Annotated in this window: 48 protein-coding genes, 1 tRNA gene and 1 other RNA gene (2 of these 50 running past the window's edge); 39 read left to right on the top strand and 11 right to left on the bottom strand. The window is 64.0% G+C overall.

The window, feature by feature from the left end:
* Positions 1 to 181: the start of an ATP-binding cassette domain-containing protein gene (locus ACVCMJ_RS08650; protein ID WP_447081017.1), read on the bottom strand. It extends 1652 nt beyond the left edge of the window; only the first 181 of its 1833 coding nucleotides appear in the window; it begins with the start codon at positions 179 to 181; its stop codon lies beyond the left edge, outside the window.
* Between the two features lie 80 nt (positions 182 to 261).
* On the opposite strand from ACVCMJ_RS08650, the gene rnpB reads away from it, so the two are divergent.
* The 5 genes from rnpB (at position 262) to ACVCMJ_RS08625 (ending at position 4665) form a co-directional block, all read left to right on the top strand.
* Positions 262 to 665: RNase P RNA component class A (gene rnpB, locus ACVCMJ_RS08645), an RNA gene on the top strand.
* A gap of 196 nt (positions 666 to 861) precedes the next feature.
* Positions 862 to 1689: an ABC transporter ATP-binding protein gene (locus ACVCMJ_RS08640; protein ID WP_447081016.1), complete on the top strand. Its 828-nt coding sequence runs from the start codon at positions 862 to 864 to the stop codon at positions 1687 to 1689.
* Entirely contained in the window at positions 1670 to 2377 is a 708-nt protein-coding gene (locus ACVCMJ_RS08635) for an ABC transporter ATP-binding protein (RefSeq protein ID WP_447081015.1), read from the top strand. Before ACVCMJ_RS08640 ends, ACVCMJ_RS08635 begins: the two co-directional genes overlap by 20 nt.
* Before the next feature lie 25 nt (positions 2378 to 2402).
* Positions 2403 to 3446, top strand: a complete 1044-nt coding sequence (locus ACVCMJ_RS08630; RefSeq protein ID WP_447081014.1) for a branched-chain amino acid ABC transporter permease — start codon at positions 2403 to 2405, stop codon at positions 3444 to 3446.
* Between the two features lie 13 nt (positions 3447 to 3459).
* Positions 3460 to 4665 carry a branched-chain amino acid ABC transporter permease gene (locus ACVCMJ_RS08625; RefSeq protein WP_447081013.1) on the top strand — a complete coding sequence of 402 codons (1206 nt, stop codon included), beginning with the start codon at positions 3460 to 3462 and terminating at the stop codon, positions 4663 to 4665.
* Between the two features lie 146 nt (positions 4666 to 4811).
* Here ACVCMJ_RS08625 and ACVCMJ_RS08620 read toward each other — a convergent pair whose 3' ends face one another.
* Positions 4812 to 6164 carry an ABC transporter substrate-binding protein gene (locus tag ACVCMJ_RS08620; RefSeq protein WP_447081012.1) on the bottom strand — a complete coding sequence of 451 codons (1353 nt, stop codon included), beginning with the start codon at positions 6162 to 6164 and terminating at the stop codon, positions 4812 to 4814.
* A 396-nt stretch (positions 6165 to 6560) separates the two neighbouring features.
* On the opposite strand from ACVCMJ_RS08620, the gene mraZ reads away from it, so the two are divergent.
* The 15 genes from mraZ (at position 6561) to lpxC (ending at position 24636) form a co-directional block, all read left to right on the top strand.
* Entirely contained in the window at positions 6561 to 6989 is a 429-nt protein-coding gene (gene mraZ / locus ACVCMJ_RS08615; RefSeq protein WP_447081011.1) for a division/cell wall cluster transcriptional repressor MraZ, read from the top strand.
* Positions 6990 to 6997: 8 nt separating this feature from the next.
* Complete coding sequence (rsmH, locus tag ACVCMJ_RS08610; protein ID WP_447081010.1) at positions 6998 to 8050, top strand: 16S rRNA (cytosine(1402)-N(4))-methyltransferase RsmH; 1053 nt, start codon at positions 6998 to 7000, stop codon at positions 8048 to 8050.
* Positions 8047 to 8349 (top strand): cell division protein FtsL, encoded by a 303-nt coding sequence (gene ftsL / locus ACVCMJ_RS08605; RefSeq protein ID WP_447081009.1) that lies wholly within the window; start codon positions 8047 to 8049, stop codon positions 8347 to 8349. Before rsmH ends, ftsL begins: the two co-directional genes overlap by 4 nt.
* Positions 8346 to 10082 (top strand): peptidoglycan D,D-transpeptidase FtsI family protein, encoded by a 1737-nt coding sequence (locus ACVCMJ_RS08600; protein WP_447081008.1) that lies wholly within the window; start codon positions 8346 to 8348, stop codon positions 10080 to 10082. The genes ftsL and ACVCMJ_RS08600 overlap by 4 nt, the downstream gene beginning before the upstream one ends.
* Positions 10079 to 12856 (top strand): bifunctional UDP-N-acetylmuramoyl-L-alanyl-D-glutamate--2,6-diaminopimelate ligase MurE/UDP-N-acetylmuramoyl-tripeptide--D-alanyl-D-alanine ligase MurF, encoded by a 2778-nt coding sequence (murF, locus tag ACVCMJ_RS08595; protein WP_447081007.1) that lies wholly within the window; start codon positions 10079 to 10081, stop codon positions 12854 to 12856. Before ACVCMJ_RS08600 ends, murF begins: the two co-directional genes overlap by 4 nt.
* Positions 12846 to 14018, top strand: a complete 1173-nt coding sequence (gene mraY, locus ACVCMJ_RS08590) for a phospho-N-acetylmuramoyl-pentapeptide-transferase (protein WP_447081006.1) — start codon at positions 12846 to 12848, stop codon at positions 14016 to 14018. The genes murF and mraY overlap by 11 nt, the downstream gene beginning before the upstream one ends.
* On the top strand, positions 14015 to 15538 hold the full coding sequence (gene murD, locus ACVCMJ_RS08585) for a UDP-N-acetylmuramoyl-L-alanine--D-glutamate ligase (protein ID WP_447081005.1): 1524 nt from the start codon (positions 14015 to 14017) through the stop codon (positions 15536 to 15538). The genes mraY and murD overlap by 4 nt, the downstream gene beginning before the upstream one ends.
* Positions 15535 to 16728, top strand: coding sequence for a putative lipid II flippase FtsW (gene ftsW / locus ACVCMJ_RS08580; protein WP_447081004.1), 1194 nt, complete (start codon positions 15535 to 15537; stop codon positions 16726 to 16728). The genes murD and ftsW overlap by 4 nt, the downstream gene beginning before the upstream one ends.
* Positions 16725 to 17798, top strand: a complete 1074-nt coding sequence (murG, locus tag ACVCMJ_RS08575; RefSeq protein WP_447081003.1) for an undecaprenyldiphospho-muramoylpentapeptide beta-N-acetylglucosaminyltransferase — start codon at positions 16725 to 16727, stop codon at positions 17796 to 17798. Before ftsW ends, murG begins: the two co-directional genes overlap by 4 nt.
* Positions 17795 to 19201 (top strand): UDP-N-acetylmuramate--L-alanine ligase, encoded by a 1407-nt coding sequence (gene murC / locus ACVCMJ_RS08570; RefSeq protein WP_447081002.1) that lies wholly within the window; start codon positions 17795 to 17797, stop codon positions 19199 to 19201. Before murG ends, murC begins: the two co-directional genes overlap by 4 nt.
* Positions 19198 to 20148 (top strand): D-alanine--D-alanine ligase, encoded by a 951-nt coding sequence (locus ACVCMJ_RS08565; protein ID WP_447081001.1) that lies wholly within the window; start codon positions 19198 to 19200, stop codon positions 20146 to 20148. Before murC ends, ACVCMJ_RS08565 begins: the two co-directional genes overlap by 4 nt.
* 13 nt (positions 20149 to 20161) lie before the next feature.
* On the top strand, positions 20162 to 20959 hold the full coding sequence (locus ACVCMJ_RS08560) for a cell division protein FtsQ/DivIB (protein ID WP_447081000.1): 798 nt from the start codon (positions 20162 to 20164) through the stop codon (positions 20957 to 20959).
* Entirely contained in the window at positions 20956 to 22182 is a 1227-nt protein-coding gene (ftsA, locus tag ACVCMJ_RS08555) for a cell division protein FtsA (RefSeq protein WP_447080999.1), read from the top strand. Before ACVCMJ_RS08560 ends, ftsA begins: the two co-directional genes overlap by 4 nt.
* Before the next feature lie 110 nt (positions 22183 to 22292).
* The gene (gene ftsZ / locus ACVCMJ_RS08550; RefSeq protein ID WP_447080998.1) at positions 22293 to 23465 is read left to right on the top strand and encodes a cell division protein FtsZ; all 1173 of its coding nucleotides are present in this window, start codon (positions 22293 to 22295) and stop codon (positions 23463 to 23465) included.
* A gap of 247 nt (positions 23466 to 23712) precedes the next feature.
* Positions 23713 to 24636 (top strand): UDP-3-O-acyl-N-acetylglucosamine deacetylase, encoded by a 924-nt coding sequence (lpxC, locus tag ACVCMJ_RS08545; protein WP_447082710.1) that lies wholly within the window; start codon positions 23713 to 23715, stop codon positions 24634 to 24636.
* A 105-nt stretch (positions 24637 to 24741) separates the two neighbouring features.
* On the opposite strand, the gene ACVCMJ_RS08540 is transcribed toward lpxC, so the two are convergent.
* Positions 24742 to 25212, bottom strand: coding sequence for a DciA family protein (locus ACVCMJ_RS08540; protein ID WP_447080997.1), 471 nt, complete (start codon positions 25210 to 25212; stop codon positions 24742 to 24744).
* Positions 25213 to 25280: 68 nt separating this feature from the next.
* Between ACVCMJ_RS08540 and ACVCMJ_RS08535 the strand changes: the two genes are divergently transcribed.
* The 11 genes from ACVCMJ_RS08535 to ACVCMJ_RS08485 all read left to right on the top strand — a co-directional run bounded on the left by ACVCMJ_RS08535 (position 25281) and on the right by ACVCMJ_RS08485 (position 39384).
* Positions 25281 to 26210, top strand: coding sequence for a M23 family metallopeptidase (locus ACVCMJ_RS08535; RefSeq protein ID WP_447080996.1), 930 nt, complete (start codon positions 25281 to 25283; stop codon positions 26208 to 26210).
* A gap of 101 nt (positions 26211 to 26311) precedes the next feature.
* Positions 26312 to 29068 (top strand): preprotein translocase subunit SecA, encoded by a 2757-nt coding sequence (gene secA, locus ACVCMJ_RS08530; RefSeq protein WP_447080995.1) that lies wholly within the window; start codon positions 26312 to 26314, stop codon positions 29066 to 29068.
* Positions 29069 to 29774: 706 nt separating this feature from the next.
* Positions 29775 to 30545: an ABC transporter ATP-binding protein gene (locus ACVCMJ_RS08525; protein WP_447080994.1), complete on the top strand. Its 771-nt coding sequence runs from the start codon at positions 29775 to 29777 to the stop codon at positions 30543 to 30545.
* A gap of 53 nt (positions 30546 to 30598) precedes the next feature.
* Positions 30599 to 31381 carry an ABC transporter permease gene (locus ACVCMJ_RS08520; RefSeq protein ID WP_447080993.1) on the top strand — a complete coding sequence of 261 codons (783 nt, stop codon included), beginning with the start codon at positions 30599 to 30601 and terminating at the stop codon, positions 31379 to 31381.
* An 18-nt stretch (positions 31382 to 31399) separates the two neighbouring features.
* Positions 31400 to 32365 carry an ABC transporter substrate-binding protein gene (locus tag ACVCMJ_RS08515; RefSeq protein WP_447080992.1) on the top strand — a complete coding sequence of 322 codons (966 nt, stop codon included), beginning with the start codon at positions 31400 to 31402 and terminating at the stop codon, positions 32363 to 32365.
* Positions 32366 to 33697 (top strand): M20/M25/M40 family metallo-hydrolase, encoded by a 1332-nt coding sequence (locus tag ACVCMJ_RS08510; protein ID WP_447080991.1) that lies wholly within the window; start codon positions 32366 to 32368, stop codon positions 33695 to 33697.
* Positions 33698 to 33804: 107 nt separating this feature from the next.
* On the top strand, positions 33805 to 34845 hold the full coding sequence (locus tag ACVCMJ_RS08505; RefSeq protein ID WP_447080990.1) for a succinylglutamate desuccinylase/aspartoacylase family protein: 1041 nt from the start codon (positions 33805 to 33807) through the stop codon (positions 34843 to 34845).
* Positions 34846 to 34910: 65 nt separating this feature from the next.
* The gene (locus ACVCMJ_RS08500; protein ID WP_447080989.1) at positions 34911 to 36218 is read left to right on the top strand and encodes an Ldh family oxidoreductase; all 1308 of its coding nucleotides are present in this window, start codon (positions 34911 to 34913) and stop codon (positions 36216 to 36218) included.
* Complete coding sequence (locus tag ACVCMJ_RS08495; protein WP_447080988.1) at positions 36218 to 37384, top strand: UxaA family hydrolase; 1167 nt, start codon at positions 36218 to 36220, stop codon at positions 37382 to 37384. The genes ACVCMJ_RS08500 and ACVCMJ_RS08495 overlap by 1 nt, the downstream gene beginning before the upstream one ends.
* A 9-nt stretch (positions 37385 to 37393) precedes the next feature.
* Positions 37394 to 38263, top strand: coding sequence for a transcriptional regulator CynR (gene cynR, locus ACVCMJ_RS08490; protein ID WP_447080987.1), 870 nt, complete (start codon positions 37394 to 37396; stop codon positions 38261 to 38263).
* Between the two features lie 125 nt (positions 38264 to 38388).
* On the top strand, positions 38389 to 39384 hold the full coding sequence (locus tag ACVCMJ_RS08485; RefSeq protein WP_447080986.1) for an asparaginase: 996 nt from the start codon (positions 38389 to 38391) through the stop codon (positions 39382 to 39384).
* Positions 39385 to 39440: 56 nt separating this feature from the next.
* Here ACVCMJ_RS08485 and mgtE read toward each other — a convergent pair whose 3' ends face one another.
* From mgtE to ACVCMJ_RS08465, 4 genes are all read right to left on the bottom strand, one after another.
* Positions 39441 to 40928, bottom strand: a complete 1488-nt coding sequence (gene mgtE, locus ACVCMJ_RS08480) for a magnesium transporter (protein ID WP_447080985.1) — start codon at positions 40926 to 40928, stop codon at positions 39441 to 39443.
* 11 nt (positions 40929 to 40939) lie between these two features.
* Positions 40940 to 41344 carry an acyl-CoA thioesterase gene (locus tag ACVCMJ_RS08475; RefSeq protein WP_447080984.1) on the bottom strand — a complete coding sequence of 135 codons (405 nt, stop codon included), beginning with the start codon at positions 41342 to 41344 and terminating at the stop codon, positions 40940 to 40942.
* A gap of 75 nt (positions 41345 to 41419) precedes the next feature.
* Entirely contained in the window at positions 41420 to 42634 is a 1215-nt protein-coding gene (locus tag ACVCMJ_RS08470; RefSeq protein WP_447080983.1) for a M20 aminoacylase family protein, read from the bottom strand.
* Complete coding sequence (locus ACVCMJ_RS08465) at positions 42631 to 43470, bottom strand: inositol monophosphatase family protein (protein WP_447080982.1); 840 nt, start codon at positions 43468 to 43470, stop codon at positions 42631 to 42633. The genes ACVCMJ_RS08470 and ACVCMJ_RS08465 overlap by 4 nt, the downstream gene beginning before the upstream one ends.
* Before the next feature lie 94 nt (positions 43471 to 43564).
* On the opposite strand from ACVCMJ_RS08465, the gene mnmD reads away from it, so the two are divergent.
* Both mnmD and ACVCMJ_RS08455 read left to right on the top strand, forming a co-directional pair.
* Positions 43565 to 45424, top strand: coding sequence for a tRNA (5-methylaminomethyl-2-thiouridine)(34)-methyltransferase MnmD (mnmD, locus tag ACVCMJ_RS08460; RefSeq protein WP_447080980.1), 1860 nt, complete (start codon positions 43565 to 43567; stop codon positions 45422 to 45424).
* A gap of 200 nt (positions 45425 to 45624) precedes the next feature.
* Positions 45625 to 47697: a glycoside hydrolase family 31 protein gene (locus ACVCMJ_RS08455; RefSeq protein ID WP_447080979.1), complete on the top strand. Its 2073-nt coding sequence runs from the start codon at positions 45625 to 45627 to the stop codon at positions 47695 to 47697.
* On the opposite strand, the gene ACVCMJ_RS08450 is transcribed toward ACVCMJ_RS08455, so the two are convergent.
* A complete protein-coding gene (locus tag ACVCMJ_RS08450; RefSeq protein ID WP_447080978.1) occupies positions 47675 to 48499 on the bottom strand; it encodes a metallophosphoesterase in 825 nt (274 codons plus the stop codon). The two genes, ACVCMJ_RS08455 and ACVCMJ_RS08450, sit on opposite strands and share 23 nt — an antisense overlap.
* A gap of 71 nt (positions 48500 to 48570) precedes the next feature.
* On the opposite strand from ACVCMJ_RS08450, the gene ACVCMJ_RS08445 reads away from it, so the two are divergent.
* From ACVCMJ_RS08445 to ACVCMJ_RS08430, 4 genes are all read left to right on the top strand, one after another.
* Positions 48571 to 48646: transfer RNA gene (locus ACVCMJ_RS08445), tRNA-Lys, on the top strand.
* A gap of 252 nt (positions 48647 to 48898) precedes the next feature.
* Positions 48899 to 49912, top strand: coding sequence for a methionine ABC transporter ATP-binding protein (locus ACVCMJ_RS08440; protein ID WP_447080977.1), 1014 nt, complete (start codon positions 48899 to 48901; stop codon positions 49910 to 49912).
* On the top strand, positions 49909 to 50565 hold the full coding sequence (locus tag ACVCMJ_RS08435; RefSeq protein WP_447080976.1) for a methionine ABC transporter permease: 657 nt from the start codon (positions 49909 to 49911) through the stop codon (positions 50563 to 50565). Before ACVCMJ_RS08440 ends, ACVCMJ_RS08435 begins: the two co-directional genes overlap by 4 nt.
* A 16-nt stretch (positions 50566 to 50581) precedes the next feature.
* Complete coding sequence (locus ACVCMJ_RS08430) at positions 50582 to 51367, top strand: MetQ/NlpA family ABC transporter substrate-binding protein (RefSeq protein ID WP_447080975.1); 786 nt, start codon at positions 50582 to 50584, stop codon at positions 51365 to 51367.
* Positions 51368 to 51448: 81 nt separating this feature from the next.
* Here the strand turns inward: ACVCMJ_RS08430 and ACVCMJ_RS08425 are convergent, their stop codons facing one another.
* The 3 genes from ACVCMJ_RS08425 to ACVCMJ_RS08415 form a co-directional block, all read right to left on the bottom strand.
* Complete coding sequence (locus ACVCMJ_RS08425) at positions 51449 to 52168, bottom strand: hypothetical protein (protein WP_447080974.1); 720 nt, start codon at positions 52166 to 52168, stop codon at positions 51449 to 51451.
* Between the two features lie 114 nt (positions 52169 to 52282).
* On the bottom strand, positions 52283 to 52987 hold the full coding sequence (murU, locus tag ACVCMJ_RS08420; RefSeq protein ID WP_447080973.1) for an N-acetylmuramate alpha-1-phosphate uridylyltransferase MurU: 705 nt from the start codon (positions 52985 to 52987) through the stop codon (positions 52283 to 52285).
* Entirely contained in the window at positions 52987 to 54024 is a 1038-nt protein-coding gene (locus ACVCMJ_RS08415) for an aminoglycoside phosphotransferase family protein (RefSeq protein WP_447082709.1), read from the bottom strand. Before ACVCMJ_RS08415 ends, murU begins: the two co-directional genes overlap by 1 nt.
* Before the next feature lie 147 nt (positions 54025 to 54171).
* On the opposite strand from ACVCMJ_RS08415, the gene ACVCMJ_RS08410 reads away from it, so the two are divergent.
* Positions 54172 to 56544 (top strand): LPS-assembly protein LptD, encoded by a 2373-nt coding sequence (locus ACVCMJ_RS08410; RefSeq protein WP_447080972.1) that lies wholly within the window; start codon positions 54172 to 54174, stop codon positions 56542 to 56544.
* Positions 56541 to 57671, top strand: the 5' portion of a protein-coding gene (locus ACVCMJ_RS08405; protein ID WP_447080971.1) for a peptidylprolyl isomerase. Its footprint extends 429 nt past the window's final position; only the first 1131 of its 1560 coding nucleotides appear in the window; the start codon lies at positions 56541 to 56543; the stop codon falls past the right edge of the window. Before ACVCMJ_RS08410 ends, ACVCMJ_RS08405 begins: the two co-directional genes overlap by 4 nt.

Genomic DNA, 57671 nt, shown 5'->3' with positions numbered 1-57671 from the left:
CGCCGTCATCCAGTTGTACGCGCCCGTCCAGGACGCGCAGCAGCGATGATTTGCCGGCACCGTTGCGGCCGATGAGACCGATGCGCTCTCCCGCAAGCAGGGTCAGATCCGCGTGGTCCAGCAAAGGGTGATGGCCGTAGGCGAGCTGGGCCTGGGCCAGTGTCAACAAGGTATCGGGCATGGGCGTGCAATCAATGCGCAAACCCCATTGTCGCAGTTTTGCGCCGGTGGCTTGGCCGGAATCCCGTACAATGCCGTTGCGGGGCAGATCGGGCGATCGCGGTGCCGTTTCACGGTAACGAGGAAGGTCCGGACTCCATCGGGCGCGATAGCGGCCAACGGCCGTCCGGCGACCCCTTTTGGGCGAGCCGAGGAACAGGGCCACAGAGACGAGTCTGTTGCGGGGGTGCGCGTCAGCGCACACGGGTACGGCGACTTCCGTACCGTCCGGGCAGCATGGCTGCCTGGCCGCGGCAGGGTGAAACGCGGCAACCTCTATCGGGAGCAACACCAAATAGGCATGCGCCGGCTTCGTGCCGACAGGGCGGCCCGTCCTGGTATGCGGGTAGGTGGCTAGAGCGCGCCAGCAATGGCGCGACCAGAGGAATGATCGTCCGCCGGGGAAACCTGGTGTACAGAATCCGGCCTATAGATCTGTTCCGCACTTTCGATTTCAGCGGGCGGGGTTCCGGTCCCCATGGCAGCCCGCTTCGCACCACCGGCCTGAGATAGGGAATTGTTCGCATAGGGTGCAGCCATGAGGCTGTGCTACTCTGGGCGGCAATCTTTTGAAACCGACGGGCTCATTTCCTCTGGTGAAATGGGTGCAACGACCGGACAGCCCTCCTACAGGAGACATCGGTGGCACACACGACGGACTCGCCCCAGCAGGGCGGGGAGCAACCCGCATCCTGGCTGCTCGAAGTCCAGGATCTGACCAAGAGCTTCGGGGGCCTGCGGGCTGTCGACCACTGCTCCTTCCGGGTGGCGCAGGGCACCATCACCGGCCTCATCGGCCCCAATGGCGCCGGCAAGACCACGGTCTTCAATCTGATCACCGGTTTCATCGCCCACGATTCCGGCCGCATCGTGCTGGATGGCCAGGATATCGGCAGCTTGCGCCCGGACCAGATTTTCGCCCGGGGGTTGTGCCGCACCTTCCAGATCCCCCGCGAGCATGGCACCATGAGCGTGCTCGAAAACCTGCTGCTGGTGCCCCCAAACCAGAGTGGAGAGCACTGGTGGCGCGCATTGTGGGGCGGCCGTCGGCTTCGCGACGAGGAAACGGGCAATCTGGCAAAGGCCCGCGAAGTCCTGGAATATCTTCAACTGACCCACGTGCAGAACGAATACGCGGGCAACCTTTCAGGAGGCCAGAAGAAGCTGCTCGAACTGGGCCGCACGCTGATGGCCGATCCCAAGATCATCCTGCTCGATGAGCCGGCCGCCGGCGTGAACCGCACGCTGCTGCAAAGCATCGTGAGCAACATCCGCTATCTGGCGCGCGAACGCGGCATCACCTTCCTGCTGATCGAACATGACATGAACATGGTCATGAGCCTGTGCGATCCGGTCATTGTCATGAGCGAGGGCCGCAAGCTCGCCGAGGGCGAACCGGAGATCGTACGCAACGACAAGGCAGTCCTCGAAGCCTATCTGGGGGGGCAGTATGCCACTGCTGAAGGTTGATGCCGTGACCGCCGGCTATGGCGACACGGAGATCCTGCGTGGCCTGTCGATCCGTGTGGAACCCCATGAAGTCGTGTCCATCATCGGCCCGAATGGCGCCGGTAAGTCCACGCTCATGAAGACTATTTTCGGGCTGCTGCACCCGCGAGAGGGCTCCATTACGTTCGATGGCCAGGACATCACTCATTTCGCGCCGCACCGCATCGTGCGCCAGGGCATGTGCTATGTGCCGCAGGTCGCCAATGTGTTCACCACGCTGACGGTCGAAGAGAACCTCGAAATGGGGGCGTTCCCGTTGGGCAAGGCCGATCTGACCGAGAGCAAGGACCGTGTATACGCCATGTTCCCCAAGCTGCGTCAGCGGCGGCGCCAGCTCGCGGGCAAGATGTCCGGCGGGGAACGGCAGATGGTGGCCATGGGAAGCGCGTTGATGCTCAATCCCAAGCTCCTGCTGCTGGATGAGCCGACAGCGGCGCTGTCTCCCAAGCTCGTGGACGAAATCTTCGGGCGGATTGCGCGAATCAGCGAAACCGGCATCTCGGTGCTGATGGTGGAGCAGAACGCTCGTCAGTCGCTGAACATGGCGGATAGGGGTTACGTGCTGGCCAGCGGCGAGAACCGCCACGAGGGCACCGGCAAGGAACTGCTCGAGGACCCCAATGTCGGGCGCCTCTACCTGGGAGGTTGAAGTGATGGTCGATAGCAGGCAAGCCGTGACTGACGCCGTGCCGGACCAGGCCGCCGCGGTCGAGGCGCGAGACGAGGAAGGCATGCGCAGTTCCCGGTTCGTGGGGGCCGTGCTGCTGCTGGTGCTGATCGCGATGTGGGTCGCAGGCTGGCTTTCCGGAACCAGCGCCGAGCAGATGCTGTCGCTGACGGTATGGGGCGTGATGCTGGGCGGCATCATTGCGCTGGGCGGCATTGGCCTGACACTGTGCTATGGCGTGCTGAAGTTCCCCAACTTTGCTCACGGCGAGTTCCTGACGCTGGGTGCCTACGTGACGTATGGCGTCGTGCTGGCGCTGCCGCAGAGCAATCCGATCTGGCGATTTTCGTTCGGCTGGGAATTGATCGCCGGTCTGCTGGTTTCCGCCGTCGTCACGGCTATCGTGGCGATCATCCTGGATCATTTTCTGTATCGACCGTTGCGCAAGCACATGTCGCCGCTGGTGCTGCTGGCCATGGCGTCGCTCGGGATGGAGTTCCTGCTGCGCGGTGCGGTCTACCTGATCTGGGGATCGGATTTCCACTTTTATTATTCGGGACGATCCAATCCCGCCTTGCAGCTGCCGTTCGGGCTGCGGATCCAGGCCGACCAGTTCTTCGTCTTTGCGCTGGCCGTGATCCTCGTGGCGACCATGTACTGGATGCTGACGCGTACCCGGATCGGCAAGGCCATGCGCGCGTCCGCCGACAATCCCGATCTTGCCCAGGTGCGCGGCATCAATACCGAACAGGTCATCGCCTGGACCTGGATCATCGGCGCCGCCATGGCGGCAGTCGGCGGGGCGATGTACGGCCTGGCCTCGCAGTTGCGTCCCGACATGGGGTTCGTGCTGCTGCTGCCGCTGTTTGCGGCCGTCATCATGGGCGGGATCGGCAGCGCCTGGGGCGCGCTGGTCGGGTCTGTCATCATCGGTGTGGCCATGCAGTTGACCTCGGCCTTCATGAACCCGGCCTATGGGCCGGCCGTTGCCTTCGTGCTGATGGTCCTGGTGCTGCTGATGCGGCCGCAGGGCCTTTTCGTTCAACGTTAGGAGCTTGATCACCATGGATTCGGCACATGTGCTCAAGGCTTGTTTCCTCCTGATTCCCGCCATATTGCTGGGAGTGCTGGTGTTTTCGAGCTGGCGCTGGCGCGCGCGGCTGCCAGCCGCCGTCGTGCTCGGGCTGGTCCTGGCCTTCGGGATTTCGGCGTGGGTACCGGGGATCATGGACTACCTGGTGTCCTTCTGCATCATGGCCACGATCTATGCGGTGCTTTCATTGGGGCTGAACGCGCAGTGGGGATACAACGGTCATCTGGATTTCGGCATTGCCGGCTTTTTCGCGGTGGGCGCCTTCACCATGGCCCTTTTCGTGACGGCGCCGCCCTCGGGGTTGATGGCGGCGTACGCCCAGCAGTGGTTTGGCCTGAACACCCCCTTCCTGATCGGGATGGCGGCGGCGGGCATCATGTCGGGGGTGGTCGGCTATCTGATTGCCCAGCCCATCCTGCATTTGCGCACGGACTTCCTCGCCATTGCCACGCTGGGGATCGCGGAAATCATCCGGTTGATCTTCCAGAACGAGCGCTGGCTGGCCAACGGGCCGCAGCCTCTGTCGGGCATTCCGCAACCGTTGTCCTGTCTCTCCGATTCGTCGGGGTGTTCCTGGCTGCCCGCCGGCGTCAATCATCTGTTTTCGACGCTGCAGCCGCGGGATTACGGGTACGTGTATCTGGTCGTCGTGACCGTGACCTTGGCGGTCGTCTATGTGGTCCTTGAAGCGCTGGTGCGTTCGCCCTGGGGGCGGGCCCTGCGCGCGGTGCGCGACGAGGAAGCGTCCGCCGCGATGAGCGGCAAGCCCGTCAAATCCTTGCGGGTGCAATCGTTCGTGCTGGGAGCGGTCATCATCGGTGTCGCCGGGGCCCTCTATGCACCGTATATGGTCACGATCGACTACAGCCACTTCAAGCCGCTGTTTGCCACATTCCTGGTGTGGGTCATGCTCATGCTGGGGGGCAGCGGCAATAACAAGGGGGCCATTCTGGGCGCGTTCGTGATCTGGGCGGTATGGAGCGGCACGGGATTCGTCACGGACATGCTGGCTACCGAACTCCAGGGCATTGCGCCTGACCTCGCCTCGCGCATGTCGTTCCTGCGCTGGGCATTTGTGGGCTTGCTGCTCGCGGGCATCGTGCTGTACCGCCCCCAAGGCATCCTGCCCGAGAAGAAGCGCGTATCTCGCTTCCTGAAGGGCGTGCCCGAAGACTGATCACCGCGGCGGCGCGGCCTTGATGGGCGCCGTTGTGCACGCTTGCCGCTCAGTGGAGATGGCCGCTTGATGAAACGGCCATTTCCAATTGTCCGGTGGGGGCCAACGGGTGAGACACGCCCCGCCGGCCGGGCCACCCGTGCGGATCAGGAGGTCGGGATGTCCTTTGCGGGGATCATGTTCACGGTCTTGATCTGGTCGCCCTCGTACTTCCAGATGCTGATGGGCGTGACGACGTCGCCGTTCTTGTCGAAGTCGCACGGACCGGCCACCCCGTTGTAGTTGATCTTCTTGCCGGCTTTCAGGGCCTTCAGCATGTCGGTGACACGGCCCGGGTCTCCGCCGTCGATCATGTCGCCGGGCGGGTTGGAGACCTTGCGCAGTTCATCGCGCAGCATGGTGCCCGTGATTTTCGAGGCGTCCTTCTGGCCGCTGGCCACCACGGCCGCCATGGCGAGGCCCGCGACCAGTCCCGCGTCGTACGAGCAGGTCGTGAATGGCGGGAAGTGGTCGTATTTGAACCTGGCCGTGAAGTTCTTGGCGAAGTCCTTGTAGGACTGCGTGGTCGTGTCTTCGCCCGGCGCCGTTCCGTAGTGGCCGTCCATGTCTTTCTGGCCCACCTGCTTGATGAGGTCGACGCTCGAGTTGCCGTCCACGAATTGCCAGTTGGTGAAACTGAAGGTGTCGCGGGATTCCTTGCAGATGGCGATGGTATGGGCCGGGTAGCTGACGATGATGAGCAGGTCGGGCTTGTCTTTCAGGGCCTGCGACAGCATGGACTTGTAGGTGGGCTGGACTTCCTCGGGGTGCGGAACCTGGGCAAGCACCTTGCCACCCAGTTTCTGGAATGCGGCCGCGAAAGAGTTCGACAGGCCCTGACCGTACGGGTTATTGATGTAGATGGTGGAGACTTTCTCGTATTTGTACTTCGGGTCGATCTTGCCGGCGACCAATTGCGCGGCGACAACGCCTTGCAGCGCATCGGACGCGCAGGTCCGGAACAGCAGGTCGGCCTTGGCGTCGGCCGGCAGGACGCTGATCAGCGGCGAGGTCGCGCCGTTGGCGATCTGCAGTACCCCCGAAGGAATCGTCACTGAGGTCGCCACGGCGACCGTCACACCACTGGACCAGCCGCAGACCACCACCGGTGTGTGCTGCGTGTCGATCATCTGGCGCGCGGCCTGCACGCCGACCGTGGGAAGCGTGGCGCTGTCCACCGTGATGTGGTTGGCGATGATCGGACCGCCGAAGACTTCCTTGGCCGCCGTGTTGATGTGGTTCACGGCGAGCTGCACAGCATCGCGGTAGTACGGACCGAATTCAGCGGCCGAGCCGGTCATCGTGGCCTCCTGGCCCAGATTGATGGCCGGCGGGGTGTCGGCTGCGAAGGCCTGCCGCAGAGGAAGCGCACTGGCGAGTGCAAGGGAACCTCCGGTCGCGCCCACCGAGAGCAGGAACTGGCGGCGGGAGGATGGGGTGTGGGAACGACGATCCGACATGAGAGTGACTCCTTTCTGTTGACTGGCGATGAGGCAGGCAAACGCAAAAAAGGCCCGGATGCTTTCGAGTCTTGCATCCGATACGGATGCACGGGGCAGCGGATGAGCTGCGAAGCCATTACATCGGTTCGCCGTAGGCCTGTCAATCGGGAGTTGGAGCAGGTTTCCGGTGCGGCACCGGCCCCTCCCGCTGGATGCCCAAGTCGTGATAAAGGACTTTGAGTTCGTCCCGCAATGCATTGATTTATCAGACGTTTGTTTTTCATAAAAGCATCCAGGTTGGATGTAAGTGCTTGTTGTCATTGATTAAATCTCAAGAAGACGCTTGACCGGTGTGCAGACATCCCTTAGAGTGGGCGGAAGTAGTTTTTTGTGTGAAGAAGTGGGAGGAACCCCATGTTTCAGGGAAGCAGCGCGCTGACGTTGGATGCCAAGGGCCGGATGTCGATTCCGTCCCGGCATCGCGACGTGCTGCTGGCCACTGAAGAGGGGCGCCTCACCCTTACGCGGCATCCCGACGGGTGCCTGCTGCTGTATCCGCGTTCCATCTGGGAAGCCAAGCGGGAGCAGATTGCCGCCCTGTCCGCCAGCGCGCGCTCGCTGCAGCGGCTGTTGCTGGGAAGCGCTCAGGATGTGGAGATGGACGGCGCCGGCCGCATTCTGGTGTCCCCGGAGCTGCGTGTCGCAGCCGGCCTGGAACGCGAGGTGATGCTGCTGGGCCTGGGGTCGAATTTCGAGCTGTGGGACCGGCCCACGTGGGAGGCGCGCAGCATCGAGGACGTGAACAAGCTTGATGCGTCGATTCTTGAACAGATTTCTTTTTGAGCCCGCCCATGGCGTATTCCCACCGAACCGTCCTGCTGGAACCGGCTATCGACGCATTGTTGAGTCCGGTATTCGGCCGTCGGTCGGCGGGTGATGGGACGTCTCCCCGGTTGACGGGGGTGTTCGTGGATGGGACGTTTGGCCGAGGTGGCCACAGCCGGCTGCTGCTGCAGCGTCTCGCCCCCGAGGCCACGTTGGTGGTGTTCGACAAGGATCCGGAAGCCATTTCGGTGGCGCATGCCTTGCAGGCCGAGGATCCTCGCGTCCGCGTCGTTCATCAAGGATTCGCCACACTGGCGGAACAACTGGATCGCCTGACCATCCCTAAGGTGGATGGGATCTTGCTGGATCTGGGCGTATCTTCCCCGCAGATCGACGATGCCCAGCGGGGGTTTTCTTTCATGCGTGATGGTCCTCTGGACATGCGCATGGACACCAGCCGCGGGCCGACGGCAGCCGAATGGCTGGCCGGCGCCGACGTGGATCAGATCAAGGAGGTCATCGCACATTATGGCGAAGAACGGTTTGCTTTCCAGATTGCAAAGGCGATTGTTGCGGGCCGCGAATCCCGCCCGTTGCGCACCACGGGCGAACTTGCCCAGCTCGTCGCCGGTGTCGTCCGTACGCGCGAAAAGGGTCAACACCCGGCCACCCGCACCTTTCAAGCTATACGGATTTACATCAATGAAGAGCTCGAGGAGCTCGCGTGCGCCCTCCCGGCAGCGCTGACCCGGCTGCGCCAGGGTGGACGCCTGGCGGTCATCAGCTTCCATTCGCTGGAAGACCGCATGGTCAAGCAGTGCCTCGCAGCCGCTGCGCGACCGGGGCAGGCGCAGGCCCGCCTGCCGATTGCCGAAAAGGACATGCCCAAGCCGTATGTGACGCTGCTGGGCAAGCTGCAGGCGGACGACGCCGAAGTCGACGATAACGTCCGTTCGCGTTCCGCTGTGCTGCGCGTGGCGCAGCGTACGGCGGTGCCGCTCACCCTGGCCCACGCCTGCACGTTCGTGCACAGGCCCGGCCAATCAGGTCGGCCCGCGGCGCGCAGGAGGCAGCGATGACGCGCCTCGCCATGCTGCTGACCCTGGCGCTCATGACGTCGGCGATTTCGCTGGTGACGGTGAGATTTCAGACGCGCGAGCTCTTCGTGGCGTCAGAGCGCCTGAAGTCCCAGTCTCATGAATTGGACGTCGATTGGCGGCGGCTGCAGCTGGATCGGGCGGAACTGGCCCGGAATGCGCGCATCGATGCGCTGGCGCGCACGGAGCTGCATCTGGTTCCGGTGACGCAGGGACGCACCATTTATCTCCAAGAGTCCGCTGCGCCCGCGCACCCGGACGCGTCGGGAGGCCGGCCATGAAGCGGTTCGGCTTCCATGAAAGTCCGGTGCTGTCTTCCAAGCCATCCTTCTGGCGGGCCCGGCTGGTTCTCATTGTGCTGGCGCTGGCGTTTGTCGCGGTGGTGGCGAAGGCGCTCAGCGTCCAGATCTTTTCCAACGAATTCCTGCAACGCCAGGGCGAACGCCGCTACGAGCGCACGCTGGTTCTGCCGGCCACGCGCGGCAAGATCTTCGACCGCAGCGGCTCGGTCGTGCTGGCCTCCAGTGTGCCGGCCAAAGCCATCTGGGTGATCCCCGAGGATTTCCACAAGGCAACACCTGCCCAGATTGCCACGCTGGCGAAGCTTTTGGGGGTGGATGCGCGCGACATCGAGCAGCGCACCCAGGACGAGGACAAGAATTTCGTCTACCTGCAGCGCCAGGTCCCGCTCAATGTGGCCGAGCAGATTCGTCAGCTGAAGATTCCGGGGGTGCAGCAGCTCACGGAATCGCGCCGCATCTATCCGGAAGGCGAAGTCATGGCGCACGTCATCGGCTTCACCAATATCGAGGATCGCGGAATCGAGGGCATTGAACTGGCCTTCAACGATCGCCTGTCGGGGCAGCCGGGGTCCCGGCGCGTGATCAAGGACCGGCTGGGGCGGGTGGTGGAGGACGTACAGGCGGCGGTGCCGGCGGTCGATGGCCAGAATCTGCAGCTTTCCATCGATGCCGGCATCCAGTTCGATACGTATACCGCGCTGAAGGCCGCCATCGACGAACATCAGGCCAAGGGCGGCGCCGCGATCGTGGTGGACACGCGTACGGGCGAAGTGCTCGCCATGGTGAACCTGCCATCCTATGACCCCAATGACATGGCCCAGCGGACCGGCCCGGCACTGCGCAACCGGGTGATGACCGACACGTTCGAACCCGGCTCCATCATGAAGCCGTTCACTGCGTCGCTGGCGCTCGACGAAGGCAAGATCACCACGAAGACGCTCTTCGACACCGGAAACGGCCGCTATCGCTATCAGGGGGCCCTCATTTCCGATGTGGGCCACTTCGGGACGCTGGACGTCGGCGGGATCATTCAGCATTCGAGCAACGTGGGCATGACCATGATTTCGGAGCTGCTCTCGTCCCGCGATATGTGGACCAAGTTTTCGCAGCTCGGGTTCGGCCGGGTGCCGCAGACCGATTTTCCCGGGATGGCGGCGGGGCGGCTGCGCCCCTGGCAACGCTGGCGCGCCATCGAGCGCGCCACCATGGCGTACGGCTACGGTCTGTCCGTCTCACTGATCCAGATCGCTCATGCCTATACGGCGTTTGCACGCGATGGTGACATGGTGTCTCTGTCGCTGCTGCGCCGCGATGGCAAGCCGACGAGCACACAGGTCTATTCCCCGCGCGTCACGAGTCTCATGCGATCCTTTCTGGAAGCCGCGGCGGGTCCCGATGGCGCCAAGCTGGCGCAGGTTCAAGGCTATCGGGTGGCCGGCAAGAGCGGCACGGCGCGCAAGATCGTCGACGGCCAGTACAGCAAGACCAAATATCGGGGTTCGTTCGTCGGCTTCGCGCCTGTTTCAAATCCTCGCATTGTGGTGGCCGTTTCCATCGATGAACCCAGTACGGGGGGGTATTATGGCGGCCGCGTAGCCGCACCCGTGTTTTCCGATATTGTTTCGAGCACCCTGCGCCGTCTTGGGGTGCGGCCGGATGCCCCTGTGGATTCGCTGGTGGCCGTGGCGGATCAGGGGGGACACGCACGATGACTATCCTCGACATCATGACCTGGCTGGACGAGCGGGTCGAACGGCACGCCGACCTCTGCCTGGATTCGCGCCAGGTCCGCCCCGGAGACGTATTTTTTGCCTGTCCCGGCATAGCGGCCGATGGCCGCGCCTATATGGCGGCGGCCATCGCCGCAGGCGCGGCTGCTCTCGTGGTCGCGGCAGGCGGAGACCAGCCGGTGCCCGATCAGGTGCCGGTGCTGATCGTGCCGGACCTGCCCGCTTCGCTCGGGGAGATTGCCCATCTCTGGTACGGGCGGCCTTCCGATGCGCTGACGGTGATGGCGGTCACCGGCACCAATGGCAAGACCTCCACGGTTCGATGGATCGCAGACGCGCTCAATTCCGAGGACATGCCGTGCGGGACGGTCGGTACCCTCGGGGTGACGCTTCCGGACGGCCGCAATCTGGGCGGTGTGCTGACCACTCCCGATGTGCTGACCCTCCATCGCAGCCTGGCAGCCATCGTCCGGGCAGGCGGTGTGGCGGCAGCCATAGAAGCGTCATCCATTGGACTGGAACAAGGGCGCCTCGATGGCGTGCGGATCCAGGTCGCCGGGTTCACCAATCTGACGCGTGATCATCTCGATTATCACGGTACCCTGGAACACTACAAGCAGGCCAAGTTCCTGCTCTTTGCCCGCTCCGGGATGCGCGGCGCCGTCATCAACGCCGACGATGCGGCTGGCGCCGAATTGCTTGCGGGCCGTGCGCCGTCCGGGCACCGGGTGGGCTACAGCCTGAAGGCTTCAGCGGCGGAGCCGTTTCGCGCGGAGGATCTGCAGCACGGCGCGGACGGCCTGGTCTTCAGGCTCGTCACTCCCGATGGCAGTGCTCAGATCGTGACGCACCTGGTGGGCGAACACAACGTCTCCAACCTGCTGCTGGTGGCCGGCGTGCTACGCGAACTGGGGTGGGGGCTGAGCCGGATGGCGCGCGCCCTGGCCGTGCTGCATCCGGTGCCGGGGCGCCTGCAAGCCGTGGCGGGACTGGCCGGCAACCGCCTCCAGCCTCTGGTGGTGGTGGACTATGCGCACACGCCGGATGCCCTGGAACGGGTGCTGGCGGCTCTGCAGCCGGTAGCCCGGGAGCGCGGCGGCCGGCTGGTGTGCGTGTTCGGTTGCGGAGGCGACCGCGATACGGGCAAGCGGCCGCTCATGGGCGCGGCGGCCGCGCGATTGGCCGACGCAGTGGTCGTCACTACCGACAATCCCCGCACCGAGCCGCCGGAAGCCATCATCGAGGCCATCGTGGCCGGCATGCCGCAGCGTCCGCAGGTCGAAGTCGATCGCGCCTGCGCGATCCTGGGTGCCATCTGGCGGGCCGGCGAACGCGATGTGGTGCTGCTGGCGGGCAAGGGGCATGAGACCTACCAGGAGGTCCACCATGTGCGCAGTCCCTTTGACGACCGCGAGTGGGCGCGCCTCGCACTGACCTGGCAATCGGGGGCCCGGCTGTCCACGGATACCCGCAACCTGAGGCCGGGAGATCTATTCCTGGCGCTGCGGGGCGAACGGTTCGACGGACATGATTACCTGGGCGCGGCGGAACAGGCCGGCGCGCGCGCGGCTGTTGTGGCGCACCCGGTGGCCGACGGCACGCTGTCGCAGATCGTGCTGGGCGATACCCGGCATGCGCTCCAGCGCATTGCCACGGTCTGGCGCAGCGTTCATGCACTCCCGGTCATTGCCGTCACCGGCAGCAATGGCAAGACCACCACCAAGGAAATGATCAGTGCCATCCTCGCCGCCTGGCTTGGCGAAGAGGGGCGCCTGGCGACCCGCGGCAATTTCAACAACGAGATCGGCGTCCCGCTGTCCGTTCTGCGGCTGGGTCCTTCGCATCGGGCGGCCGTGCTGGAACTCGGCATGAATCACCCGGGCGAGATTGCCGTGCTGGCCGCGATTGCTCAGCCCACGGTGGCCTTGATCAACAACGCCCAGCGCGAACATCAGGAGTTCATGGCCAGTGTCGAGGCGGTGGCTCGTGAGAACGGATCGGTCATCGACTCCCTGCCGGCCGATGGCGTGGCGGTTTTTCCGGCCGACGACGCATACTCGAACGTGTGGCGCGAGCTTGCGGGTGATCGTAGGGTGCGCTGCTTTGGCTTCTCGGCGCAAGCCGACGTCCGTGCCTCGCAGGTACACGCCGGCACTGAGCTGACGGAGTTTCGGCTGCACGTCGGGCACGAAGCCGTCCAGGTCGCGCTGCACGCGCCCGGGCGGCACAATTTGCACAATGCGCTGGCGGCGGCGGCTTGCGCCTGGGTGGCTGGCGCGCCGGCGGCCGCCATCGCCGCCGGTCTGGCCCGCTTCGTCCCGGTGGGCGGCCGCATGCAGCCCCGGCTTCTGGCGGACGGGTTCCAGCTCATCGACGATACCTACAATGCCAACCCGGACTCGGTGCGGGCCGCGATCGATGTGCTGGCGAACCTGGACGGTCGCCGGGTGCTGGTGCTGGGCGATATGGGCGAAGTCGGCGACCAGGGGCCTTCCATGCATGAGGAGGTCGGCGCCTATGCGCGACAACGGGGCGTGGACGCCGTGCTGACGCTGGGCGTCGCATCACGCGCCACGGCTCGGGCCTTCGGAGCGGGCGGCCAGGCGTTCGATACATTGGATGCGCTGCTTCCGGCCGTCTTGTCCTCGCGTCCGGGCCACATTCTGGTGAAGGGCTCGCGCAGCATGCACATGGAGCGCGTGGTGCAGGCGCTGCTGGCGGGCGCACCCATCAGCGAGGACAACCATGCTGCTTGAACTCGCCCGCTGGCTGTCCGACGAACATTTCCGCGCCTTCGGGGTAGTCGAGTACATCACATTCCGCGCCTTGCTGGCTTGCGCAACGGCTCTGGCGATCGGGTTGCTGGCCGGCCCCTGGCTGATCCGCCGCCTGACCGAATTGAAGATCGGCCAGGCCGTGCGCAGCTACGGCCCGCAGTCCCATCTGCAGAAGAACGGCACCCCGACCATGGGCGGCGCCCTGATCCTGATTGCCATCGGCATCAGCACCCTCTTGTGGGCGGACTGGACCAACCGTTTCGTGTGGGTCGTGCTGCTGGTGACGTTCGGCTTTGGCTGGATCGGCTGGGCCGACGATTACCGCAAGGTCGTGCACCACGATCCGGAGGGCATGCCGGCCCGCCAGAAATTCTTCTGGCAGGCGCTGATCGGCGCCGTCGCGGCCGTGTATCTGAGCTTTGCCGTGGCCGCCCCGGCCAATGCCGACCTGTGGCCGCTGTTCCGGGACTGGGTCTTGAGCGGCTTCACCATGCCGCTGCCGACGCGCGCCGACCTCATCGTGCCGTTCTTCAAGACCGTGAGTTACCCGCTGGGCGTCTTCGGCTTCGTGATCCTGACCTGGCTGGTGATCGTGGGCGCCAGCAACGCCGTCAATCTGACCGACGGCCTGGACGGGCTGGCCATCATGCCCACCGTCATGGTGGGATCCGCGCTGGGGATTTTCGCCTACGTCGTGGGGCGCGTGGACTATTCGCGCTACCTGCTGTTCCCGTACATTCCCGGAGCGTCGGAGCTGATGGTGCTGTGTGCGGCGCTGGCGGGCGCCGGACTGGCGTTTCTGTGGTTCAACACGTATCCGGCACAGGTGTTCATGGGCGACGTGGGCGCGCTGGCGCTGGGTGGCGCGCTGGGGACGATCGCCGTGATCGTGCGCCAGGAGATCGTGCTTTTCATCATGGGCGGGGTGTTCGTGGTCGAGACGCTGTCGGTCATGATTCAGGTCTCGTGGTTCAAATACACCAAGAAGCGCTATGGCGAGGGCCGGCGCGTCTTTCGCATGGCGCCGCTGCACCACCATTTCGAAGTGGGCGGCTGGAAGGAGACGCAGGTGGTGGTCCGCTTCTGGATCCTCACCATGATGCTGGTCCTCATCGGCCTGTCGAGCCTGAAGCTGCGATGAACGAGCGATATTCATTCCCCTCCGTGCGCCGCGATGGCCTGACCCTGATCCTGGGGTTGGGAGAGACGGGCGTGGCTGCGGCGCGCTGGTGCGCGGCGCAGGGGGCCTCGCTGCGCGTGCTCGACACCCGTGCCCAGCCCGCCGGCCTGGAGGCCTTGCAGGCGGCGCAGATTGCCGCTGACCTGCGCCTGGGACCGGATGCGTGGGGCGGCGACGCTTTGGCTGGCGTCCATACCGTGGTGATCAGCCCCGGGCTGAATCCGGGCCATGCGCCGGTGTCGGATCTGCTGGCGGCCGCGCGCGGGCTCGGGGTCGAGATCCTCGGGGAGGTCGAGCTCTTTGCACGTGCGCTGTCGGATCTGCGCTCCCAGGGCTATGCGCCGCTTCTGGCGGCGGTGACCGGCACCAATGGCAAGACCACGGTGACTTCCTTGACCCGGCATCTGGCCGAGGCGTGCGGACGCCCGGTGCGGGCCGCCGGCAATATCGGCCCGGCCGCCTTGAGCAGCCTGCGGGATGCCCTGGAACGGGACGATCTGCCCGAGATCTGGGTCCTGGAATTGTCCAGCTTCCAACTGGAATCCACCACGTCTCTGGCCCCCGATGTCGCTGTCGTGCTGAACCTGACGCAGGATCATCTGGACTGGCATGGCAGCATGCAGGCCTACGCGGCTGCCAAGGCGCGCCTGCTGAAGATGGCCCGTGTGTCGGTGATCAACCGGGACGATGCGTGGGTGCGGGCCATGGTGGACGATGCAAGCGCCGGCGAGGTCCGCGGCTTCGGGAGCGATGCGCCCGTGTTCGCCGGCGATCTGGGGCTGCTCGTGCGGCAGGGCCTGACCTGGCTGGCGCAGGCTCAGCCGGCGGAATCGGAGGCGCCATCGCCGCGCGCCCGCAGGAAGCCGGCGGATCCCGTGCGCCGTGAACCCGGCCGCGTCCAGGTGCTGATGCCGGCCGATGCGCTGCAGATTCGCGGGCGGCACAATGCGCTCAACGCGCTGGCGGCCCTGTCGCTGGGGGCCGTGCTCGGCCTGCCCTGGGCGCCCATGCTGCATGCGCTGCGCGAGTATCGCGGCGAAGCGCACCGGACCGAGCTTGTCCGCACGGTGGCCGGCGTGGATTTCATCGACGACAGCAAGGGCACCAATGTCGGTGCGACGCTGGCCGCGCTGCAAGGTCAGGGCCGCCCCGTGGTGCTGATCGCGGGCGGTCTGGGGAAGGGGCAGGATTTTTCGCCCCTGGCGCCAGCGGTTCGCGATCATGCGCGTGCGGTGCTGCTGATCGGCCAGGACGGCCCGGCCATTGGTGAAGCGCTGGCCGATTGCGGCGTGTCGCTGGAGTCCTGCCAAACGCTGGAGCAGGCTGTCGTACGGGGCATGGCGCTCGCCCAGCCAGGGGACGCGGTGATGCTGTCGCCCGCTTGCGCCAGCATGGACATGTTCCGCAACTATGCCCATCGGAGTGCCTGCTTCGTGGCGGCCGTACGCGAGTTGGCCATCGAACGCGGGGAGGTCGCATGAGCATGCTTGGCGGCCTCACGTCCAGCCTCAACACCGTGCGTCCCGGGCGCACCACCATGCCCAGCGTGGACGTGGGCGTCCTCATTGCAGTGACGGCTCTGGTGCTGTTCGGATTGCTGATGGTGTATTCGGCGTCCATCGCCCTGGCCGACGGGCCCCGCTATGAAAGCTATGGCCGCTTCTATTTCGTCGGCCGCCACGCCGTCTTCATTCTGGTGGGCCTGGTCGCAGCCCTTTTCACGGCCAGCGTGCCCATGAAGGTCTGGCAAAAGGTGGCGCTGCCGCTGTTTGCCGTGGCGCTGTTGATGCTGATGGTGGTTCTGGTGCCGGGGATCGGCCGCGAAGTCAACGGCGCCCGCCGATGGATTCCGCTGGGGCCGCTGAACTTCCAGCCGTCGGAATTCATGAAGCTGGTGGTGCTGCTGTACGCGGCCGACTACGTCGTGCGCAAGCAAGCTCACTTGCAAGGTTTCCTGCGCGGTTTCCTGCCGATGGCGATGGCCCTGGCGCTGGTCGGACTGCTGCTGCTGATGGAGCCGGATCTGGGCGCCTTTATCGTCATTGGCGCGGTCGCCGTGGGCATCCTGTTCATCGGCGGCATCAATCTGAAGCTGTTCACCACACTGTTGGGCATCGTGATGAGCAGTTTCCTGTTGCTGATCTGGGCCTCGCCCTGGCGCCGCGAGCGAATTTTCGTGTATCTGGATCCCTGGAATCCGGACAACGCCTATGGCAGCGCCTATCAGCTTTCGCACTCGCTGATCGCGCTGGGGCGCGGCGGCTGGTTTGGCGTCGGGCTGGGAGCCAGCGTGGAGAAACTGCACTATCTGCCGGAAGCCCACACTGACTTCATCGTGGCGGTGATCGGCGAGGAGCTGGGTTTCGTCGGGGTGCTGTGTCTGCTGGCCGTATTTGCCTACATGGTGGTGCGCGGGTTCGAGATCGCGCGCCAGGCCATGGTGCTGGAGCGCGTCTTCGATGGTCTGGTGGCCCAGGGCGTAGCGCTCTGGTTCAGTGTGCAGGCCTTCATCAACGTGGGAGTCTGCCTGGGCCTGCTGCCCACCAAGGGCCTCACGCTGCCGCTGGTCAGCTACGGCGGTTCGGGCATCGTCATGAATCTCGTGGCGGTGGCCATGCTGCTGCGCGTGGATTATGAAACCCGTTGCATGATGAGGGGGAAGCGGCGATGACGCGGCGCACTATCCTTGTCATGGCGGGCGGCACGGGCGGGCACATCATGCCGGGGCTGGCCGTGGCTGAGGTCCTGCGGGATCTGGGCTGGCGGATCCTGTGGCTGGGGAACCCCGAGCGGATGGAAGGCCGGCTGGTGCCGGCGCATGGCATCGAGCTGCTGCCGCTGCATTTTGGCGGCGTTCGCGGCAAGGGCGTGCTGACCCTGCTGAAACTGCCCTGCACGCTGGCGGCGGCCTGCGCGCATGTACGCGCACTGCTCAAGCGCCAGCGCCCCGATGTCGTGCTGGGGATGGGCGGCTATGTAGCCTTCCCGGGCGGCGTGATGGCGCGGTGGCTCGGCATCCCGCTCGTGGTGCATGAACAGAACGCGGTGGCCGGGACCGCCAACCGCTGGCTGGCCCGCCTGGCCGCTCGCGTGCTGGAAGGTTTTCCCGGTGCGCTGCCGGGTGCGGAAATGGTGGGCAATCCGGTGCGCGCCGCGCTTGCCGGCGTGCCGCCTCCTGCCCAGCGTTATGCCGATCGTACCGGGCCCCTGCGCCTGCTGGTGCTGGGCGGCAGCCTGGGGGCCGGCCGGCTGAACGAGCTGGTGCCCGAGGCGTTGGCGCGGCTGCCGGAGGAATTGAGGCCGCAAGTGCTGCACCAGGCGGGTCAGCACCACGCCGAAGCGGTCCGGCAAACGTACGACCGCCTGTCCGTGTCTTCGGAGGTGGCTGCTTTCATCGACGATATGGCTCTGGCCTTGTCGGAGGCCGATCTGGTGATTTGCCGGGCGGGTGCCATGACGGTGGCTGAGGTCGCGGCCGTCGGTGTGGCCGCCCTGTTCATCCCGCTGCCGCATGCCATCGACGACCACCAGACGGCCAACGCGCGCTATCTGTCGGAAGACGGCGCAGGCTGGATGATGCGGCAGGCTGATCTCGATGCAGCCACGCTGGCTGCGTGGCTCCTGGCGCGCCAGCGCGCCGAGCTCGCGCGGGTAGCCGGCCGCGCCCACGAACATGCCCGTCTGGATGCCGCCAGGCTCATTGCCGAAGCGTGCATCCATACCCAGGAGAAATCGGCGTGAAGCACAGGATTCATCATATTCATTTCGTCGGCATCGGCGGTTCGGGAATGAGCGGCATTGCCGAGGTACTGCTCAACCAGGGCTACGTCGTCAGCGGGTCGGATATCCAGGAAACGCCGGTGACCCAGCGCCTGGCATCGCTGGGTGCGCGCATCATGATCGGCCACGCGGCCGAGCACATTGCGGGCGCAGGGGCCATCGTCACGTCCAGCGCGATCCATTCCGACAATCCCGAGCTTTTGGCGGCGCGTGCCGGCCGCGTACCTGTGGTGCCCCGTGCGCTGATGCTGGCCGAACTGATGCGCCTGAAGCTCGGCATCGCGGTCGCCGGGACCCACGGCAAGACCACCACCACGAGCCTGGTGGCCAGCGTGCTGGCCGCGGGCGGCCTGGATCCCACCTTCGTGATCGGCGGCCGGCTGAACGCCGCGGACGCCAACGCGCGGCTGGGCCAGGGCGACTACATCGTCGTCGAGGCGGACGAGTCCGACGCATCTTTCCTCAATCTGCTCCCCGTCACGGCCATCATTACCAATATCGACCTGGACCACATGGACACCTACGGGCACGACGTGGCGCGCCTGAAGAGCGCCTTCGTCGAGTTCACGCATCGGCTGCCGTTCTACGGCACCGCCGTCCTGTGCGTGGACGATCCCAACGTGCGCGAGATCGTCCCGTTCGTGTCGCGCTCCGTCACCACCTACGGTATCGACACGCCGGCCCAGGTCCGTGCGCATGACATCCGCACCGAGGGGACCGCGATGCGTTTCGTGGCCGAGCGCGAGGGCACCGATGGCAGGCTGCCCCCGTTGGCCGTCAGACTCAATCTGCCCGGCCGCCACAATGTCCTCAATGCGCTTGCGAGCATCGCCGTGGCCACCGAACTGGGGGTGCCGGACGAGGCAATCCTGGCGGCCCTGACCCAGTTCCGCGGCGTGGGCCGGCGCTTCACCCAGGTGGGGTCCTTCCCCGTGCCCGCCGCGCAGGGTGGCGGGACTTTTACCGTTGTGGACGACTATGGCCATCATCCGGTGGAAATGGCGGCCACCCTCGCGGCAGCGCGGGGTGCGTGGCCCGATCGCCGGATCGTGCTCGCGTTCCAGCCGCATCGCTACACCCGGACCAGGGATTGCTTCGAGGACTTCGTGCGCGTGCTGAGCTCGGCGGATGCCGTGCTGCTCACCGAGGTCTATGCGGCCGGCGAGCCGCCACTGGTGGCCGCCGACGGCCGGTCGCTCGCGCGCGGCCTGCGGGTGGCCGGCAAGGTCGAGCCGGTCTTCGTCGAAGACGTGACCGATATGGCGGCCGCGATTCGCGAATTCGTGCGTGACGGGGACGTGGTCCTGATCATGGGGGCCGGGTCCATCAGCCGGGTGCCCGTCCAGCTCGGGGGGGCGCTATGAAGCCGTCCTTTGGTCGTGTGGGTGTCCTGTACGGCGGTACCTCGGCGGAGCGGGAGGTCTCGCTGATGTCGGGCGCTGGAGTCTGCGAGGCTTTACGCGCGGAAGGCGTGGACGCCCATCTGTTCGATACCGGAATCCGCAGCCTGGCGGATCTGGCGGGCGAACAATTCGACAGAGTGTTCATTGCGCTGCATGGACGCTATGGCGAAGACGGCACCATCCAGGGCGCGTTGGAGCTGCTGAACATCCCCTATACCGGCAGCGGTCCGCTGGCCTCGTGCCTGGCGATGGACAAGATCGCCACCAAGCGCCTTTGGCTGCAGCATGGCCTTCCCACGCCGCGCTTTGCAACGCTGGATTGCGATGCCGATCCGCGCGGGCTGATCGACGAGCTGGGCTTGCCGCTGATCATCAAGCCGCCGCACGAGGGCTCGACGCTGGGCGTGACGCGCGTGGACGCACCGGAACAACTGGTACCCGCGCACGCGCTGGCGTGCCGCTTCGATGATCAGGTGCTGGCGGAACAGTTCGTCGTGGGGCGCGAGCTGACCGTGCCTGTCCTGGGGACGGGCGCCGGCGCACGCGCGCTGCCCGTGATCGAGATCGTCGCGCCTCAGGGCAACTACGACTACGAGCATAAGTACGTGTCGAACGAGACCCAATATCACTGCCCGGCGGATCTGGATCCGGCGCTGGCCCGGCACGTACAGATGCTCTCCGAGCAGGCCTATCGCGTATTGGGCTGCGAGGGGTGGGGGCGCGCCGACCTCATGCTGGACGCGCAGGATCGCCCCTGGCTGCTGGAAATGAATACTTCGCCCGGCATGACCGGGCATTCGCTGGTGCCCATGGGCGCCAAGGCCGCAGGCATGAGCTACAGCCGCCTGTGTGTGGAAATTCTGGCCACGGCGCGCTGCAAGGTGCGCGCCCCGGCCGGGGCGCATTGAAGGAGCACGGAACGTGTTTGCGGAAGCCCGCCTCACCAACCTGATTGCCAACCTGCTGGCGTTGCTGGCAGTGTTGGCCATCGTGGCCGGCGCGCTCATGTGGACCATCCGGCGCCCCTATTTCGCCATCGAACGCATCGAAATCGCTCCGCTCTCGGCTGCCGGCCTGCAGTACGTCACACCCCTGAGCCTGCAGACGGCGCTGGCCGGCCGTGTCGAGGGCAATTTCTTCCTCGTCAATCTGAACCAGGTGCGCCGCATGATCGAGACCACGCCGTGGGTGCGGCACGCCTCCGTGCAGCGCGTCTGGCCGGCCACCTTGCGCGTGCGCATCGAAGAAGAGCAGCCGCTGGCGTACTGGAATGAAAACCAAATGATCAACACGTGGGGGGAGGCCTTCACGGCGAACCGGGGCGAACTGCCCGACGACCTGAGCCTGCCGCAGTTGAATGGGCCGGCCAGCTCGGAGCGCCTGGTCGTGCAGCGCTATGCCGAGATCGCGCGCTGGTTCGCGCCGCTGGGACTGAGTGTGCGCGAGGCCACCCTGACCCCGCGCTACGCGTGGGAAGTCGTGCTGTCGGACGGCGTCCGCCTGACCCTGGGCCGCGATCCGGCAGCCGACACCACGGATCCTCACGGCCGTTCGGGGGCCCTGCCGTTTGCCGCGCGCATCGAGCGTTTCGTGCGCGCGTGGCCGGAGCTGACCCGCCGGCTGGGCACCCGCCTGATTGCGAGCGCTGATTTGCGCTACCCGAATGGATTTGCCATCACCCTGGCCCCTGAAAACAACGCCTCGAAGTCCAAATCATGACCCGTGACATCAAAGATCTGATCGTTGCACTCGATATCGGCACCAGCAAGGTGGTCGCCGTCGTCGCCGAGATCCTGCCGGATGGGGGGTTCGAGGTGCTCGGGCTCGGACAGCATCAGTCCGAGGGCATGCGAAAAGGCGTGGTCGTCAATATCGAGTCCACCGTCAACTCCATCCAGCGGGCGCTGGAGGAAGCGGAGCTCATGGCGGATTGCAAGATCCGCGAGGTCTACACGGGAATTGCGGGGAGCCACATCACCAGCTTCAACTCAAGCGGGATGGTGGCGGTGAAGGACAAGGAGGTCACGGCTACGGACGTGGCGCGGGTGATCGAGACGGCGAAGGCCGTGAACATCCCGACCGACCAGCAGGTGCTGCACGTCCTGACGCAGGAATTCATCGTCGATGCCCAGGAAGACATCCGCGAGCCCATCGGCATGAGCGGCATGCGTCTGGAAGTCCGCGTCCATATCGTGACGGGCGCGGTGAGCGCGGCCCAGAACATCGTCAAGTGCGTCCGCCGCTGCGGACTGGAAGTCCAGGACCTGATCCTGCAGCCGCTGGCCTCCAGTCTGTCCTGCCTGACAGTGGATGAAAAGGAACTGGGCGTGGTGCTGGTCGACATCGGCGGCGGCACCACCGACATTGCCATCTACACGGGTGGCGCGATCCGGCATACGTCCGTCATTCCGATTGCCGGGGACCAGGTGACCAGCGACATCGCCGCCATGTTGCGCACTCCCACGCCGGATGCGGAAGAAATCAAGCTGCGGTATGGCATCGCCAAACAGGTGCTGGTGGATGCCGAGGAAATGATCGAGGTCCCGGGGCTGGGCGACCGTCCGAATCGCAGTGTCAAGCGTCAGGCGCTGGGAGCGGTGATCGAGCCGCGTCTGGAAGAATTGTTCGGTTTCGTGCAGCAGGTCGTCCGGGAGTCCGGCTACGAGGAGCTGCTGTCGTCGGGAGTGGTGCTGACGGGCGGCACAGCGCTCATGCCGGGCATCGTGGAGCTGGCCGAGGATGTCTTTCTCAAGCCGGTCCGGGTGGCCGTTCCGATGTACGAGGGAAGTTTGTCCGACGTGATGCGCAATCCGCGCTTCGCGACGGTGATGGGCTTGTTGACCGAGGCGCGCATGCAGCGCGCTCGCGGCCGCAAGGTTGCGCAACAGAAAGGGGCGGTGAAATCCATTCTGGCGCGCATGAAGGAGTGGTTCATGAACTAGCCAGGTCGCCGAGAGGCGGTTGCCCGGGAGCGTGTCTCCCGGACGTAGTGGGCCAGTCATGGATTTTCAGGGGCAGTTGTTCTGTTTTTCAGTATGTGAGGGAGTCAGACATGATGAATTTCGAAATGTTGGATACCAGCCGCAACGGGACCGTGATCAAGGTCGTCGGCGTGGGAGGGGCGGGCGGCAATGCCGTCGCGCACATGATTCATTCCGGGGTCCAGGGCGTGGAATTCATTTGCGCCAACACGGATTCGCAGGCGCTGGTGACCAGCGAAGCTCCGGTGCAGATTCGCCTGGGCAGAACTGGCCTTGGGGCTGGCGCAAAGCCCGACCAGGGGCGGGCGGCAGCCGAAACAGCACGGGAGGAAATTCGCTCGGCCCTGACGGGGGCGCACATGGTCTTCATCACCGCCGGCATGGGGGGCGGGACGGGCACCGGGGCAGGTCCCGTAGTGGCCGAAGTCGCGAAGGAATTGGGCATTCTCACCGTGGGCGTGGTGACCAAGCCTTTCGTCTTCGAGGGCAACAAGCGCATGCGGCTGGCCGAGGAAGGCATCCGCGAGCTGTCGCGCCACGTGCATTCGCTGGTGGTGGTGCTCAATGAGAACCTGTATGAGCTGATGGACGAGGACGCCACTCAGGAGGATTGCTTCCGTGCCGCCGACGACGTGCTCCATAACGCGTGCGCGGGCATTGCCGAAATCATCAACGTGGAAGGCAATGTGAACGTGGACTTCGAGGACGTGAAGACCATCATGGGCGAGCAGGGCCAGGCCATGATGGGAACGGCCGTCGCTGCCGGGACGGAGCGCGCCCGCATAGCGGCCGAACAGGCGATCGCCTGCCCGCTGCTGGAAGGTGTGGACCTGCATGGCGCCCGCGGCATCCTGGTGAACATCACCGCAAGCCGCACCCTGAAGATGCGCGAAACGCGCGAGATCATGGAAACCATTCGTAGTTATGCGTCTGAGGATGCAACCGTGATCTTCGGGACGGCATACGAAGAGTCGATGGGCGAAAACCTGCGGGTGACGGTCGTGGCGACCGGACTCGGGGCTTCAATCAACCGGCCTCAACTGGTGTCCAGCAACGCCGAAGTCCAGCGCAACGGCACGGACAACATGCCCGTGGTCGGTGGCCATGACTTCGCCGGTACGGACGTTCCCTCGGTCATCCGGCATCGCGGCAATGCCAGTGCCACGGCCCAGGTCCGCGCGCTGGAAGGCGCAGGCATGGATCACTTCGATATCCCGGCCTTTCTGCGCAAGCAGGCAGACTGACCCTTTCGGTCAGGTTTTGTAGGCCCTCACAGTATGGCTGCGTATCCCCGCGGCCAGGCGTCTGACGCGCGTGCCCCTGCCCCCTGGGGGTATGCGCGTCTTCGCATGCCGGAAGGCCGCCACTGACGGTTTGATACGCAAACCGTGGGGCTGAAACATCGTGGAAAACCCTCAGACCGGTTACAATGACCCCATTCCGGCGGCTCGCGCCAGCGTCGTGCGTCTGCCTTTCAGAAAAAAGAAATCCATGCTCTTACAGCGCACCCTCAAACAAGCCATTTCCACCAAGGGCGTCGGCCTGCATTCGGGCCGCCGAGTGGAAATCACCTTGCGTCCGGCCGAGCCCAACACCGGCATTGTGTTTCACCGTGTGGACCTGCCGGAAATCGTCGATCTCCCGGCGCGTGCCGACGGGGTGGGCGACACTCGCATGGCGTCCGTCCTGCAACAGGGCTCGGTGCGTGTCTCCACCGTGGAGCATCTGATGTCGGCTCTGGCGGGGCTGGGCGTCGACAATCTGCACGTGGATCTGGATGCCGAAGAGGTCCCCATCATGGACGGCAGTGCCGGGACCTTCGTGTATCTGCTGCGTAGCGCGGGCCTGCTGGAGCAATCCGCGCCCAAGCGCTTCCTGCGCGTGCTCAAGCCGGTCGAAGTCCGGGAGGGCGAGGGCCCCGCGGCGAAATGGGCGAGGCTTGAACCCTACGATGGTTTTGCGCTGTCGTTCTCCATTGATTTCCGCCATCCTGCCATCGATGCGACCGCCAATGCGGCAGAGGTCGATTTTGCGCGGGACTCTTACGTGAAGACCATTGCCCGGGCTCGCACCTTCGGTTTTGCCAGCGAAGTCGAGGCACTGCGGTCCGTGGGGCTCGCCCGGGGCGGGAGTCTGGACAACGCCATCGTGCTCGATGAATACCGCGTTCTGAACTCGGACGGGCTGCGCTACGACGACGAATTCGTCAAGCACAAAATCCTGGACGCCATCGGCGACCTGTATCTGGCCGGCAAACCGCTGGTGGCCCGCTACTCGGCCTGCAAGTCGGGGCATGGCCTCAATAACCAGCTCGTTCGTGCGCTCCTGGCGCAACAGGACTGCTGGGAAAGCATCACGTACGAGTCGCCCGAACTCGCGCCGGCCGCATATACCCGCGATTGGAAGCTGGCCTGATCCGTCTTTTTGGCGATCTTGGGGCTGCGCTCCGTCCGGATCCGCTGTTCACCACCCTGCGGTGATTGCCGGCCGTCCGGCACGAACGCCGCGGCGGGCGCATCGTCAGCCCTTGTGGTGGATGATCAACCGGCGGATGGCGTCGGCCAGGGGGCCAGGGGCTACCTGGCCGCCCAGCGCTTCGAATGAGCGCAACGCTTCCGTCCCCAGGGGCTGGATTTCCCGTATGGGCTGTTGAGTCCTGTTCAGGTCCGGGCGGGCGTCGATCCGGACGACAATCTGTTCGATAGGCCAGCCGGCCTGCTGCAGCCGACGGATCATGGCCGCCGTCATCTGGCGCAGCCGGGCGGCGTGGGCGGCCCCGGGTACCACCACCGTCAGCACGGGTCCCTCCCGTTGTGCGGCCCGGATGCGCCGCCCGAGCGCCGGGGCCAGTGTGCCGGCCAGCACGGCCTGCAGCGCCAGCAGTTCATGGGCGGTTTGCAACAGGTCCGATCCCCTGGGGTGGCGACCCAGCCAGTCCAGGGCCGGCACGCCGGATTGGCGCGAGCGCTGGACAGGTGCTGTTTTGGACATGAGCGAGATTCTGATTGAAAAGATTTTCCAACGAAACGAGAGACCGTTTGCTGTCAGGACATTCTAGCGTGTGGCTGAAGACTGCCGGGGTTTGCGTGGCGCTCGCGCTCGCCGGGTATGCGGGGGCCCGCTGGCAGGCCGCCCAACAGGCGGCGCGGGCGGAAATCCCGCCACCGGTGCAGCTATCCCTGGTGGGAGAATCGGCACGGTTGCAGGGCGGCCTCGCAGACCTGGCCATCAGGGTCGGCAAATTGCAGGGGCGTCTGGCGGCCATGGAGGCGCTGGCAGCCCGCGTGGCCGAAACGGCCGGCCTGGACTATACGGCGCCGGAACTGGTGCCGGCTCCCCGGGGCGTCGCCGATGCGGGGGCCGGCGGAGACCATGCCGGATCTTCGGCCGGGCGGGACGCGGAAACGGGTACGGCCGAAGAACTGGGTCGGCACATGGATCGCCTGGCGCGGCGTCTGGCGCGCCAAGAGGATGCCTACACCCTGGTGGGATCGGCGCTTTCGCGTCAGTCCGGACGCCAGGCAGGTCTGCCGACGGCGGCTCCGGTCGATTATCCGTACCTGAGCTCTTCCTTTGGCTGGCGGCGCCACCCTGTGCACGGCCGGCAGGCCATGCACGAGGGCCTGGACTTCGTGGCTCCCCGCGGCGCCGGGATTCGGGCCGCATCGGGCGGGATGGTGGTCCGTGCCGGGCTGGTGCGAGGATATGGCAGGATGGTCGAGATCGACCATGGGAATGGCCTGCGCACTCGCTATGCGCACGCCTCGCGGGTGTTGGTCCGGGTGGGCGACATCGTCCGGCAGGGCGACCTGATCGCCCGCGTCGGCAGTACCGGGCGCTCCACCGGCACGCACCTCCACTTCGAGATCCGGATGGCGGATTATCCGCTGGATCCGACTCTTTTTATTCACCGGGGCGTCCGTACACTCACGGCGGGGGGCGAGATGCGGCTGACCCACGAGGGCCGGGTCGGCCATGCGGGGGGTTGATAGCTGCGTTAAACTGCAGCGTTTACCTGTGATCGCGTAGGCGGTTGCACCTGACAACTCTTCGGGTCCGATTCTTTGCTGGCCCCTCGCGACGACACATTATGGTTTCTCTGCTAAAAACAATTATCGGCAGCCGCAATGACCGGCTGCTGAAGCAGTATCGCAAACAGGTCGCGCAGATCAACGCGTTCGAACCCGCCATGCAGGGCCTGTCGGACGACGAGCTGAAGGCCAAGACCGACGAATTCCGCCAGCGCATCGCGGGCGGCAAGTCGCTGAATTCCCTGTTGCCAGAGGCCTTCGCCGTGGTGCGCGAGGCCAGCAAGCGCGTCTTTGGCATGCGGCACTTCGACGTGCAGATGATAGGCGCCATCGCCTTGCACAACGGCAAGATCGCCGAAATGAAGACCGGCGAGGGCAAGACGCTGATGGCCACTCTGGCCGTCTACCTGAATGCGCTAAATGGCCGGGGCGTGCACGTCGTGACCGTCAATGATTACCTGGCGCGCCGTGATGCCGAATGGATGGGACGCCTCTACGGTTTCCTGGGCATGACGGTGGGCGTCGTGGTTCCCCAGCAGGAAAACGACGAAAAGCGCGCTGCTTATCGGGCTGACATCACCTACGGCACCAACAACGAATACGGCTTCGATTATCTCCGGGACAACATGGAGTACCGGCCGGGTGACCGGCGCCAGCGCAGTCTGGCGTTTGCCATCGTGGACGAGGTGGACTCCATCCTGATCGACGAAGCGCGCACGCCGCTCATCATCTCCGGCCAGGCCGAAGACAACACCGAACTCTATGTGCGCATGAACGCGGTTCCCCCGCTCATGACGCGGATGACCGAGGAGCCCAAACCGCACGAGCCTGAACCCGAAGGCGACTTCTGGGTGGACGAAAAGGCACAGCAGGTCCACTTGTCCGAGGCCGGCCAGGTCAAGGCCGAGCAGATCATGGTGGACCGCGGCATCCTGCCCGAGGGCGAATCGCTCTACGATCCACGGCATATTGCGCTCATCCACCATCTGCTGGTGGCGCTGCGGGCCCATAATCTGTTCCATCGGGACCAGCAGTACGTGGTACAGAACGACGAAGTCATCATCGTGGACGAATTCACCGGCCGCCTGATGGTGGGGCGGCGCTGGTCGGACGGTCTGCACCAGGCCGTCGAGGCCAAGGAAGGCGTGCGCATCCAGAACGAGAACCAGACGCTGGCCTCGATCACGTTCCAGAATTACTTCCGCATGTATGACAAGCTGGCCGGGATGACCGGCACGGCGGATACGGAAGCCTACGAGTTCCAGGAGATCTACGGTCTGGAAACCGTGATCATTCCGACCAATCGGCCGATGGCCCGCAAGGACCAGAACGACCAGGTCTTCAAGACGGACGCCGAAAAATACCAGGCCATCCTCGCCGATATCGTGGATTGCCACAAGCGCGGCCAGCCGGTGCTGGTGGGCACCACCAGCATCGAAAACTCCGAGCGGTTGTCGGCGGCGCTGGAAAAAGCGGGGCTGCCGCACGATGTGCTCAATGCGAAGCAGCACGCGCGCGAGGCCGTCATCGTCGCCGAAGCGGGCAAGCCTGGGCACATCACGATCGCTACCAACATGGCCGGCCGCGGAACCGACATCGTGCTGGGCGGCAGCGTGGACAAGCAGATCGACCTGGTGCGCGCCGACGCCGAGCTGTCCGCTGCGGACAAGGAAGCACGCGTGGCCCAGATCCGCGCCGAGTGGGCGCCGGCGAACGAGGCCGTCAAGCAGGCAGGCGGGTTGCGCATCGTCGGCACCGAGCGCCATGAATCGCGGCGCATCGACAATCAGCTCCGCGGCCGCGCCGGCCGCCAGGGCGACCCGGGATCGTCGCGCTTCTATCTGTCATTGGAAGACTCGCTGATGCGGATCTTCGCGGGCGACCGCGTGCGCGCCATCATGGAGCGTCTGAAGCTGCCCGAGGGTGAGCCTATCGAGGCGCGCATGGTATCGCGTTCCATCGAGTCGGCGCAGCGCAAGGTCGAGGCCCGCAACTTCGACATCCGCAAGCAATTGCTGGAATACGATGACGTGGCCAACGACCAGCGCAAGGTACTCTACTCGCAGCGCAACGAGGTCCTGGAATCGGAGTCCGTGGCCGACACCATTGCCAATCTGCGCGATGCCGAAATCACCTCGGTGTTCCGGCACTACATTCCTGAAGAAACCATGGAAGAGCAGTGGGATGTGCCGGCGCTGCAGTCGGCGCTGGAGTCCGACTGGGGCATCGCCATGCCCCTGGCGGAGATGCTCGAGAAGGAGCCCAATCTCACCGACGATGACCTGCATGACCGCGTCGTGGCCGAGGCGCGCCGGCTCTACCAGGAAAAGGTCGATCTGGTGGGCCATGAAGGCTGGGAACCGTTCGAGCGATCCGTGCTCTTGCAGGCGTTGGACACGAACTGGCGCAGTCATCTGGCGTCCCTGGATCACTTGCGCCAGGGCATCCATCTGCGAGGCTATGCCCAGGTTGATCCCAAGCAGGCGTACAAGCGCGAGGCCTTCACCCTGTTCTCGGATATGCTGGATCGCATTCGTACCGAGACCGTCCGGGTCCTCCTGACCGTGCGCATCGAATCCCGGGAGCAGGTCGAGGTCGAGGAACCCGCTGCGCCGGCGCTCGAGAACGTGCGCTACCACCATGCCGATTACGATGCGGCGCTTCGCGGCGAGGACCCCGGCCTGGATCAGGAGCAGGACGTGGCGGTTGCCCGGCGGCCCGAGCCGCCCGGCGGATACCCGCGCGTGGGACGCAACGATCCCTGCCCATGCGGCAGTGGGAAGAAGTACAAGCATTGCCACGGGCGGCTGGCCTAGGGGCCGGGCGGTGTCCGACTCCGCGTTCCGGAGGCTCACCTGGTTTTATCGGGTCGGGGCCACCTTGGCCTGACCCGGTCGTAGCTGGGCCGCCCCCGTAATGCCAGCCTTCCGAACGGAAGGCTGGCTCGCAAGGGGCGCGAGCGCCGGGCCTGAATCGCAGATGCCGCCCTTGGCGCAGCAAGCGTTCAGCGGGCCGATACGGAAAATCTCAATAAAGCCGGATCCGGGACTCCCACCGTCCCGGTTCCGGCTTTATTGTTCACGTTCCCTGCCGGCGGCAAAAGAGCCTTTGCCGCTCGATGACGCCGGGGTGCAAGACCCTGTCCGCGGGCTCCGCAGGCCGATCGTCAGTGACGAGGACGTCACACGGGACCTCTTTGACCCGAAGGAGGGACGGCCCTTGTTCCGCGGATCCCCTGGGGTCCAATTCATCGATGCCATCTATCGAAAACATCAAAATAAAGAATTTGATTTATATAGTGGCGTCCGCTAATCTACGCAAAACAATATCGAGGCGATGCTTTCGCCGCCAACAATAAGAACAAGCTTCACAGCCAAAAATAGAGCCGTGCCCCAAATACTCTAGCCGTCTTCGCTAGAGCGTCTGCTGTAACACTTCCGATTCTGCTGCAGTTTCACGTTTTGCAGAACTATCCAAAAAAGGTGGTTGAGCTTGGACGCATCTACCCTAATGAAGCCCGCCATGAAAAAAACCGCAAATCGGGTGGTTGAGCTTGAGAACGTCGACTACGCCATCGCGGGGCGGGAAGAACCCATACTGAGTGACATCTCTTTGACGGTTGGAGAGGGTGAGTTCGTGTGCATCCTTGGCCCCAGCGGATGCGGGAAGAGCACGCTGCTTTACATCATCGCCGGGTTCATCAAACCCGCGTGTGGCAAGATCAGGACGGGTCTCAAATTACAGGAAGCCGGGACCGACACAATAATGGTCTTTCAGGACGCAAATGCCGCGTTATTCCCCTGGATGACAGTAAGTCAGAATGTCGATTATGGGCTGCGGCGCAATGGAAAGAGCCGTTCGAGAGGAGAGGCGTCCAACGCCTCAAGAAGACATGAACTGCTCGACCTTGTGAGGCTGATTGGACATGAAGACAAATATCCACACCAGCTGTCGGGGGGCATGAAGCAACGCCTTCAATTGGCCAGGGTGTTGTCCGTACAGCGACCCATCCTGCTGATGGACGAGCCACTGGCTGCGCTGGACGCGCTGTCGAAGGTCCAACTGGAGCGTGAAATCCGGGAAATGTCTCTGGGCAAGGGCACGACGGTCATCTATGTCACCCATGATGTTCAAGAGGCCGCACTGTTGGCGGACCGCGTCCTGGTCATGAGCAGAGGGCCTGCTTCCAGAATCGCACACGATGTTCCCAGCACGGTGATCAATCGACAGATCGGAGATCCCAAGGTCGCTGAATATGCGGGGCTTCTGTACAGCCTGGTGACGGGACAGTGAAGCGATCAGAAAAATCCTGACTTTAGAAAAACCCAGTAATTGGAGGAGGTCTTATGAAATTGATGTCCTCGCTTTTCTCGAGCAATCGAAGCCTCGCGGATCTGGCCGTAGCGGTTGTGGTGATGCTTCTTGTCTGGTGGGCAATATCGATTGCTGCCAATCCCATCCTTTTTCCCTCGCCATTCCTGGTTTTCCACACGGCGATGGAAATGGCGAAATCCGGTTCGCTATGGGCAGATGCATCCATCACGACTGCCCGAGTCATCGTCGGATACGTTCTCGGTGTGATCGGCGGAGTGGCTATCGGCATTCTGATTGGCCGGCTGCACTGTATCGGTCGTTACGTCGAACCTTTGATCGGGTTCATTCGCACCATACCGCCGGTTGCGATCATACCTCTGGCCGTAATCTGGTTCGGTATTGGAGAGACAAGCAAGTATTTCGTGGTGTTCTATGGAACCATCTTCGTGGTTGTGTACAACGTGATTGACGGGGCGCGCAATGTACCTATAACGAGGTTGCTGGCGGCAAGAAGCCTTGGCGCTTCACCCCTCCAGGAGTTCGTGGATATCGTGATGCCAAGCCTGGTCCCCGCCATTTGGACCGGCATGAAGACAGCGGTGGGCTTTGCCTTCATGGCAGTTGTCGCTGCGGAGCTGATTGCGGCAAGAAGCGGCATAGGCAATCTCATCATGCAATCAAGGACGTTGCTCGAAACGGATCGTATGTTCGTCGGCCTTGCGGCGCTCGCGACGATGGGAGGCGCCGCCGATTGGGCATTCGGCAAGGTTGGGAGGAGGTTGTTGTTTCGCTATTTGGACTACCTGAAGCACTGACAAGTCAAGGGGAAGATCATGATCAAGCGTCTTTTGTTGCTACTGATTCTGTTGAAAGTGACCATTGTTGCAAGCGCGGCGGGCGCCCCTGGGGCGGACAAGCCGATAGATTTATTCGTCGGCACGCAGCCCTTTACAACGGTGTTCGTGGCTGAAAAAGAAGGATATTTCGCGAAACGAGGGGTAAATGTTCGGGTTCACCGCTTTTCCAGCGGTACCGGGGCCACCGAAGCGTTCAGGGCGGCGGGTGCGGGTTTATTTGTCGCTGGAGATATGCCGTCGATACTGGCTTGGGAGCACGGAGACGTCATGGGTGTTGCCCCGGTTTCCAATGATACGACGACTTTTTCGTTGGTAGTGGGGCCGGGAATCAAGACTGCGGCGGACTTGGTGGGCAAGAAATTGGCGACGGTGCAAGGATCCACCGGAGACATTTTCATCCGTTCCTATCTGGAAGAAAACCACATTGCCCCCGGCAAGGTGGAGATCCTCAATCTGGGCCCGGGAGACTTCATCGCGGCGTTGCTGAAGAAGGAGATCGATGGTTTCGCCTGGCTCGGCCCCGAAACGAGGAACGCTCTCAAGGTCGTCAAAGGGAGCGGACTATTGCAGGACGGGACGAAGGGCTATGTTGTCAACCATATTATTCTGAGCGCCACCAAAAACCTCCTCGCCGACAACAGGGATGGCGTTGTGAAGGTCGTTCAGGCCCTCTTGGACGCTCAAGAGATGACGCTTGGAAGGCCGGCGGAAGCGGCGGCCGACGTGGTCCATATAACGGGGATGAAAGAATCTCAGGCGCGAGACGACATCGACCGGATCCATTACGACATGACGTTCACGAAGGATTTCAGACAGGAGATGAACAATATCATCGGGATCGCATATAAAGCGCGCTTTATAAAGAAGCAGACTGACGTCGGAAGCATGTTCGATACAGGCCCGCTGGCGACGGTATCGAAGAAACTCGTGGAGGGTGATTGAATGAAAAATGCAACTGATGCTTCCGGGAGCGTTGATTGGCTCTCTTTGGTCGATGACAGCCTGATCGAATCGCTGGCGAGGAAGATCATCGAGACTCCGAGCCCGACCGGCCATGAGGGCGACATGGCCCGGATGCTCGGGGAAGCGATGCGCAGCCTTTCGTTGGATGTGTCGTATCAACCCATCTATGACGATCGGATCAACGTCGTGGGAAGCTGGTGCGGCACCCAACCCGGGCCGACGATATTGCTTTCGGGGCACATGGACACCTCCGTTTCTGGCGACGAGGAGTGGTTGCAGGGGAGTGGCTGGAAGAACGTTGCGACCTTCGAAGATGGCTGGGTTTATGGAAATGGGATCTTCAATATGAAGGGGGCATTCGTTTCCTATCTGGCAATGATCGATGCGCTCCAGAAGGCAAACTTCGATCTCCGCGGGAAAATCGTGGTGGCGGGCGTAGTCGGAGAGATTGAACTGAGTCCGGTCGACGAATTCCAGGGTAAGGAATACGACAGTTACGGCGTGGGGACGAGATTTCTGTTGAATCATGGGGTGGCGGCGGATTATCACATATTGGGTGAACCATCGGCACTGACCCCGCTTACCGGCATGATGGGTACAGTGTGGGTCAAGATGACGACATATGGCGACTTCGTGCACACGGCGTTTTCAGGAGAGCATCAGGACGCGATTCTGAACGGCGAAAAATTGTGGCGGGCGCTTAGGGGTTGGAGAGAGAAATTCATCGACGAATTTTCCGTGAGTTCCGTGCGGGCCAAGATAAACAGGGCGGCCGTTCGTGGTGGCCTGCCTTGGCGCGCCGCACGAACCGCCGCCCAATACAGTCAGTACCTTGACGTGCGCTTCAATCCCGCGGTACCACCGATCGATATACAAAGAGAGATCGCCGAAGGGATAAAGAGCGCAGCCGACAGTATTGGGATACCGAACGTTGATGTGCAGTTTTATATGTCAAGACCGGGCACGAGAATACCTTCTTGTCATCCTCTTGTCTCCACGATAGCGGCCAGTCACGAGGATGTCACCGGAGAGAAAGCAAATGTGCAGTTTGCTCCACCTTTGTGCACGGACGCGATCGATGCGAATCGCCTCGGGATACCTACCGTCGTATACGGCCCCGCTGGCAGAGCAGCGTCCGGGCAGAGGGATATCAGCCGGGACCCCAGGGCAGCTCAGGGTGAAGGCGTGAGATTGCATGATTTGAAATTGGCGGCAGCGGTTTATGCGGAGACGGTGAGAAGGTTGACGGCAAAAAGCATGGAGGAAATGTACGCGGAGCGTCTGCCCATGCCCTCCGTCTCCGTCGAGTAGGGGCCTGTCGACGCGCGGGTCGCGGCCGTCGCGCGTTTTCAGATGGCGTGAACTCCCAGGGGAATTTTCCGTGGAAACGAACACCCGAAAATTTCCCTGAACATTCATTGGCATTGATTGAGGTCATTATGGGAAAAATCTCTGTTCTGAACGAATACCGTGATGTCGGGCGCAGCGTGGTCAGCGTGCCCATCACCGAGACTTCTTCCGGGCACCGGCTTGCCGCTACGATACATATCGTCCGTGGGAAACATGACGGCCCGACGATGGTTGTAGCAGGCGGTATGCACGGGGATGAATTCGGTTCTTTCCCTGTCATCCGGAACTTCCTGGATTCGCTGGTGCCGGAAAACATGAAGGGAACGGTGGTCGCGCTTCCCGTGGCAAACCCGTTGGCGTTGGGGATGATGTCCCGGTTCACCCCGGACATGCACGGAAATACCGACCTGCATGCCGCGTTTCCAGGTGCCGAGAAGGGCACGCTGACCCAGAAGATTGCGGCAGCGATAGATGCCAGCATCATCGACGGTTTGACCGCCGATGACCTGTTCGTTGATATTCACTCGGGTGGCGCGGGCGGAAGACTGCAGTTCAGGGTGGATTACGATAACAAGTTGAAAGAAGATCTGAAGTCCCGGGTCGTTGAATTATGCAGAGCATTCGGCACTTATCTCATTCACGAGAATAACCTTGCCGGGACGTCGTCGCGGCTGGCCAATTCTCGAGGAGTTCCTACGGTCAATGTGGAGGTTGGCGGATCGTATCTGGACGAGCCCGCGGAGGCCGAATTCACGGAAAAGGGTGTTCGTGGTCTCCATTCGCTCGCGTCGTTCATCGGCATCGTTGACGGAACCCCGTTGTACCGCCCGGAGCAGTGGGTTTACGACACGGCGAATCGTATAGAGGTCAATCCAAAGGCGGGTGGCTATCTGGTTTCGCGCAAACCCGACATCACGGATCTGGATCAGCTGATCGCTCGCGGTACCTTGCTGGGCGAGGTGGTGAATCCGTACACGCTGGAGGTAGTGGATCAGTTGACTGCGCCTGTCGATGGGTTTCTGTTTTTCACTCGTCGATCCGGGATCGTGGAAGCGGGCGCCAAGGTTTATGGCTTGGCCCAACATAGCGGGGCGGTATGTCTAAGATAGCACTGCAGCTCGATGCGAGGGACTCGGTTGCGAGCGTTTTGGCAGACGTGGCCGTCGGAGATATCGTGGATGTGCGTCAACCGGATGGCGGCTGCTGTCAAATTACAGCCGCCGACCCGGTGCCCTTTGGCCACAAGATCGCGTTGAGGCGCATCGATGCCGGCTCGACCATTTTGAAATACGGTGTGCCCATCGGGCGTGCCACACGTGCGGCGGATACGGGGCACCATATCCATGTACATAATGTGGCGGGCTTTGTGGGATCGGGGACTCCTGCTGCCGATGGCATGCCGGATTCTCATACCGACGAAGGGTCGGTGGCGTACGACGTGGCGGCCTTGAAAGCCTGGGTGCAAAACGTCAGCGCCGAGTTTGGAGTTGCAGCGGACGCTGCGGGAGACCTCGCGGAATCAATCATCGAGGCAGAACTCTGTGGGGTGAAGACACATGGGCTGCGCCGTCTGGCAGCCTATGTGAAACGCATATGCGATGGCGCCGTCGATGGAACGGCCACGCCCCAGTTGTCGAGCAATGGTCCCCTGGTCGAGGTGGACGGCAAGAATGGCATTGGCGCGCACATTCTCAGAGTCTCCACTGATGCGGCGATTGAAATTGCCCGTTCTGCGGGAATTGGCCTGGCCCTCGTGCGCAACAGCAATCATGCGGGGGCGATTGGATGGGCGGCAGACCGCATTGCCGCCCATGGAATGATCGGCGTCGTCATCAGCAATGGCCCCCCTCTGATCGCCCCTCCTGGGGGGGCTGCCCCATTTGTCAGCAATTCGCCGATTGCCATATCGGCACCTCTGCCTGATGGCGACGTGTTTCAGGTTGACATGGCGACAAGCATGGCGTCGCGCGACAAGATCAGGAGCGCGGCCGAAATGGGTTCGGCAATACCGGCCGGCTGGGCGCTGGATTCCGCGGGGTGTCCGACCCAGGACGCAGCCGCCGCGATGAGCGGGACACTGTTGCCCATCGGGGGACCAGCGCGCGGGTTCGCCCTGATCCTGGGCCTTGAGATTTTGGCTGGCCTGCTGCCCAATGCGTTGACTGACGTCCTTGTGTCCTCCAAGGAAAGCGGTGCGAAACCGGAGGGAGTCGGACATTTCGTTCTGGCGATAGATCCGGCGCATCTGTCCGCGGGGCATTCGTTGCCGCAGCGCTTGGCGCGTATGGAACAGCGTCTTCTGGACTTACCGCGTCTTCCCGCGGCGGTCGGCCCGAGATTGCCCGGGCGTGGGCGGCAAGGACGAAAACAGGCTGCTCGGCAAAACGGAATCATCGTTCCAGAGGCCACTCTAAGGGCGCTTGCCGGTCTGGCGGATCGGTCAGGCTGCCCGCTGCCACCAGAAAAGCGGAGCGTACTCTAATGAAAAAATCGACTTTTGCTCGTTTGACCGGGTACCAGCGTCCCGATGGAACGTTCGGCGTCCGTAACAAGGTGCTGGTCATGGCGGCCGCTGACAACGTGAATCGGCTGGCGCAGGCGATTTCCGATGCGACTCCCGGCAGTGTGTTCATCCCTGCGACGTTTGGCCGCGGGCAGCTCGGGGAGGATCTCGAAGTAACCCTCCGTACTCAGAGCCACATTGCCGGCCACCCCAACGTGTCCGATACGCTGATCGTTTCTTTCGAATCGGCGTCGGCTGAGAGGATTGCAGAGAGGACCGAGCGCCTTGGGCGGAGGGCGAAATGCCTCTCGCTGCTTGACAGTCATGGGCACCATGCCGCACTTGCAAAGGGGGTGCGAATAGTGACTGAAATGCTGCATGCCGCAGCAAAGGGACGAAAGAGACCCATGCCGATCTCGGCATTGACCGTCGGCTTGGAATGCGGTGGATCGGATGCCACGTCCGGCCTGGTGTCGAATCCGGCGATCGGGCTGGTTACTGACGAGCTGGTTGAAGCCGGTGCGACCGCCGTGTTTTCTGAACCTATAGAACTTGTGGGATGTGAGCCAATTCTGGATAACCGAACCGATGCGGCCGTTGCGGCTCGAATACGCGGTGTGATCGCAAGATACGAAGATATTGCGAACAAGGCCGGTGTGGACTTGGTCGGCATCAATCCAACCGCCGACAATATCGCAGGCGGATTGACAACGATTGAGGAAAAATCGATGGGGGCGCTTGCCAAAACCGGCACTGTGCGCATTGAAGGCGTGGTGGATTACGGAGAGCGCGTCGCTTGGGCAGGGTTATGGTTGATGGCCGCCCCCGCAGCCGCGATTGAGAACATCGTCGCCCTCAGTGCGGGCGGCTGCCAGGCGATTCTGTTCTCCAGTGGCAGTGGCAACCCGAGCGGAAGTGCTGTGTCGCCTACACTGAAGATATGCGCGAACCCGATCAGTTGCGAGACCATGAGGGAGCACGTTGACGTCGACCTGTCTGATGTCCTGGAGGGTGGCACGAGCATGGAAGGGGCGAAAGAGAGGATTATCGAAAGCCTTGTCGGGGTGCTGTCCGGGAATGAAACGACTGCCGATATTCTCGGATATACGGAAACACGCATCAGCAGGCTGGGGTTGTCGGTCTGAGAGGCGAAAATGGAACTCAGGCATATCCGTTATTTCCTCGCCGCTGCACGTTCGCAAAGCTTCACGGTTGCCGCGGATTATTTGCATCTCACGCAGCCCACTCTGTCGCATCAGATCAGGCAGCTGGAGGAAGAAATCGGCTGTAATTTGTTCGACCGTATCGGAAGGACCGTGCGCCTGACGCAAGCGGGCGAGCTGTTCTGCGAGTACGCAAAGCGGATACTTCAGGACGTGGATTCCGCGACTGACGCCATATGCGATTTAGGTAATCTCAAGCACGGAAAACTGACCATTGGCGTTTTTTCCTCATTTGGCGCATCCCTGCTTCCACCGGTCCTGGCTCGCTTTTCGGCGACTTATCCCGGGATAAAAGTCACGATATTGGAGCTTCCGACGGGTGAACTGGAAAAGAGGCTGCGTGAAGGGGAACTCAGTTTCGGAATCGCTTATGGGCCGCCCGCGGGGGATCAGGTGACGGCGATCGAGATGTTCAGGGAGCGGCTGGCGCTGATCGTGGGCTCTTCGCACCCGCTCCATGACGAGCCGTCCGTGGACCTGAGCGAGTTGAGAAAATATGGCCTTATTATGCTTACGCACGAATATATTTCCAGGGGCCTTGTGGAGGCGGCATTTACCACGAACGGCCTGAAACCTCACATCGTAATGGAAATGAATTCGATCGAGGCTATTTTGCAGACCGTGTGCTGCAGTAATCTCGGTGCGATTCTCCCGGAACGTATGGTGCGTTCGATTGCAGGCTTGCGCGCAGTGCCGCTTACACCCCCCATTGTGCGCACGGTGTCCCTGTTCGCCCGGCAGGATGCCAGTTTCTCCGCTGCCGCGAGCGCGATGGCGGAGATGATCAAGGACAGCTTCTAGCGCGCTGTCACCTCGAAGTGTTCAGCCGTCACGGCGTAGTCAATCGTGCGGCGGGTTGGACGTCCGCTCATGGCTTTGGGCCGGCGAATCAGGAAGGCTGGGGATATGTGATGATGAAATCGCCCGTGACCGTTCTAGCCCTCGGCGGCACGATCGCCATGACGGCTGGTGAAGAAGGCGGAGTGGTGCCGACTCTGAGCGGAGAGAGCCTGGTGGCCGCGGTGCCGGGGCTGGAAGATGTCGCTGAGGTCGACGCATGGTCTTTCCGGCAGCTTCCAGGCGCTCATCTCCGATATGAGGATCTGGAGAAGCTGGCGGAGACCATCGGCGGCCTCGAAGCGAGTGGTCAGCGCGGAGTTGTCGTGACACAGGGAACCGACACGATAGAGGAAACAGCATTTGCTCTGGACCGGTTGCTCGAGCCGGGGATGCCTGTGGTCGTCACTGGCGCAATGCGCAACCCGACGGTTGCGGGGGCGGACGGGCCGGCCAATCTGCTGGGGGCGATTCGGGTCGCGGTCAGCGATGAGGCCCGTGGTAGCGGATGTCTGGTCGTTCTGAACGATGAGATCCATGCGGCACGCTTCGTGCGCAAGACCCACACGAGCCGCCTGGACGCCTTCAGGTCGCCGCTTTGTGGACGGATTGGCTGGGTGAGCGAGGGCCTGGTGCAGATGGGCTGTGCACTTCCGAGGGTTCCGGCCATCCCGATGACGGGGGTGGGATCGGGCAAACGCACGGCGCTGGTGACGATTGCCATGGGCGATGATGGCGACCCGATCAGGGCTCTGGAGTCCTTAAGGTACGACGGTCTGGTTGTGGAGGCGACCGGAGGTGGGCACGTCCCACCAGACGTGGCCGACGCGCTGGGGGAAGTTGCCCAAAGGATTCCGGTGGTACTTGCTTCTCGGGCGGGGGCTGGCCAGGTGTTGGAGAAGACATATGGGTTTCCGGGCAGCGAGATTGATCTTCAACGGCGCGGCTTGATTCGGGCTGGCTGGCTCGATGGACTCAAGGCCAAAGTGCTGCTCACGTTGCTGTTGCGGCATGGCGTGGGAGGCTATGACGCCGTCTGCGAGGCGTTCCGGCCATGGGGTGGGGGTGGCGGGAAGGCGCCGTGAAGGGATTCCGGATCGCGCATTCGGCCGGTTCATTGGCGGCCGATCTTTCCCGCCCGTTACAGCAGAAAGACTGTCGCGAGGCCGAGGAACAGGAAAAAGCCCAGAGAGTCCGTGGCGAACGTCAGCAGCACCGACGATCCCACGGCCGGGTCCTTGCCGAACCGGTCCCGCAGCAGCGGGATCAGCACCCCCAGCGCCGCGCCAATCAGCATGTTGCCCACCATGGCGGCCATCATGACGCCGGCGACGGCGTAGGACCCCGAGATCAACCACGCAAACGTGGCGGCCACCAGGCTGCCGCAGGCGCCCACCATGAAGGTCACTTGAAGCTCCCGCCGGACCAGCGGCCAAAGGTTCGACCCGGTGACGCGGCCCGTGGCCATCGCGCGGATGATCATGGTCATGGTCTGGTTGCCGGAATTCCCGCCGATCCCCGCCACGATGGACATCAGGAACGCCAGGATGACGATGTGGCTCACCGTGTCCTCGAAGCGGGATGCAACGAACGATGCGGTGGAAGCCGTACACAGATTGATGAGCAGCCAGGGCGCCCGGTTGCGCAGCGCCGCCAGCGCCGGCGCGAATATGTCTTCTTCCTGCAGGCCGGCCCGCGACAGCTGTTGCTCCTGTGAATCTTCCCGCAGCACGTCAACCACCTCGTCGATGGTGACCCGGCCGATCAGTCGCCCCTGTTCGTCCACCACCGGCGCGGACACCAGATCGTAGCGCTCGAACGCGCCGGCGGCGTCGGTGTCCGAATCCGCGGGGTTGAGACTCAGCACGTCCGGTTCCATGGCGGTGCTGACCAGGGTGTCGGGTTCGCTCAGCAACAGCCGTGACAGTGACAGCGTGCCGCGCAACAGATCGTTGCGGTCCACCACGAAGATCTGGTCCGTGTGATCGGGCAGTTCGTGCAGGCGGCGCAGATAGCGAAGCACCACCTCCAGCGTCACGTCTTCGCGCACGCGCACCATGTCGAAGTCCATGATGGCGCCCACGGTGTCCTCCGGGTAGCCCATGGCGGCCACGAGCTGCGCGCGTTCGGCATCAGTCAGGCCCTTCTGCACTTCGGTCATGACTCCGGCGGGCAGATCGGGGGCCAGATCGGCGATCTCGTCCGCGTCCATGGTGCCGGTGGCGGCGATCAGGTCCTCATGATCCATGGACTCGATCAACGACTCCCGGACCCAGTCCTCCACCTCCAGCAGCACGTCGGCGTCGTACTCCTGGGCGACGAGCTGCCAGACCGCCTGCCGTTCGTGGACGGGCAGCGATTCCAGGATGAAGGCGATGTCGGCGGGATGCAGAGCGTTGATGATCTGGCGGATCTCGTCCTCGTGCTGGCGCAGCAGCATGCCTTCGAGGAGATTGGATCCGTCTTCGTCTTCCGTGCCGCGCTGGCGTTGTGCGAGCGCCTCCACGACCTCCTGGCGTTTCAGGATGGCCTGCAGCTCCTGCAAGGCAAGTTGGGCGTCCTCGGGGTCCAGGCGGCGCGGAACGATGACCGGGTGGGCCGGTTCCAGGCCGGGTTGCTCGTCAGCCATGAGGGCGGATCTCAGATCGGAGGCAGGGGCCGGCTGCGGCGGTTTTCGTCCGTCGCCACGTAGGTCAGGGTTGCTTCAGTGACCTTGACGACCTCGACGTCGAGCCGCTGGCGTTCCGCGAAGACTTCGACCGCCACCGTGATGGAGGTGCGGCCGGTGCGGATGATCTCCGCGTACACGCTGAGCAGATCGCCCACGAATACCGGCTGCTTGAAGGTGAAGGCATTGACCGCCACGGTCGCCACGCGCCCGCCGGCGCGCCGGGCGGCCGGGATGGAAGCCGCGATGTCCACCTGGGCCATGATCCAGCCGCCGAACACGTCGCCATGGACGTTCGCATCGGCGGGCATGGGCATGACGCGCAGTACGGCGTGCCGGTCCGATGAGGGCAGGGTGACGGGGGTAGAGTCGGGCATGACCACCTCGGGACGAAATGAGCGGGGGACTGGCGCCGCGCAATGCGCTGCGCCAAGGCGCGTATTTTACGGCAATCACCGAGCCGGGCCTGGCGGCTCCCGAAGAAAGCGATGCGAAAGGGACACCCAGTAGGCGGCACCCAGTGGGATCAACGCGTCGTTGAAATCGTAGCTGCTGTTGTGCAGCATGCAGGGACCCGGACCGTGGCCCCCCGATCGATGGTCGCCCATGCCGTTTCCGATCCATACATAACAGCCGGGACGCTGTTGCAGCATGAAGGCGAAGTCCTCGGCGCCCATGGAGGGGCGTACCTGGGTGTTCACCCGATCGGCACCGACCAGGTCGCACAGGACCTGGGCGCAGAGTTCCGCCTCGGCGGGGTGGTTGATGGTCGCCGGGTATTCGCGCAGGAACGTGAAGGTCGGTTCGCAGCGCAGGGCGTGTGCGAGGTGTTGCGTCAGCTCGCGCATGCGCGCTTCGATCAAATCCAGTGCCTCGTCGGTCAGCGCGCGCACGGTGCCCCGCAGTGTGGCGCTGTCCGGTATCACGTTGTCGGCGGATCCTGCGCGCAGTTGTGTCACGCTGATGACCCCCGCCTCGAGCGGATCCTGGTCACGTGTGAGGATGGTCTGGTAGCCCAGGATCAGCTGTGCGGCCGCCACCACCGGGTCCACGCCCAGATGCGGCATCGCGCCGTGAGCGCCCCGGCCCTTCAGGATGACTTCGAAGGTGCTGCTGGAGGCCATGATGGGGCCTGCGGTCAGACCGAATGAACCCACCGGTATGCCGGGCCAGTTGTGCATGCCGAACACCGCATCCATGGAGAAGTCTTCGAACAGGCCGTCCTGGATCATGCGGAGGGCGCCGGCGCCGCCTTCTTCGGCCGGCTGGAAGATCACGTACACCGTGCCGGGAAATTCGCGGGCCTGGGCCAGATAGCGGGCGGCGGCCAGCAGCATGGTGATGTGACCATCATGACCGCAGGCGTGCATCGCCCCCGGATTGCGGCTGGCATGCGCGAAGGTATTGGCCTCCGGCATGGGCAATGCGTCCATGTCCGCCCGCAGCCCGATGGACCGCCCCGGCTGCCGGCCGTCGATGCGACCGACCACGCCGGTCTCTCCCAGACCGCGGCTCACGGCGATGCCCCAGGATTCGAGGAGGCGTGCAATGGTGTTCGCGGTGCGGGTTTCCTGGAAGGATAGCTCGGGCCAGGCATGGATGTCGCGCCGGATGCGGGCCATGTCCGGCAGCCATTCTTCCAGAGTGGTGATGAGGTGGGTCGTCATAGGTGTCTCGCGATGAGCGCATCCAGGGCTGGCGCGACGTGAGGATTGCCCGCGTAGACATAGCCGCCTTCGGGCCAGGGTTCGCGATGGTGGATATCTTCGCAGACGCCGCCTGCGGCGCGTACCAGTGCCGTTCCGGCTGCGACGTCCCAAGAGGCGAGCCCCATCTCCCAGTAGCCGTCGTAGCGCCCGCAGGCCGTCCAGGCCAGGTCCAGTGCCGCCGAGCCGAGGCGGCGGATGCCCCGGGTCTTGTGGAGCGCCTCCTGCAAGCCGGGCATGTACTGAGCCTCGAACGAAAAGTCGCGGTAGGGAAGGCCTGTGGCGATCACTGACTGGTCCAGGCTGGTGATGCCGGAGCAGTGGATGCGCCGGCCGTTGAGCCAGGCCCCCAGCCCGTGCAGTGACGAAAACAGCTCCTCGCGGTTGGGGTCGTAGACCACGCCGATGAGGGGGGTGTCCTGTGGAAGCGGAATCTGGCCGTCCGGGCGGCAGCCTTTGTGCCCGATGAGGGCGATGGACACCGCGTAATGCGGGATGCCGCTGAGGAAGTTGGTCGTACCATCCAGCGGGTCGATGAACCAGGTGGCCGCCGCGCCGCGTTCGCCGCCGGATTCTTCGGCAATGACGCCGATGCCGGGCGTCCGGGCCCTGAGGATGTCGAGGATGGCGCTTTCCGCGTCCCGATCAGCCTGCGACACCAGGTCGTTGCGGGTCTTGAAATCCACCACCAGGTCGTCGCGGTGCAGCGCGTGTGTTTGTAAAATGGCGGCAGCCGTGTGCGCGGCCGTGACGGCGGCATCCAGGGAGTCGGCTGACAACAGATGCGGTGTGGACATGGAGGAAGCCCTGTGCTGTGCTTCGCCGCGGAGCCGTCGTGGCCCGCAAGGCGGGTTGTTCTGATTGTACTTGACCGGATGGTGGTATCCCCGCATGTCGGGCAATTTTGAAGTCCTGAGTCCTGCCGCTTGGCACGAGGACGCGCGCGGGATTCCGCGTAGCGATCGCTATGGCGACGTGTATCACAGCGAGGCGGGCGCCCTTGCACAGGCGCAACACGTCTTTCTGGGAGGCAATCGCCTTCCCTCGCGGTGGCAGGGGCGTGGCACGTTCACGATCTGCGAGACCGGCTTCGGACTGGGGCAGAATTTTCTGGCTACGTGGCGCGCCTGGAGCGATGATCCCCGTCGCTGTGCGCGCCTGCATTACGTGGCCTTCGAAGCTCATCCTTTCCGGCTGGAGGACCTGCGGCGCTCCTGGCGGAAACTGGCCCCGGGGGCCCAGCCCCTGGCTCGTGCGCTGGGCGAACGTTGGCCGTCGCTATTGCCAGGGCTGCATCGCATCGAACTGGCTGGGGGCGCTCTCACGCTGACCTTGGCTTTCGGGCGCATCGAGCGGATGGCGCGGCAGGTGCAGGCGTTCGTGGACGCCTTTTACCTGGACGGGTTCGCGCCGCGCGTGAACCCCGAGATGTGGACGCCACATGTGTTTGGGCAGATGCGCCGGCTGGCTGTGCCGGGAGCCACCGCGGCGACGTGGTGCGCGGCCGGACAGGTGCGGCGCGATTTGCGCGACGCGGGGTTTCTGGTGTCGCGCGCGCCCGGTTTCGCGGACAAGCGCGACATGACCGTTGCCGTCTTGCGGCCGGGGTTGGGACAGTCGCCGCCATCAGTGCAGCGCCGGATCGCTGTCATCGGCGGCGGCCTTGCCGGGGCCGGGATTGCGCAGGCGTTGGCGTTGCGGGGCGACGAAGTCGACATCTGGGATCCTGCGCCGGGCGGGGGTGCGGCACGGCAGCCCTCGGCCGGCGCCGCGCTGATCCCGGCGTTGAGCCCCGACGACGACACCCGGTCACGGCTTTCCCGTGCGGGCCTGGAGAGAGCCCGGGCCCGCTGGATGACGCTGGTCCCCGAGGTGCGCCCGCGCGCGTGCGGGGCGCTGGTCTGCGCGCGCACGCCGGACGAGGCGGATCTGCAGCGGCGCACCCTGGCGCGGCTGCGGTTTCCCGACACATGGGTCGGCCGTCTGGACGCGGCGGCAGCTCAAGAGCGGTCGGGTGTCCTCTTGCCGTGGGGCGGGCTGTGGTTTCCGGAAGCGTTGCAGGTTTCGCTGGCGGAACTGCTGGGCGCATTGCAGGCTGGCCCAGGGATCCAGCTGCGCGACCAGCGCATCGAGGGCCTGCGCCGCAAGGACTCGGAAGGCTGGGAACTGCTGGGCTCCGGTGGGCGCGTGCTGGGGGTCGCGGAGCAGGTCGTGCTGGCCAATGCGCGCGAAGCGGGGCCGCTGCTGGCGCGACTCGCTTCGCTGGCACCCTGGCCGGTGCTGTCGGGCGTGACTCCCCTTGCCGGGCAGCTCAGCCTGTATCCGGTACACGACGGCGATGCCGCCCAGGTGCCGCGCTGCATCCTGGCTGCGGACGGCTATTGCCTGCCACCGTGGCGGGGCTGGGGCGTGACGGGCAGCACCTACCGATGCGCCGTGCAGGACAGCGTGGCGGATGCGCCCGGGCACGCCGAGATTCTGGGGCGGCTGGCTGGTTGGTTGCCCCCGGGGAGCGTTCCATGGCTGGGGAGAGGCGAGCCCAGCGGCTGGGCCGGCTGGCGGGCCGCTACCCGCGACCATTTGCCCATCGTGGGCCGGGTGCCGGGCGAGGACGGCTTGTGGTTGGCTTGCGCCTACGGGTCGCGTGGCCTGAGCTGGTCCGCGCTGATGGGTGACCTGATTGCCGCACAGGTTCACAGCGAGCCTTTGCCGCTCGAACGGGAGCTGATTCACAGAATCCGCATCCGGTGAATCCCCTTCTGACGGCGGATTTTATTTTATGGCGCAAATCCGTCAGAATAATGTCTTTTACAAGTCTTGAGCGGGCCCTATGCCCAGAGGATCACGCTGTGTCGCCCACCACTGAACTGGCGGACCCAATTTTTGAAACCGGCCCGGTCGACTCGTCGCCATCCTGCGTTGAATGGGCACTTCGACCGGATGGATGGCGCTTGCGGATCGAGGCCCATGCGCCAGGGGTGTACCGATTGCGATGCGGTCCGTCCAGTTGGCTGTCTCCGGCCAAACCTTCGGCTCGCGCGCAGCGTCATGCGGCCTTGCTGTTGGCTCGGGAGGAAGCGGTGGGCGAGTTCGAGCTTTCCTCGCCGCGGCCCGGCCACTGGCGCCTGACACAGGGGGAAACCTCCCTGCAGATCGGCGGTCCCGCTCCGGCGCTGCAACTGCTGCGCGGCGGCGAACCGGTGGCCACGGCCCATTTTCCGTTGCCCGAGGATGAGCGCTCCTGGCGGATGGATTGGCGGCTGGGCGAGGACGAAGGCCTGTATGGATTGGGCGAGACGCAGGGAGATCCGGATCGCCGGGGCGAATGCCTGGCTTCGGATCGTGCGGCGGACCGCACTCTGCCGCTGGCCTGGAGCCCGCACGGCTGGGGGGTGTACGTCAATACACTCGATCGGGTGGTCCACGATTTGCGGGATGATGGTCGGTACGACATACGGACGGCTGCTATCGGGCTGGATGTCTTTCTGTTCGTGGGAGATCCCTCCGAGATTCTGAACCAGTACACGGCGCTCACCGGGCGTGCGGGTCAGCCGAGCCTGTGGCCGATGGGGGTGTGGCTGGATCAGGCTCCCGGCCAGTCTCTGGAAGACAGCGTCGCACAGATCCGTAGTCTGCGGGCACAAGGTATGGCGCTGGACGTGCTGGCGTTGTCGGACCCGGCGGTTGTCGGCTTTCAGGCCGACAAGCCGGTATTCGAATGGGCCGGTCGGGTTGCCGACTGGCGCGAGACGCTGGCCAAGGCCCGTGCGGTCAATGTGCATCTGGCTGGCTCGTGTCTGCCCGGTGTGCTGCAGGGCACGCCGCTGTTCGAAGAATGGGCGGATCGCGGCTGGCTGCTCGGCGACGCCGAGGGCGATGTCTGGGTGTGTCCGGGGAACGCCGCGTCGGGTGGCCGGCCGTTCGGGCTGCTGGATCTGACCCACAAGGACGCTCGCCGCCTCTGGACCGAACGCCATCTGCAGACGGTGGAAGAGGGGCTGGACGCGCCGATCTGCCAGGCCCGGCTCGATTTTCCGCCTCAAGTCGAGGCTCGCGGCGGTGAGTCGGGAGCCGTCCTGCGCAATGTCTATCCGCATCTGGCGCGCCAGGCGCTGTTTGACGCGGTAGCTGGCCCGCACACGCCCCAGGAGGGCGTGATGGTGAGCCGCGATCTGTTCCCGGGCGTTCAGCGCTATGCCTGGCAACAGGGGCCCGCCGTGGATAACAGCTGGGCGGGCTATGCCGCCTCGCTGCGCGCCGCGCTATCCGTGGGAAACAGTGGTGTGGCCGTGCAGACCCACCGCTTGGGCGATTCCACCCGGCCCGTGGATGGCATGACGTCAGAGCTGTATGTGCGGTGGCTGGCCATGGCCGTGTTTTCAGGCAATTTCAGTCTGCAGGGCCTGCCCGCGCTGATGCCGGACGCTTTCGATGCCCGTACCCGTGCCCTCGTGGTCCACTGGCTGCAGTGGCGCTATCGTCTGCTGCCCTATGTGGCGGGCATTGTGGATGACGCCGTGCGCACCGGCTTGCCCGTGCAGCGGTCCATGGCCCAGGCTTTCCCGGCGGACGAACAGGCTCACCTTTGGGATACTCAATATCTGCTGGGACCGGCGTTGCTGGTGGCCCCCGTCATGCAGCCGGGGGACACACTGGAAGTCTATCTGCCCAAGGGCGACGCCTGGTGGGACCTGAATACCGGCTGGCGCTACGAAGGCGGCACGCACTGGACGGTTCATGCCGGGCTCGACACCTTGCCCGTGTTCGGGCGTGAAGGCCACATCCTGTGCCTGGGGCCGCTCGCCCAGCATACCGGCGAGATCAATTCCGCACGCATCCTGGAAGAGGTCTGGATGTTTGGCATGCCGGAACACAATCCGGTCGTCATGCGCAACAAGATCCGTGTCATGCAGATGCAGGGATCGAGCTATATCAAGGGTCTGGAGGGGCTGCGCATCCTGTCGTCGCAGGGACTGGAAGTCAAGCGCCGGGGCGCCGAGGTCAGGATCTCGAGGGCACGCTGAGTCGCGCCGGATCCAGCACCCGCTGGGCTGGAACCTGGATGCAGAGCGCCGGGTCGAAGGCGGGGTTCTCGTCCACGCCGTCGCGACAGTAGCCGCGCGGATTGCACAGTACACGGGTGCCGTAGACTGTGTAATCAAAGCTGTCGTGGGTATGGCCGTGGATCCACAGATCGGCCCGGCCCAGCAGGCTGGTGCAGTCGGAGACGAAACCTGCGCTGACCAGCGATTCGGCGAATCGGGGATGCACGCTGCGCATGCTGGGTGCGTGATGGGTGATGACCACCGTCGGACCATCGAAGGGCTGGTCCAGTGCGGCGTCCAGCCAGGCATATTGTTCGCGAAACAGCTCGATCGAGTCTTGGGGCGTGTAGGTCGAGCCGTCGGCGTTGCGGATGACCTGGAAGTCGCGCATGAATTCAGCTGAGCGCTCCATGGCGAGATCCCGGCATTCGGCGCCGAACAACTCGAAGTCGGTCCATAGCGTCGTACCCAGGAACCGCACGCCACCGATTTCCAGCGATTGCTGATCCAGGAAGTGGACGCCGCAGGCCTTTGCGCATCGGGCGAGATCCTCGCGCACGGCCGGGATGCTGCCGCCGTAGAATTCATGGTTGCCCGCCACGTACAGTACGGGACGATCAAACTGGCTGGCCCACCGCATGGCCGCCTCCGCGCGGGCGATGTCGCCCGCCAGGACGGTGATGTCGGCCCGCACCTGCGGCAGGGGCATGCCTTGGACCCCCAGGTGCAGATCCGACAGGATGTGCAGTGTCAGTGGTTTTGGGTGATGGGTGGATGTCATGGTGCTTTTCCGGAAAGATGGCTGCAGCTTGACGTGAATTTTTGATGCTGTCAGAATAGCGGGCTTGCATTGGGTCGTTAGCTCAGTTGGTAGAGCACCGGACTTTTAATCCGTTGGTCGCGCGTTCGAGCCGCGCACGACCCACCATTTTGCCGCGCCAGTCCTCTGCGACTGGCGTTTTTGTGTCGGTTTCCTGCATTGTCTGCGGCGGCACCGGGTCCCGCCATCAGGGGTTACCAGCATCAGGACGGCGTGCCAGGCAGGCCGCTCGCCCCGTCGCGTTTCATATTCCCATCGGTAATATGCTATCGAATCAATCTATGAAACCGTCATGCTAAATTTACGTCTTGTTTCCGGCGGATCCGGGACTGCAAGTCTTCCACATGGTGATTGCGCATCTTGATCGACCTCGAGAATATCCATAAGACCTACCGATCCGGCGGCCGCGTCGTCTCCGCGCTGGCGGACGTCTCCCTGAACATCCGCGAGGGCGAGGTCTTCGGCATCATCGGTCGTTCGGGGGCTGGCAAAAGCACCCTGATCCGTTTGCTGAACCTGCTGGAGCGCCCGACGGAAGGCCACGTGCGGGTCGATGGCGCGGACATCACGACGTACTCCGATGGCCAGTTGCGGGAATACCGGCGCACCGTCGGCATGGTGTTCCAGCACTTCAACTTGCTGCGGTCGCGCACGGTCATGGAAAACGTGTGCTTTCCGCTGCGTCTGTCGGGCACCTCTCGCAAGGCGCGCGAAGCCCGTGCGCGCGAAATGCTGGATCTGGTGGGGCTGGCGGATCACGCTGACCAGTATCCCAGCCAGCTTTCGGGCGGCCAGCAACAGCGGGTCGGCATCGCCCGGGCGCTGGCCAGCGCCCCCCGCATCCTGCTCTGCGACGAGGCCACCTCGGCGCTGGACCCCGAGACCACCCAGTCCATTTTGCGGTTGCTGGGCGACATCAACCAGCGGCTGGGGCTCACCATTGTGCTCATCACGCACAGCATGGACGTCATTCGCGCTGTCTGTGACCGGGTCGCGGTGATCGAGCGTGGGCATATCGTGGAGACCGGCCAGGTGCTGGAGGTCTTTCTGCATCCCCAGCATGATGCGACCCGCGCATTGCTCTCCGAGAGCGGGCTGGATGGCGGCGAGGGGTGGCGTGTGCTGGCCGAGGGCGTCGCCGGTCGCTTGGTGAAACTCAGTTTTCGTGGCGAGACCACGGGCAGCCCGCTGCTCAGCCATCTGAGCCGGGATCTGCATCTGGACCTGAGCATCCTGCAGGGGTCGGTGGGGCGGATCAAGGAAACCCCGTATGGCCAGCTCATCGTGGCCGTCGGCGGATCGGCCAGCGACCTGACCGCGTTGGAGCCTGCGCTTGCCAAGGCAGGCGTTCATTGCGAGGTGTTGCGGCCATGATGGCGAACGTGGATTGGGCAATGATGCTGGGTGCCACCATCGACACCTTGTTGATGACCGGCTTTTCGCTGCTGTTTACGGTGATCATCGGTTTGCCGGTGGGCGTGCTGCTGTTTCTGACCAGTCCGGGCCAGGTGATTGCGAACCGCCCCGTCTATCAGAGCGTCGCTTTCGTCGTCAACGTGTTGCGTTCGGTGCCTTTCCTGATTTTGCTCATTGTCATGATCCCGCTGTCGCGGGTGATCGTGGGCACCGCCCTCGGGGTCCAGGGCTCCATCCCTCCGTTGGTGGCCAGCGCCGCGCCGTTCTTTGCCCGACTGGTGGAGAACGTTTTGCGAGAACTCGATCCGGGAGTGAGTGAAGCCTGCCGCGCCATGGGTGCGACCTCACGCCAGACGGTGCTGCTGGCGTTGCTGCCCGAGGCCACCACCGGCATCCTCGCCGCTACCGTGGTGACCGGCATTGCGCTGGTGGGGTATTCGGCCATGTCGGGTGTGATCGGCGGCGGCGGGCTCGGCGACCTGGCGGTGCGGTATGGCTACCAGCGTTACCAGGCGGACGTCATGGCGGTCACCGTCGTGATCCTGGTCGTCATGGTGCAGGTTTTTCAGGGAGTTGGCGACCGCTGGGTGGCCAAGCTCAACAGGCGGTAATCCACAGGAGATGTTCATGTTCAAGAGATTCGTGCCGGTCCTGGCACTGGCCATTCCGTTGGCGCTGGGCGCCACGGCGCATGCTGAAAAGCTGTCCATCGCGGCGACACCCGTGCCTCATGCCGAATTGCTGGAGTTCGTCAAACCGGATCTGGCCAAGGAAGGCGTGGAACTGGACATCAAGGTGTTTACCGATTACGTGCAGCCCAACCTGCAGGTCTCCGACAAGCATATCGACGCCAACTTCTTCCAGCACAAGCCCTACCTGGACTCGTTCAACAAGGAACATGGCACGCACCTGGTGTCCGTCGGCGCTGTGCACGTGGAGCCCTTTGGCGCCTACTCACAGAAGATCAAGGATATCAAGGACCTGAAGGACGGCGCGCAGGTGGCCATCCCCAACGACCCCTCCAATGGTGCCCGCGCACTGCTGCTGTTGCAGAAACAGGGGCTGATCAAGCTGAAGGATCCCACCAATATCCTGGCCACGGCGCGCGACGTGGTCGATAACCCCAAGCACCTGAAGTTCCGCGAGCTCGAGGCGGCAACGCTGCCCCGGGTGCTGCCGGACGTGGATCTGGCGCTGATCAACACCAACTATGCGCTGGAAGCAGGGCTGAACCCGATCAAGGATGCGCTCTTCATCGAAGACAAGCATTCCCCGTATGCCAATCTGGTGGTGACGCGCCAGGACAAGGTGAACGATCCCGGCATTCAAAAGCTGGTGAAGGCCCTGCAATCGGAAAAAGTGCGCGCCTTCATCGAGACCAAGTACAAGGGCGCCATCGTTCCGGCGTTCTGATCGGAGCCGTGCAGGCACTGCCTGCATGCCACTCGGGAATCACTCGGACGGGTTCGCGAACCATTCGCGGACCCGTTTCCATTAGTGGCGGGAGACGCGGAAGGTCCGCGTGGAAGTGACCTTGTCCGAGCCATCGGCCGTGATCTGGATCGCCACCTGGAACGGGCGAAAACCTTTGGGAAGGTCCGTCCAGTCGCCCTTGATGACGGTATAGCGTCCCATGTCCAGCGGTTGGCTGATCACGTCCTGGGAGCCGCGGTTGCCATTGGGGTAGGTGCCCATGGCCACCAGCTTGACGGTCCCTCGCAGATTCGGGGCCTCGGTCTGCCCTTGGGGGATGTCCTGGATCAGCAGGACCTGATAGTGCAGCCCGTCTTTGCTCAGCACCATGTCGCCGGCCCGGATGCCGGGCGTTCCCTTGCGGGGATCGGCCGGAATCGCCTCGATCAGGCTGGCGACGCTCGCCTGCATGTCGGCGGCATGCAGGCGTGCCTGTTTCATTCCCTGGCTGGCTGTTTTTTCGGTCTTCTGCGATTGGCCCAGGGCTTCGCGCAGCTTCTTGGCGTCGGCCGTCAGTCGCTGGTTCTCCATGTTGGAGGTGTTGAGGTCCGTGCGCAGCTGTTCGGACTGCTCGATCGTGAGCCGCTGCGGGCCGTAACTGCGCTGCAGGAACAGCACGCCGCCCGCGCCCAATACGATCCCGGTGATGAGCAACAACAGCCAACGGGGAATTCCCCGGCTGCGTCTGGTATAGCCATAGGGAGTGGGCTTAAAGGTCGGGTGTTTGGGACCAAAAGACATAACGGAGTTCCTGGACAGCATGCGGCACCGCGTGCCGCGGAAATTCTCAAGGATAAACGCTTTACCGACCCTGCTGCGGGGTCGTGAACAGATGGTTTCGATTTGTAATGCAGTTTAGCAGGAGGCGTCCGGTCGTTTCCGGAGCATCCTGTCCAGTTGCGTCAGGCGTTGCGGCGTGCCAATGTCGGCCCATTGTCCGCGGTGGTGTTCGCCCGTGACGACGCGCTCGGCCATGGCCGAGCGCAACAGCGGCGCCAGCGCCGCAGGCTGGTCGGGGTGGATGCCCGCGAACAGGCTGGGGTGATAGACGCCGATGCCGGCAAAGGTCAGGGCGGTGCCGGCCGGGCCGCGCGGCGCCACACGGCCATTGGCGTGCAGCGTGAAATCACCCTGCGGGTGGTGTTCCGGATTGTCCACCAGCACCAGATGCGCCAGCCGCCTTGTGGACATTTGGGTGGCCAGAATGAGGGCCCGCTCGGGATTCCAGTCGCACCAGATGTCGCCATTGACGACGAGGAAGGGCTCGCCGCCAAAGAACTCCAGCGCGTGGGCGATGCCGCCCGCCGTCTCCAAAGCTGGCGATTCGGCCGAGTACCGCAGCCGCGCGCCCAGGGACCGGCCGTCGCCCAGCGCGGTCACGATGCGTTCTCCCAGCCAGGCATGGTTGATCACGATGTCGCACAGGCCGGCACTCACCAGTTGGCGGATGTGCCAGACGATGAGAGGCTGGCCGCCTACCGGCAGCAGAGGCTTGGGGCAGACGTCCGTGAGCGGGCGCATGCGCTCGCCCCGGCCGGCCGCCAGGATCATGGCTCGCATCAGAACGAATAGCCGTCGGTGAAGGACACCTTTTCCACGGTATCCAGAAGGCGTACCAGTGGGTGAAAGACCTGGTAGCGCTCGGCCACCTGACGCACATAACGCCGCACGCGCGGCATATGGTCCAGGTAGTGGTGCTTGCCGTCGCGGTGCGAGAGGCGCGCGAAGACGCCCAGGATGCGCAGGTTGCGCTGCAGGCTCATCCATTCGTATTGCCGATGGAATTCGGCGAAATCCGCAGGGACCGGCAGGCCGGCGGTGCGCGCATACTCCCAGTAGCGGATGGCCCAGTCGAGTTGCTGCGGCTCGTCCCACGAAGTCCGCGCGTCCATGACCAGCGACGCAATGTCGTAGGACAGCGGGCCATGGAGCGCGTCCTGGAAGTCGATCACGCCGGGCTCGAAATCCGGCCCCCCCGGACCCAGCATCAGGTTGGGCGAGTGGTAATCACGGTGCACCAGCACACGCGGCTGCATCGCCGCCTGGCGCACCAGCAAGTCGAAAATCCGCGCGAGCTGCGCCTGAGTTCCGTCGTCCAGCGCGATCCCGTGGTGGACGTTCAGGTACCAGTGCGGAAAGACGGTGAGCTCGTCCTGCAAGCGCTGTTCGTCGTAGGGAGGCAGGTCGCTGGCCGGGCATTGCTGGATCCTGACCAGCGCCCGCAGGGCCCCGCGGTAGTGCTGCTGCAGATCGTCGCCTTCCAGGCCCGCCTGAAGCGCCTCGTAGAACGTCTGGGTGCCCAGGTCCGAGAGCACCAGGAATCCCTGCTCCAGGTCCATGGCGTGAACCGTCGGGGCGCGCAGCCCGCCCTCGCTCAGGCGCTGCGCCATTTTGACGAAAGGCGCGCAGTCCTCGTGCGGCGGGGGCGCGTCCATCACGATGTAGGAATGGTCCTCGCCGTGGATGCGGAAATAGCGGCGGAAGCTTGCGTCGCCCGAGACGGGTGCGAGCGTCGCGGGATCCAGGCCGGCCGGCGTGTGGAGTTTGTCCAGCCACCGGTGCAAGGCGGCAAGGCGGGCGTCGGGCGGGATATTCATCATGGAAAAGGCTTTCAGATGTAAACGAGCCCCGGGCAGCATGCGTGAGGCTTCTCTATAATACTGGGTCGCTGGTCGTCGCGGGTGTGCGGCTCGGGCGCTGTTCAAATCACGCTGTTCAAATCAATTTCGGGAGACCGGGTCTTCGTGCATCGGATCGGCCGCATCGTTGTGACAAGCTTGTGCCTCTCGGCGACGACGCTGGCTGCGGAGCCGCCGGTCGAGCTGAATGGCCTGCGCGTGGCCGACAGCCTGGAAGTGCACCCCGTCAAAAAGGACGACTCCCTGCCGTCGTTTCTGATCGGAGATGACATCACGCGTGATGCGGACGGGCGAATCACCCTGAGCGGCCACGCCCAGGTGCGCCGGCTGGATTCGGTCGTGAAAGGCGACCGGATCGAATACGACCAGAAGACCGGCGAGACCGACATTCGCGGCAACGGCCTGCTCATGCGCGACGGCAACATCGTGCAAGGTCCGCACCTGCGCTACAACGTCAATAACAGCCAGGGCATCGTGGACGACCCGCAGTTCTGGCTGGGCGGCTCGGGAGGTGCCGGTACGGCCGCCCAGGCTGAAATCTTCAGCCGCCAGCATGTGCGCCTGAAGAATATGCACTACAGCGGCTGGTCCGGGCCGGATCCGGCCTGGTACATCGGCGCCAGCCGGGTGGACCTGTACCTGGACAAGAACGAGGGGGCGGCGCGCAATGGCGTGCTTTACTTCAAGGATGTGCCCATCCTGTATTCGCCGTACCTGACGTTTCCCATCAGTAACCAGCGCAAGTCGGGATTTCTGCTGCCGACGTACGGGACGTCCAGCAACGGCGGTTTTGAGATCACCACTCCGTATTACCTCAATCTCGCGCCGAACTACGATGCCACGCTGATGCCGCGCTACATGAGCAAGCGCGGACTGCTGATGGGTACCGAGTTCCGCCATCTGGGGGATTCGTCGACTTCCCAGTTGTTCGGCACCTACATCATGCGGGACCAGCAGACGGGCAATCCGCGCTGGATGTATTCGGTGCAGCACAATCAGGCGCTGGGTGGCGGCTTCAACGCCTATCTGGACGCCCGAAGAGTGTCGGACGACGATTATTTCCGCGATTTCTCGTCCTTCGGATTGACCGATGCGGCCATTGTCTACATGCCCAGCCAGGCACTGCTGACCTGGTCGGGCAGCCGGTATCTCAGTGGCTCGCTGCAGTTCTATACCTATCAGACGCTGCAGGACCGCACGGGATCCTTCCTGGCCCCGCCGTACGACAAGCTTCCCGAACTCAGCTTCGTGGCGCAGCGCTATGGCTGGAACGGCCTGGATGTGGTGTCCACCAATACGATCACCCGCTTCGTGGCCCCCCGGTACTCTGGTGATGCCTTCCCGCAGTTCGCCGGCGTGCGGCTCATGCCCAACGGGACGCGGGCGACCTCCTACACCACGATCGCACGTCCCTTCGTGACGCCCAGCGCGTATTTCACGCCCAAGATCGGCCTGCACATGACGCGCTACGAGACGCAGTGGTTCACGGATCTGGGCAACGACGTCAACGGCCTTCCGTATTCGGATCGCCCCAGCGGCCAGTCGCGCGTTCTGCCCATCGCTTCCGTGGATACGGGCCTGACGCTGGAACGGTCCGCCTCGCTCTTTGGCCGCCCCGCCACGCAGACACTGGAGCCCCGGCTGTATTACCTGTATGTCCCCTATCGGGACCAGTCCACGCTGCCGGTCTTCGACACCGGGGTGGCGACTTTCAACTACCAGCAGGCGTTTGACGAGAACATCTTCAGCGGCGGCTGGGACCGGATCGCGAATGCCAATCAGTTGACGGTGGGACTGACCAGCCGCTGGCTGGATCCCGACTCCGGTTTCGAGCGTCTGTCGCTGTCCGCGGCGCAGCGCTTCTATTTCGCGGACCAGAAGGTCTCCTTGCCCAGTCTGGCGCCCCGCCAGGGGTCCGAATCGGATTACCTGGTGGGTGCCAACGCTGCGCTGACCGACAAGTTCTCTGTCTACTTCGATGGCCAGTTCAATCACAAGACCCAGCAACGCGAACGCATGAGCACCGGAGTGCGCTGGACGCCCAAGCGCCTGGCGACCGTGTCGCTTTCCTATCGCTATGAGCGCGATCCAAACGTGTTTGCGGACCCTTATCAGATTCTGACGTCCGATACCATGCTGCGGTCGACCGAGCAGGTCAGCGTTTCCGGCCAGTGGCCGTTGTCGCGCCGCTGGTACGGCGTCGGACGTTACGACTATTCCCTGGCCGAGAAGCGCAATACCCAGGCTATCGTGGGACTGGAATACCGGGGGGATGGCGGCTGGGCAGCCCGCGCGGTGATGCAGCGCTACGCCGTATCGGCCCAGCAGACCAATACCGCCTTCTTTCTGCAACTGGAGTTGACGGGATTGGGATCTCTGGGTAACGATCCCATGTCGCTGTTGGCCGATCGCGTCAACGGCTATCAGCCCGTCACGGTTCCCACGCCTGAAAAATCAGTTTTCGAGAGGTACGAATGATGTCCGGACTGCGTCACCCCGCCTGCGCCCTGGTGCTGGCGCTCGCGTTGGGGGGCTGGATGCTGGCTCCCTTACAGGCCACCGCAAGGACCGCGGCGCACAAGGCGGCGCACAAGACGGCAACCACCAGCCAGCCGCCCGCCTCCGAGCAATTCGTCGACGGGATTGCGGCGGTGGTCAACAAACAGGTCATCACGCTGGGTCAACTGGCCGAGAAGGTCGGACTGGTGCGGGTACAGCTCCAGCAGCAGCGGGTGCCGGTCCCCGACGATCCGGCGCTGCGCCACCAGGTCCTGCAGCAAATGATCAATCAGGCCCTGCAGGATCAGGAAGCGAAGCGGGCGGGCATTACCGTCAATGACGCCCAGGTCGATCATGCCGTTCAGCAGGTCGCTCAGCGCAACGGGCTCACGGTGGATCAACTGAAGCAGGCCATTCCGCACACTGGCATGGCCTGGGATCAGTACCGCGAGGAGCTGCGGACCCAGATTCTGGACGACGTGCTGCGTCAGCGCTTCGTCGAAGACCACATCACCATCAGCGACAGCGATGTGGACGCTTTCCTGAGCCTGCACCAGGGTGAGCCGCTGACGCCACCGCCCGCTCCGCAGCCGCCGCCACCGCCCAAGCCGCGCCCGGCTCCGCAGCCGGAGCGCGTGCCGTACGGCCCCGAGCTTGTCGAGCTGGCCCAGATTCTGGTCGAGGTACCCGACTACGCATCCAGCGATGTGGTGGCCCAGAAGCGCAAGAAGGCCGAAGCCATTCTCCGTCGCCTGAAATCCGGCGCGAACTTTGCCGGAGTGGCGGCCGCGTCCTCGGACGGGCCGCAGGCGCTGCAGGGCGGCAATATGGGCATTCGTCCGCTGAAGGACTGGCCGGACCTGTTCGCGCGTGCCATCAAGAGCACGAAGCCGGGCGGCATCACGGGGATCCTGCAAAGCGGCCGGGGCTTCCATATCCTGAAGGTTCTGCGTCGCGGGTATGCGACGCGGCCGGCGCCGAAGGGCAAGGCGCGCCCCGCACCGCAGCCGCAGCCTCAACCTCAGCCAGAGCCCCAACCGCCCGCGGCCGCGCGAATTCCCGCGAATGGCCCCGTGATGGTGACCCAGACGCATGCGCGCCACATC

This window comes from Castellaniella sp. UC4447_H14, assembly GCF_052978285.1.
This window is presented reverse-complemented; position numbering and strand designations above follow the sequence as displayed.

Excerpts from the sequence above, each read along its gene's own strand:
- ACVCMJ_RS08565 (WP_447081001.1), top strand. The coding sequence starts at position 19,198 with ATGAAGCCGTCCTTTGGTCGTGTGGGTGTCCTGTACGGCGGTACCTCG.
- ACVCMJ_RS08520 (WP_447080993.1), top strand. The coding sequence starts at position 30,599 with ATGAAATTGATGTCCTCGCTTTTCTCGAGCAATCGAAGCCTCGCGGAT.
- ACVCMJ_RS08430 (WP_447080975.1), top strand. The coding sequence starts at position 50,582 with ATGTTCAAGAGATTCGTGCCGGTCCTGGCACTGGCCATTCCGTTGGCG.
- ACVCMJ_RS08525 (WP_447080994.1), top strand. The coding sequence starts at position 29,775 with ATGAAAAAAACCGCAAATCGGGTGGTTGAGCTTGAGAACGTCGACTAC.
- ACVCMJ_RS08465 (WP_447080982.1), bottom strand. The coding sequence starts at position 43,470 with ATGTCCACACCGCATCTGTTGTCAGCCGACTCCCTGGATGCCGCCGTC.
- ACVCMJ_RS08435 (WP_447080976.1), top strand. The coding sequence starts at position 49,909 with ATGATGGCGAACGTGGATTGGGCAATGATGCTGGGTGCCACCATCGAC.
- murG (WP_447081003.1), top strand. The coding sequence starts at position 16,725 with ATGACGCGGCGCACTATCCTTGTCATGGCGGGCGGCACGGGCGGGCAC.
- ACVCMJ_RS08625 (WP_447081013.1), top strand. The coding sequence starts at position 3,460 with ATGGATTCGGCACATGTGCTCAAGGCTTGTTTCCTCCTGATTCCCGCC.
- ACVCMJ_RS08450 (WP_447080978.1), bottom strand. The coding sequence starts at position 48,499 with ATGACATCCACCCATCACCCAAAACCACTGACACTGCACATCCTGTCG.
- ACVCMJ_RS08515 (WP_447080992.1), top strand. The coding sequence starts at position 31,400 with ATGATCAAGCGTCTTTTGTTGCTACTGATTCTGTTGAAAGTGACCATT.
- ftsZ (WP_447080998.1), top strand. The coding sequence starts at position 22,293 with ATGATGAATTTCGAAATGTTGGATACCAGCCGCAACGGGACCGTGATC.
- ftsL (WP_447081009.1), top strand. The coding sequence starts at position 8,047 with ATGACGCGCCTCGCCATGCTGCTGACCCTGGCGCTCATGACGTCGGCG.
- ACVCMJ_RS08425 (WP_447080974.1), bottom strand. The coding sequence starts at position 52,168 with ATGTCTTTTGGTCCCAAACACCCGACCTTTAAGCCCACTCCCTATGGC.
- ACVCMJ_RS08495 (WP_447080988.1), top strand. The coding sequence starts at position 36,218 with ATGAAAAAATCGACTTTTGCTCGTTTGACCGGGTACCAGCGTCCCGAT.
- ACVCMJ_RS08510 (WP_447080991.1), top strand. The coding sequence starts at position 32,366 with ATGAAAAATGCAACTGATGCTTCCGGGAGCGTTGATTGGCTCTCTTTG.
- ACVCMJ_RS08620 (WP_447081012.1), bottom strand. The coding sequence starts at position 6,164 with ATGTCGGATCGTCGTTCCCACACCCCATCCTCCCGCCGCCAGTTCCTG.
- ACVCMJ_RS08540 (WP_447080997.1), bottom strand. The coding sequence starts at position 25,212 with ATGTCCAAAACAGCACCTGTCCAGCGCTCGCGCCAATCCGGCGTGCCG.
- ACVCMJ_RS08600 (WP_447081008.1), top strand. The coding sequence starts at position 8,346 with ATGAAGCGGTTCGGCTTCCATGAAAGTCCGGTGCTGTCTTCCAAGCCA.
- murU (WP_447080973.1), bottom strand. The coding sequence starts at position 52,987 with ATGCGAGCCATGATCCTGGCGGCCGGCCGGGGCGAGCGCATGCGCCCG.
- mraY (WP_447081006.1), top strand. The coding sequence starts at position 12,846 with ATGCTGCTTGAACTCGCCCGCTGGCTGTCCGACGAACATTTCCGCGCC.
- cynR (WP_447080987.1), top strand. The coding sequence starts at position 37,394 with ATGGAACTCAGGCATATCCGTTATTTCCTCGCCGCTGCACGTTCGCAA.
- murD (WP_447081005.1), top strand. The coding sequence starts at position 14,015 with ATGAACGAGCGATATTCATTCCCCTCCGTGCGCCGCGATGGCCTGACC.
- secA (WP_447080995.1), top strand. The coding sequence starts at position 26,312 with ATGGTTTCTCTGCTAAAAACAATTATCGGCAGCCGCAATGACCGGCTG.
- lpxC (WP_447082710.1), top strand. The coding sequence starts at position 23,713 with ATGCTCTTACAGCGCACCCTCAAACAAGCCATTTCCACCAAGGGCGTC.
- ftsW (WP_447081004.1), top strand. The coding sequence starts at position 15,535 with ATGAGCATGCTTGGCGGCCTCACGTCCAGCCTCAACACCGTGCGTCCC.
- mgtE (WP_447080985.1), bottom strand. The coding sequence starts at position 40,928 with ATGGCTGACGAGCAACCCGGCCTGGAACCGGCCCACCCGGTCATCGTT.
- rsmH (WP_447081010.1), top strand. The coding sequence starts at position 6,998 with ATGGCGTATTCCCACCGAACCGTCCTGCTGGAACCGGCTATCGACGCA.
- ACVCMJ_RS08415 (WP_447082709.1), bottom strand. The coding sequence starts at position 54,024 with ATGAATATCCCGCCCGACGCCCGCCTTGCCGCCTTGCACCGGTGGCTG.
- mraZ (WP_447081011.1), top strand. The coding sequence starts at position 6,561 with ATGTTTCAGGGAAGCAGCGCGCTGACGTTGGATGCCAAGGGCCGGATG.
- ftsA (WP_447080999.1), top strand. The coding sequence starts at position 20,956 with ATGACCCGTGACATCAAAGATCTGATCGTTGCACTCGATATCGGCACC.
- ACVCMJ_RS08475 (WP_447080984.1), bottom strand. The coding sequence starts at position 41,344 with ATGCCCGACTCTACCCCCGTCACCCTGCCCTCATCGGACCGGCACGCC.
- ACVCMJ_RS08635 (WP_447081015.1), top strand. The coding sequence starts at position 1,670 with ATGCCACTGCTGAAGGTTGATGCCGTGACCGCCGGCTATGGCGACACG.
- murF (WP_447081007.1), top strand. The coding sequence starts at position 10,079 with ATGACTATCCTCGACATCATGACCTGGCTGGACGAGCGGGTCGAACGG.
- ACVCMJ_RS08470 (WP_447080983.1), bottom strand. The coding sequence starts at position 42,634 with ATGACGACCCACCTCATCACCACTCTGGAAGAATGGCTGCCGGACATG.
- mnmD (WP_447080980.1), top strand. The coding sequence starts at position 43,565 with ATGTCGGGCAATTTTGAAGTCCTGAGTCCTGCCGCTTGGCACGAGGAC.